Origin of the sequence: Lysobacter zhanggongensis (assembly GCF_046638635.1) — a bacterium.
Classification (GTDB): Bacteria; Pseudomonadota; Gammaproteobacteria; order Xanthomonadales; family Xanthomonadaceae; genus Novilysobacter; species Novilysobacter luteus.
Genome location: NZ_JBJXHK010000017.1, coordinates 1 through 44,623, shown reverse-complemented (window position 1 = coordinate 44,623; position 44,623 = coordinate 1). Strand labels below are relative to the sequence as shown.

Below are 44,623 nucleotides of genomic sequence, written 5' to 3'. Positions count from 1 at the left end.
GCTTGCCGTGGCCGCGGTTGCCCGCGTTGCGGCCGGCCGGGCGCGGACCGCGGTTGCCCGCGTTCTGGCGCGGGTTCGGCAGTGCCACGTCCAAGCGCAATGGACGGCTCGGCTCGTAGCCCGCGACCGTCACCAGCTCGACGTCGTTCTTGAGGATCTTCTGGATCTGCCGCAGCAGCCCGCCCTCGTCGTGCGAGACCAGCGACAGCGCCTCGCCGCTCGCGCCATTGCGGCCCGTGCGGCCGATCCGGTGCACGTAGTCCTCGGCCACCATCGGCAGGTCGAAGTTGATCACCAGCGGCAGGTCCGGGATGTCCAGGCCGCGGGCGGCGACGTCGGTCGCCACCAGCACCCGGGCCTTGTTGGCCTTGAACAGGTTCAGGGCCTTCTGGCGCTGGGCCTGGCTCTTGTTGCCGTGGATCGCGACCGACTTCAGGCCGGCGGCCTCGAGTTGCTCGGACAGGCGGTTGCAGCCGTGTTTGGTGCGGCCGAACACCAGCACCTGGTCACCCGGACGCTTGGCGATGATGTCGATCAGCAGGTCGCGCTTGCGGCCGCTGTCCACCGGGTGGGCGATGTGGGCGATGGTGTCGGCAATGGTGTTGTTGGCCGCCACCTGCACCTGCTTGGGGTCGCGCATGAACTGCAGCGCGAGCTGCTTGAGCTGGGCCTCGAAGGTGGCCGAGAACAGCAGCGTCTGGCGCTGGGCCGGTACCTTGCCGAGGATGCGCTTGATCGCCGGCAGGAAGCCCATGTCGAGCATGCGGTCCGCTTCGTCCAGCACCAGGATCTCGATGCCGTCGAGCTTGGCGGTGCCGCGCTCAAGGTGGTCGATCAGCCGGCCCGGGGTGGCCACCAGCACGTCCACGCCACGACGCAGCATGTCGACCTGCGGGCCCATGCCGGCGCCGCCGAAGATAGTGCCGAAGTTCAGGCGCAGGTGCTTGCCGTAGGAGCGGATGTTGTCGTTGACCTGAACCGCCAGCTCGCGGGTCGGCACCAGCACGAGCGCGCGCGGCTTGCGCGAACCGTTGGCGGCGGTCTGCTTGGACAGGTGGTTGAGCAGCGGCAAGCCGAACGCGGCGGTCTTGCCGGTACCGGTCTGGGCGCCGCCCAGCAGGTCGTGGCCGGCCAGCACGAGCGGGATGGCCTGGGTCTGGATCGGGGTGGGCGTCGTGTAGCCCTGTTCGGAAAGCGCGCGCAGCAACGCGGGCGCCAGCCCGAGCGATTCAAAAGTCATGTCTGGAACTCCGAGTGGTTAGAACCGCACGTGCGTGCGGCAAGACCCGGAGCGTTCCCTAACCGCGCTGCGAGCATTTTCTGTTTGTGACGGCACCGGATGCTCCGGACCGTGTCGGCGCGACGAAAGACGTGCGGGATAGTCGCACCGGACCACGCCTTTCGGGGCGGGGGGTCTTGGCCGGATGGCCAACCCGTGCGAGGGCATACCTGGGAAACGTGCCCCTTGCGGGGTAGGCAGCCGTGCGCTGAACGGGGCGGATGTTACGGGAAAGGCGCAGGCAGCGCCATCGCGGCCCGCACCGCCCGTTCAGTTTTTCGCACGGACCTAGAGAGTCACCCGTCTTCGGTTATCCGCGGAGACGCGGTCGATCAGTTTGTTGAACGGATCGAAGCCGGCCTCGTACGGCGGCTTGTCGACCACCACCGTCACCTTTGGCGACTCGGAGGTGATGTGGTGCCGCTCCAGGTACAACACTTCCTCGTCGGCCTCGTCGCCCGACGGCCCACGGGCAAACACCCCGACTTCGACCCAGTCGTCGAGCACGGCGGGCGTCTCCCTGCCCTCGCCGTCGGCATACAGCTTGGCGGCGTGCAGGTCGAGGGTGACTTCGTACTTGCCGTCATCGCGCTTGACCGCCGTCGCGCCCTGCACGCGGTTGTCGTAGAAGCTGATCTTCTCGAACAGGTCGGTGATCAGCTGCTCGTGCTTCGGACCGGCCTCGGCGCGGATGTACTCGAGCAGCTCGGCCGATGTGGTGAACGGCGCCTGCTGGTAGGCCTTGTCGGCGATGAACTTCGACAGCGCGCGGTTGAGTGCGTCCTCCCCGATCTCCTCGCGCAGGCGGTAGAACACCAGCGAACCCTTGCGGTAGTGGATGTAGGGCTGGTTCTCGACGCGGTAGAGCGGCAGCTCCTCGATGTTCTCGCCCGCGCGACCCGACAGGTACCGGTCGAGTTCGTACTTGAGGAAGCGGCGCATCTTCTCGCGCCCGTATTCCTTCTCCATCACCATCAGCGCCGAGTACTGCGACAACGACTCGCTGAGCACAGTCGATCCCTGGACGTCGGCGCCAATGACCTGGTGGGCCCACCACTGGTGCGCGATCTCGTGCGCGGTGACGTAGAACACGTAATCGATCGCGTCCTCGTCGCGCAGGTCGGCAATGAAACCGATCGACTCCGAATAGGGGATCGTGCCGGCAAAGGCCTGGGCAAAGCTGCCATAGCCCGGGAACTCCAGGATCCGCACCTGCTCGTGCTGGTAGGGGCTGAAGTTGGCCTCGTAGTACGCCAGCGACTTCTGTACCGACTCGATCATGCGGTCGACATTGAACGGGTGCGCAGGGTCGTAATAGACCTCGATCGGCAGCTCGTCAGGCGTGCCCGGCTTGTACGCGCCCTTGCGCACTTCCCACTCCGCCGACAGGGTGGCGTGGAAGTTCAGCATCGGCCGCTGCATCGCGTAGTCGAAGCACCGGCGTCCGTCGCGTTCGTACTCGCGCTCCAGCACGCCCGGCGCCAGCGCGATCTGTTCCGGGGCGGTGCAAACGGTCGTGCTGAAGTCGATCCAGTGCGCATCGTCGCTGATGTAGGTGTTGGCGCGCGCGGCCTCGTCCTCGAGCGCGGCCATGCGAGGCAGCTCCTCCATGCCGCGCTTGCGCCGCTCGTTGCGGTCACTGATCTGGCTTCCGGCCGAATAGCCGAAACGGGGCAGCAGCTCCTCGGAGTTGAAGAACGTGCCGTTGTCGACCAGCCGGGTCCAGCCCTGGTCGTTGGCGAAACCCTGGCGCGCGTAGCTGACGGCGAAGTCCATCTGCCGCGTATCGCCGGGCTGCATCGGCGTGCCCAGCCTGTAGATGCGGTAGCCGAGCTGCTCGTCGTTGCTGGTGATGGCCGCCTCGCCGAACCCCAGCCGGTCCAGGCCGCTGTCGGGGTACCACTGGACGTGGAGGTCGGTGATCGGCTCGTCGTGCGGGTTGGTCACGGTGTACTGGCCGCGGACCTGCACGCGCTGCTCGTGGGGGTACAGGTCCACCTCGGTCCTCACGGCGGTGATGCGAGGCTGCGGTAGCCCGTCGTACTGGCGGTAGAGCGTCTCGTAACGCTGCTGGCGGTCGAGCGCGTCGTCGCCTGCCAGGTACTCGTTGCGGACATTNGTGGGGGTACAGGTCCACCTCGGTCCTCACGGCGGTGATGCGAGGCTGCGGTAGCCCGTCGTACTGGCGGTAGAGCGTCTCGTAACGCTGCTGGCGGTCGAGCGCGTCGTCGCCTGCCAGGTACTCGTTGCGGACATTGGTGTTCCAGAAGATGAAACCGCCGAGCGCGGCGAACAGTGCCAGGCTCGCAGCCAGGGCCCAGGCGTTTCCGCCGGCCAGCCGCTGCCGCGCCAGCCGCAGCCGATCGCGCCGGCTCGGCGCCACGCCGCGCACCCAGAACGCCGCCGAGACAAGCAGCAGGGCCAGCAGGCACGCGCCCCAGTACGACTGGAACCACAGCCGCCCCGCCAGGAAGTGGCCGTAGCCGTTCATGTCCGAGTACGGCGCAACCGGTGCGGAAGCGTAGCTGTAGAGGTTGTGGTCGAAATCGAGGAACCCCAGCGTGCCTTGCAGCACCAGCCATGCGATCAGCAGGCCGTAGCCGATGAACTTGTTGTTGCTCAGCACCTGCAGCACCAGCGCAAGCCCGCCCATCAACACGAACGGCACCGAGCCCAGCACGATCTCCTGAACGTACAGGGCCGGCTCGATTGCAGTGAATCCCTTGAACAGCTGGAACCCGACCGCGGCAAGCGCGCCGATCGCCTGGAACGCCAACACCACGGCCGCCAGCGCTGACATCTTGGCGGCCAGTGGCACCCAGTTCGGCACGGGCATCGCGTCGGTGACCTCACCGAGCCGCGCCCCGCGCTCCTTCCAAACCAGTTCGCCAGCGTAGAACATCACCACGAAGATCAGCATGAAGCTGTAGCTGTTCTGCAGCGAGGTGTTCATCAGCGACGTCACCGGGTACACGCGGGTGCCGAACATGGTGTCGGCAAGGCTGGCGCTCGCAATGAAGTTGGCCACCGCGAACAGCAGCATCACCAGGAACGGCACGCTGCGGAACACGCCCACGGTGTCGAACCACCACTGCCGCACGAACTGCGTCCACGCGACGGTCGCGCCCGTTGCCGGCGTGACCCGGGGCGGCGCGGATACCTGCGGACGCGCGAACGCGGGCGCGGCCTGCGGCGTGCGCCGGCCGAACCGGCCCAGCGACCATCCGCGCCCCGTCCCCGCACGCTGCGGCTTGAACAGCGCGAACGCCGCCGCGACCAGTGCCACCGACAGCGCCACCCACAGCACCCGGTTGGCCAGCAGGTAGCCGGTCAGCTCCGGCAGCTCGCGGTTTATCTGGTCGGCCGACCAGTAGCGCGTGGTCCGGTCCAGCGCGGTCATGCCCAGCGGGTCGACCAGGGTCGCGAGCCAGACGTTGTCGAGGTCGCCGGTCAGCACGCCCGCCACGGAATTGAGGATGAAGAACCCGATCACCCCGAGGTACACCACCAGCACGCTTCGGGTGGTCACCGCCAGCAACGCCAACAGGGCGCCGCTGAACAGCAGGTTGGGGATCACGATCACGGCGAAGCCCCAGGCGTAGGGCACCAGGGAGAACGGACCGAGTCGCTCAGGGTCCACCCACGGCATCGTGGGCCCGACCATCAGGCCAACTGCAACCACCAGGTAGATCACCATGCAAGCGGCCACCGCCGCCAGGAATCGCCCGAGCAGGAAGTCCCGCTTGCGCATCGGGCTGGAGAAGAAGAGGTCTGCGGTGCCGAGTTCGAAGTCGCGCAGCAGCGCGCCGCTGATGAAGCTGACGATCACCAGCAAGCCGAGGATGGTGAACATGCCCAGGAATCGAACGATCACCGTCGGTGCATTGCGGTCGACGTTTCCGACCGCGTTGCCGACGACCACCGCATCGGAGCTGGACGCGCCGAACGCGAACAGGCCGAACATCAGCGCCATCAGCCACAGCAAGGGCGCGCGCAGTTGCTGCCGCAGTTCGAAGCGGAAGAATTCAAACGTCATGCCAGTGCCCCCTCAGGCCGCGACGGCGTGCGGGGCACGGGCCGCCTGCTGGCGCAGGCGCTGGAAGTACACGTCCTCGAGGTCCGGCGCGACCTGCTCGAAACCCTCCTCCGGGCGTTCGGGCGCGAACACGTGGATCACCGGGTTGCCTGCCACCAGCCGGGTCGACAGGACGGTGTGGCGGTGCTCGTAGTCGCCAAGCGTGGCCTTTGCCACCTGCTTGCGCCAGACCTGGTTGGCCAGTGCGTCGATCGCGTCGGACGGGCGCCCGGTCAGCAGCACCTGGCCCTTGTTCATGATGGCCATCGTCGGGCACAGGTCGGTCACGTCCTCGACGATATGGGTCGACAGGATCACCGCGACGTTCTCGCCGATCTCGGCCAGCAGGTTGAGGAACCGGTTGCGCTCCTCCGGATCGAGGCCAGCGGTGGGTTCGTCGACGATCACCAGCCGCGGGTTGCCCAGCAGCGCCTGGGCGATGCCGAAGCGCTGGCGCATGCCACCGGAGAACGTCCCAAGGTTGCGCTTGCGTGCGTCCCAGAGGTTGACCTGCTGCAACAGGCCATCGACCACCTCGCGGCGCAGCTTGCGCGCGGTCAGACCCTTGAGGACGGCGAAGTGCTCGAGCAGGTCGAGCGCGCTCACCTTCGGGTAGACACCGAAATCCTGCGGCAGGTAGCCGAGCTGGCGTCGCACCGCGTCCTTGTCCCGAAGCACGTCGATCACCGCCCCGCCCTCGCCTTCCAGCGTGGCGCTGCCGCTGTCGGCCTCCTGCAACGTCGCCAGCGTGCGCATCAGCGACGACTTGCCGGCGCCGTTGGGGCCGAGCAGGCCGAACATGCCGCGCGGCACGTCGAGGCTGACACCGTCGAGCGCGCGCACGCCGTTGGCGTAGGTCTTGGAAAGATCGCGGATGGTAAGCATGTCGTCCCTGTCTGGTTACCGCCGATCGCGGCCAGGCTGATCGTAGGGACAGCGGCAGGCCGCCAGAATGGGCAAAAGTCATCCGTGACCAACGACGCAGTGTCATCCGGCACAGGCGGCGAGCCTGTCCATTCAGCATCCCGGCATGACCTTCGACACCCGCCGGCCGGTCCGGGCAGGTTTAACGTCGTCCGGTCCCGGCATCCGTCCGGGCCGTCTTCCCCATGCCTTTCCGGCCGGAGCCACACGTGAACAAACCGCAAGTCCTGCTGCTGTCCCTTGCCATCGCCACCGTCGTCGCCGCCTGCTCCAACCAGGACGCCGGTCCAGCCGCCAACGGCGCCGATGCCGCACCGGCCGCCGATGCCAACGCGCTGACCCTCGACGAGAGCAACCTGCCGCCGGTCAACCGCTTCAGCGCCGACCAGCTCGACACCACCAAGAACGCCTGCACGGACTTCGGCGGCTACGTCAACGGCAAGTGGCTCGCCGCCAACGAGATCCCGGGCGACCGCACCAGCTGGGGTGCGTTCGAGATGCTCGACGAGCGCTCCACCGCGGTGCAGCGCCAGCTGGCCGAGCAGGCCGCCGCCAACGACGGCGCCACCGGCGTGCAGGACATCGTCGGTGACTTCTGGGCGACCGGCATGAACGCCGAGCAGATCAACGCCCAGGGCATCAAGCCGATCCAGGACCGCCTCGACGCGATCGCCGCGCTCGACAGCCACGAAGCCGTCGCCGATTACCTGCGCACCAGCGCCGCCAAGGGCGAGAACTTCCTGTTCGGCTTCGGCCCGGAAGCCGACTTCAAGAACTCCGAGATGAACATCGCCTACGCGATGCAGGGCGGCCTGGGCCTGCCCGACCGCGGCTACTACTTCGACGCCGACAAGAAGGACAAGCTCAACGCGTACCAGGCGCACGTCGCCAAGGTGCTCGAACTGTCGGGCATGCCGGCCGCCGAGGCGACCGACCGGGCGGCCGACGTGGTCGCGTTCGAGACCCGCCTGGCCAAGGTATCCAAGTCCAGCGAGGAGATGTCGCGCGATGTCTCGCTGTTCTACAACCCGGTCACTCCGGCCGAGGCCGACAAGCTGACCCCGAACTTCACCTGGACGAAGTTCTTCGAGTCGCAGGGCCTGCAGGCGCCGGAGATGTTCTCGCTGGCGATCCCGGCCTTCCACCAGGAAGTCAGCACGATGCTGGGCGAAGTGCCGGTCGAGGACTGGCAGGCGTACCTGCGCTTCCACACCGTCGACGGCGCGTCGCCGTACCTGTCTGACGCGTTCGTGCAGGAGAACTTCAACTTCTACAACAAGACCATGCGTGGCCAGAAGGAGCTGAAGGAGCGCGCCAAGCGCGTGCTCGACACGATCGAGGGCAATGTCGGCGAGGCGCTCGGCCAGATGTACGTCAAGGTCGCCTTCTCGCCCGAGTCCAAGGCGCGGATGGAAACGCTGGTCACCAACCTCAGCGAGGCGCTCAAGGTCCACCTCGAAGGCCTGGAGTGGATGGGCGACGAAACCAAGAAGCAGGCGATGGAGAAGTGGGCCAGCTTCACCCCGAAGATCGGCTACCCCGACAAGTGGCGCGAGTGGACCGGCCTGGAGACCGGCCGCGACAGCTACATCGGCAACGTGCTGGCGGCCAACGAGTTCAACTACAAGTGGAACCTCGGCAAGATCGGCAAGCCGGTCGACAAGACCGAATGGGGCATGAGCCCGCAGACGGTCAACGCCTACTACAACCCGCTGGCCAACGAGATCGTGTTCCCGGCCGCGATCCTGCAGCCGCCGTTCTTCGACCCGGAAGCGGGTGACGCGATGAACTACGGCGGCATCGGCGCGGTGATCGGCCACGAGATGATCCACGGCTACGACGACCAGGGCAGCCGGTTCGACGCCAAGGGCAACTTCGAGAACTGGTGGACCGAGGCCGACGCCAAGGGCTTCTCCGGCCTGACCGACCAGCTGGTCGCGCAGTTCGACGCCTACGAGGCGATGCCGGGCAAGAAGGTCAACGGCAAGCTGACCCTGGGCGAGAACATCGCCGACCTGGGCGGCCTGGCGATCGCCTACGACGCCATGAAGAAGGCGACCGAAGGCACCGAGGATCCGATGACTGACGGCATGACCCGCGACCAGCGCTTCTTCGCCAACTGGGCAACGGTGTGGCGTCGCAACTTCACCGACCAGGAGCTGGAGGTCCGCCTGACCACCGACCCTCACGCACCGGCCAACTTCCGCGCGATCGGTGCCCCGTCCAACCTGCCGCAGTTCGCCGCGGCGTTCGACTGCAAGGCCGGCGACGCAATGGTGCGCGGCGACGGCGACCGGGTCGTGATCTGGTAAGTCCCGCCAGGCGCCCGGTCATCCGGCCGGGCGCCGAACGCGGTCGCTTACGCCTGCAACATGGCAGAAGGCCCGGGCATGTCCCGGGCCTTCTTTTTTCAGGTACGTGCGCTGTGGATCCGGTCAGCGGACGATGCGCGGCCGCGGCGGTCCGCGCCGGCCGAACGGGGGCTGCCCACGCCAGTAACGGATCAGCAACCAGCCGAACAGCATCCCGCCCAGGTGAGCGAAGTGGGCCACGCCCGGCTGCCAACCGGTGAACCCGAGCAGCAACTCGGCAAGGCCGTAGACGATCACCAGCGTGCGCGCCTTCATCGGGATCGGTGGGATCAGCAGCATCACGCGCTGGTGCGGGAACAGCATGCCGTAGGCCAGCAGCAGCCCGAACACGCCACCCGACGCACCCACGGTGGGGTACGCCGGCCCGCCCTCCGCCATGGTCCAAGCGCCGACCGCCAGCTGGCACACCGCAGCGCCGACGATGCACACCAGGAAGTACGTCAGGAAGCGCTTTTCGCCCCACGTGTGCTCAAGCGGGGCACCGAACATCAGCAGCGCCAGCATGTTGAACAGCAGGTGGGTGATGTCGCCATGCATGAAGCCGTACGTCAGCAACTGCCACGGCAGGAATTCGGTCGGCGCATAGGGGCTGTCGCCAGCACCCAGTGGCCACAGCATGAAAGGGGCAAGCGCCAGCTCGCCCAGCAACATTTGCAGCACGAACACCAGTCCGTTGGCGATCAGCAGGCCCTTGGTCACGGGCGGCAGGTTGGAGAACATCGGAGCTCCTTGGATTCGCGCGCATGGTAGCCGGTCGCGCGTGAAGCACTGCCGGGGACGCAGGCCTCAGTCGACACCACCCCAGAGCTGCTGGTCGAGCGTGGCCGCCGCACGCTGGCCGCGGACCCGGCCGCCCTCCACCCACACCCCCTCGGCGCGCAGGCGCGCGCTCTGTTCGGTGAACGCGTCGGAGTCAGGGGGAAAGGCGATCCGGCCGTCCGACCGGAGCACCCGGTGCCATGGCAAGGCGGGGTCGTCGTTGCCGCTCAGCAGCCGGGCCACCATCCGGGCGCGGCCCGGCAGGCCCGCGCGCCGCGCGACCTCGCCATAGCCGGCGACCCGACCGCGCGGGATGGCGCGGATCGCGGCCAGGATGCGTGCGGTGGCGTCGTTCTCCATCGGGGGAGCATGATAGGCGTCCCGCACCGGAGGCGCGCGCATGCCCAGTTTCAACCAGATCCGCCAGATGCTGGCCGAGGCCGGCTTCCGCTTGTCGGTCCAGGAAGAAGACGTGGTCTGCATCGAGCTTTCGCTGGAACAGGGAACCCGCCACCAGGCGATCTTCCTGTCCGAACTCGAGGACGACGACGGGCGCCCGTACCTGCGCGTCAGCACCGCGGTGTCGCCGACCACTGGGCTGGATGCGCGCCGCGCGCTGGTGTTCAACTGGCAGAGCCGGGTCGGCTACCTCGCGATCGGCGACCTGGACGGGGTGCCGTACCTGCAGCTGTGCGAGAACCGTCCGTTTGAAGGGCTGGACGCCGCCGAAGTGCACCGCTTGGTGCTGGAAATCGGCGGGCTGGGGGACCGGATGGAGCGCGCGCTGTCGGCGGACGGCGACCTGCTGTAAGCCGGTTTTCGCGTCCTGCGACGCCCGGCCGGGTTACACCCAGCCGAGCGCGTGCAACAGGCGGAACAGGCCGTAGGCGATGCCGCCGGCCATCGGGATCGTCAGGATCCAGGCCCAGATCATCTTCTCGACGACCGTCCACTTGATGGCGTTCAGTCGCTTGGCCGTGCCCACGCCCATGATCGCCGACGAGATGTTGTGCGTGGTCGACACCGGGATACCCAGCGACGAAGCCGCCAGGATCACCGAGGCGGCGCTGGTCTCGGCCGCGAAGCCGTGGATCGGGTGCAGCTTGACCAGCTTGTGGCCCAGCGTCTTGATGATGCGCCAGCCACCCGCGGCGGTGCCGGCCGCCATCACCAGCGCGCAGCTGACCTTGATCCAGGTATCGATGTCGCCGTCGGCCAGCGCCGCGTCGGACGGGTGCAGGAACGCGAGCCAGTCGGGCAGGTTGTCCAGCGTGCCGGCGGACTGCGCGCCGACCAGCGCCAACGCGATGATGCCCATGGTCTTCTGCGCGTCGTTCATGCCGTGGGCGAAGCCCATGCCCGCGGCGCTGACGATCTGCGCCTTGCCGAACAGGCCGTTGACCCAGCGCGGGCGCGCCGCGCGCGCCAGCACGCCGCCGCTGCGCGCCATCATCGAGATGATGAAGAACAGCACCCCCATCACCAGGAAGCCGGCCGCGAAGCCGAGCACGGGCGAACTCACCATCGGCACCACGACCTTCCACAGCACGCCGGCGCTCTTGTAGACCGGTTCGGCCGGCTCGGACCAGATGATCGCGTCGAAATCATTCGAGGCCGCCGCCAGCGCCGCACCCAGCAGGCCACCGATGAGCGCGTGCGAGGAGGACGAGGGCAACCCCCACCACCAGGTGATGAGGTTCCAGACGATGCCGCCCATCAGCGCGCACAGGATCAGCTGGGATCCCACCTCCACAACGCCGGCGTCGATCAGCCCGGACGCGATGGTCTTGGCGACGGCGGTACCTGCCAGCGCGCCCACCAGGTTCATGCTCGCCGCCAGGCCCACCGCCTGCATCGGCGACAGCACCTTGGTGGCCACCACGGTGGCGATGGAGTTGGCGGTGTCGTGGAAGCCGTTGATGTACTCGAAGATCAGCGCGACGAGTACGACGGAGATGACCAGCGTGAGCATCGGAAGCCCTTACGAGTTCTTCAGGACGATTTCGTAGGCGACCACGCCGGCCTCGCGGCAGCGGTCGATCGCCTTTTCCAGGATTTCGAAGAACTCCTTGAGCAGGAACATCTGCAGCGGGTCGAGCTTGCCCGAGTAGATGTCCCGATACAGCTCCAGCATCAGCCGGTCGGCCTCGTTCTCCAGCGCGCGCAGCTCGTCGCTGAGCGCCTTCATCTGGTCCAGCTTCATCTTCGGCAGCGCGCGGATCATCTTGACCACGACGCTGGCAGCCTGCTCCAGCATCGCCGCGCGCGGCGCGAAGTCGATGTGCTCCAGGTGCTGCAGCGCCATCGAGTAGCGGTCGGCGAACTTCTCGATCTGCTTGGGGATCTTGTACAGCGCCGAACCGAGCGCCTCGATGTCCTCGCGCTCGATCGGGGTGATGAAGCTGTCCACCAGCGCCTGGCTGATCTTGTCGGAGGCCTCGCGCTCGCGCTGGCGGGCGAGCTTGAACGCGTCCAGCGCGGGCTGGCGGTCGGTTCCCCGCAGCATTTCGTGCAGGGCCCTGGACGCGTCGTGGGCGGCCACCGCGGCCTCCTCGAGCAGCGTGTAGAACTGGTTACCTTGGCCGAACATGGTTTGCAGGGAAAACATCGGGATGACCTCGTCGTGCCGTGTCGGTACCGGACAGCAGGATTGGAAATGGAGGGGGATGGCATGGCCTACGGCGCACGCTGCCGGCGCGATTATGACGGTTTGGTGACGGATTCGCTCACCCGGGCTTCATCCGGGCGCTGGCGGGCCAGCTGATAACATCGGTCGGCGCCGCTTCCGGCGCGCCTGTTCCCCCGCCCCTCAATGGACGACGACCCAAGACCTCCGCCTGCCGGTTCCGCGCGGCACCCGCACTGCCCCACTCCGTCCCGGTCAGGAGCCGCCCCGTGCTCGAGCTGCTGATCGTCCTGGCCCTGATCGTCCTCAACGCGTTCTTCGCGATGTCGGAGATGGCGCTGGTGACCTCCCGCAAGCTGCGCCTCAAGCAGCTCGCCGAGGACACCACCGCGCCCAGCCGCGCGGCGCAGAAGGCGCTGGTGCTGGCCGAACACCCCGACAAGATGCTCTCCACCGTGCAGGTCGGCATCACCCTGATCGGCGTGTTGACCGGCCTGTTCGGTGGCGAGGCGATCGGCCTGATCATCTCCGGCTGGTTGCTCGGCGTGTGGCCTGCGGCCACCGAGTACGCACAGCCGATAGGCATCGGTACCGCGGTGGCGCTGATCACCGCCGCCCAGGTGATCTTCGGCGAACTGGTGCCCAAGCGGCTGGCGATCACCAATCCCGAGCGCATCGCCTGCGCGGTGGCGATCCCGCTGTCCGCACTGGCCTCCGCGGCCACTCCGATCGTCCTCGCACTGGGCGCGATCAACCGCGCCGTCCTGCGCCTGCTGGGCATCCGGGACGACGCGCGCACGGCGATCAGCGAAGAGGAGATCCGCATGCTGGTGAGCGAAAGCCACGAGCAGGGCGTGATCGACGCCGACGAGCGCAAGATGGTCAACCGCGTGCTTGGGCTGGGCGACCGGACCACCGACAGCCTGATGACCCCACGCACCCGCATCACCTGGCTGGACGCCGACGCGCCGCTCATCGACAACCTGGCGGTCATGCGCAGTTCGCCGTTCTCGCGCTTCCCGGTGTTGCGCGGCAGCGACCAGGACGTGGTCGGCGTGGTCGAGGCCAAGTCGCTGCTGCGCGCGCTGGCGCCGGGCGAGCCGATCGACCTGTTCGGCGACATGCGCGAGGCGCTGTTCGTGTCCGAGTCGACCCACGCAATGAAGCTGCTGGAGATCTTCCGCGAAGAGCAGCAGTCGCTCGCGCTGGTGGTCGACGAGTACGGCGACGTGACCGGCGTGGTTACGGTCAACGACGTGATGAGCGCGGTGATCGGCCGGGTGCAGTCCGGCGCGTCGGGGTCCGAGGGCTTCGAGGAGAGCGACTCGCCCGTGGTGGAACGCGCCGACGGCTCCTGGTTCATCGACGGCTCGCTGCACGTGGAGGACCTGCGCGAACTGCTGGGCGACAACGTCCCGGGGCAGGACGAACACGATTTCCACACCGCCGCCGGCATGGTGATCGCCCACTTCGGGCGCATCCCCAACGTCGGTGAGATGTTCTCGTGGCCGGGCTGGCGGATCGAAGTGGCCGACCTCGACGGTCCGCGCATCGACAAGCTGCTGCTGTACCGCGACGCTCCCGAAGACTCGAACGACGATGAAACCACCGGGTAGGTACGACCGCGAAACCCTCGCCGAAGCGGGCACCCGGTCCCTGCTCGACGCCTTCGCGGTCGGCAACCCCGACGAGGTGCTGCAGCTGGGCGACGTGTTCGCCGGCCTGGGCAAGCGGTCGTTCGGCATGCTGCTGTTCGTGACCACCCTGCCCGCCTTCATCCCGATCCCGGGCGTAGGCGGGGCCGTCAGCGGGCCGCTGGTGGTCCTGGTGGGTCTGCAGTTGCTGTTCGGGCTACGCAAGCCGTGGCTGCCGAAGTTCATCGCCCGTCGTGGGCCGCATCGTCACCTGATGGTGCGGTTCCGCAACCGCCTGTCACCGTGGCTTGCGCGGCTGGAACGCGTGGTCCGGCCGCGCGCCAGCGCCATGCTCGACTACCGCCCGGCCAGCGCGGTGACCGGGATGATGCTGATCCTGCTCGGCCTGCTGCTTTCGCTGCCGATCCCCTTCACCAACTTCGTGTTCGGTGGCCTGCTGCTGCTGTTCGCGTTTGCGTTGCTCGAGCGCGACGGCCGGTTGATGGCGATCGCCTGGATTGCCGGGGCGGCCGCCGTAGCGGTGTTCGGGGTGCTCTCCGGGCAGCTGGCGGCGATGGCGGCGCGCTGGGTCGACCTGCTGATCTGACAACGCGCACGCCGCCATGCTCAGCCGCGGTCGAGCATCTTGTCCAGGGGCGAGCGCGGGGCCGGTGCCGGCAACGGCCGGTCGGCACGCAACTGCGCCATGAACGCCTCCAGCGGCATCGGCTGGCCCAGCCAGAAGCCCTGCGCCTGGTCGCAACCGCGCTCGCGCAGGAGCCCGTACTGGCCCTCCTTTTCGACGCCTTCGGCCACCACGGTGATGCCCAGCGAATGGGCCATCGCGATGATCGCCGTGGTCAGGGCGAGGTCGTCGGGGTCGCGCAGGATGTCGGCGACGAAGCTGCGGTCGATCTTCACCCCGTCCACCGGCACCCGGCGCAGGTGGCTCAACCCCGAGAATCCGGTGCCGAAGTCGTCCAGCCAGACCTTCACCCCCGTCTCGCGCAGGCGCGTCAGCAGCTTGTTGGCGAGGATCTCGTCGCCAATCACGGCGGTCTCGGTCAGCTCGATGTGCAGCCGGGCGGGTTCCAGCCCGCTGTCGGCCAGGCAGGCGGCGACAACCTGCGGCAGGTCGCCGCTGCGCAGCTGGCGCGGGGACACGTTGACCGACACGAACAGCGGGGGGTCGCCCGCATGCGCCTGCGGCCACTGGATCGCATCGCGGCAGGCGGCACGCAGCACCTTGGGCCCGATCGACTCGATCAGTCCGCTCTGCTCGGCCACGTCGATGAACACCGACGGCGCGATCATGCCCAGCTCCGGGTGGCGCCAGCGCAGCAGGGCCTCGGCACCCACCATCCGTCCGTCCGACAGCCGGTGGATCGGCTGGTAGGCCAAGCTCAGCTCGCCACGGCCCCAGGCCTCGCGCAACTCCTGCTCCAGGTGCACGCGCCGCTCGACCGCCTGGTCCATGGCGCGGCTGTAGAAGCGGTAGCAGTTCTTGCCGGCTACCTTGGCCTGGTACATCGCGATGTCGCCGTTCTTCATCAGCGACGTAGCGCTTTCGGCATCGTCCGGGAACAGGCTGATGCCGATCGACGTACCGAGGAACACCTGCCGCCCCTGCAGCGACAGCGGCGCCCCGAGGGCGGTGACCAGCGCCTCCGCCAAACGCGCGGCCACGGCCCGGGCATGGCCGGCCTGGCCGGCGGCCGGATCGCTCTCGACGAGGATCACGAACTCGTCGCCGCCGAACCGCGCCAGCATCGCGCCGTCGCCGCCGAGCCGGTCGACCACCATGCGGATGCGCTGTGCGAACTGCAGCAGCACCTCGTCGCCGACGTCGTGGCCAAGGGTGTCGTTGATGCGCTTGAAGTCGTCGATATCGGCAAACAGCAGCGCCAGCTCTCGGCTGCCACCGTGCAGGCTCAGCAGGTGGTGGTCCAGCGCCTCGCGGAACGCAAGCCGGTTGGCCAGGCCCGTCAACGCGTCGGTGTAGGCCATCCGGCGGATATCGCGGTCATGCCGGACCACGCTCTCGCGCATCCGGCCAAACGCACGCATCAGATCGCCCAGCTCGTCGGACCGCACGCGGGACGGCAACCGCCGGTCATCGCTCGCGCCCGGTTCGAACTGCCCCGCCTCGATCTCGCGCGCGGCATCGGCCAGGGCGCGGATCGGCTGCACCAGCGTGCGGCGGACCATCCACGAAACGGCGGCCCCGAGCACCAGCAACGCGAAGCCGAACGAAACCAGCCAGGCGAGGTTGCGCCGTCCGAGGTCGGCGAGGCGTCCGCGCAGGTCGCCGATGGCGCCCTCCTGCGCCGCCTGGATGGCGCCCAGGTCATAACCGACCCGGATGCCGCCGATGCGCTCGCTGCCGATCGTCACCGGCGTGGACACGTCCATGATCGACTCGCCGAACTGTGCGTGGACACTGCGGGCGTTCATCGCCTCGTAGGCAAAGGCGTCGGCCATCGGCTCGCCATAGCCGCGGATCTCGTCGGTGCCGTCGTGCAGCACTTGGCCATTGGCGTCGAACACCAGCACGTAGCGGGTGTCGGGCTGCCGCAGCGTGGTCTGGACCAGCGCGCCGATGGCGTCGAGGTCGAAGTAGTACATCGGGTTGGCGAGCGACTCGGCCAGCTGCGCCACCGTGCCCTCACCCCGCCGCTGCAGACTCTCGCTGGCCATCGTGCCCATCGCGTCGCGGCTGAGGTCTTCCACCTCGTCCTGCATGCGGTGCTGGCGGTGCAGCAGCATCCCGATCAGCACAGTGACGCCCAGCAGCGCGCCGGCCATGACCAGCAGGAACTGTGCATGCAGGCCGGGACGCAGCTTCATTCGACCTCCGCCCGCACCCGCGCCACGCCGGTCTGCATCCGCCTCAACGCCTGTTCGGACGCGGGGTCGATCGGCAGGAAGCGCGTGGTCTGGAAGAACCGCAGCATCGCCTCCCGCGCGGCCGGGTCGGCGGCGGCTTCGACCAGCACCTGCTGCAGCCGGGCGCGCACCCGGGGGTCCATGTCGTGGCGCACCAGCTCGACCGCGCGCGGGTAGTCGTCGGTCCGGCCGATGACCACCAGGTCTGTCTTGAAGGCGGGCGGCATGCGCCTGGGGTTGATCCAGTCGAGGTTGCTCATCACCCCCGCATCGACCAGCTCCTTGTGCACCCAGGTGGCGATGTTGAGCTCGGAGCGCGCGAACACGTAGCCCACCGCTGCGGTCTCGATCCGGTCAACCGGCGAGAGCAGGATCTCCAGCTCGATACCGTTGGCCAGCAGCTCGCCGGCGGGCGCGAAGTAGGCGCTGGTGGACGACGGGCGCTGGAAGGCGATCCGGCGACCGCGCAGATCCTCGAGGGTATCGATGCCGCTGTCGCGGCGGGCGAAGAACACGCTGTGGTAGTGGCTGGTGCCGTCTCTCTCGGTCACGAGCAACGGCTCGGCGCCGGCGCGCTCGCGCAGCAGCATGCCGGTACCGGCGGTCTCGGTGACCCAGTCGACCCGGCCACGCCGCAGGTAGCTGGCCATCTGCTGGGAATCGCGCGCCATCAGGATGCGGCCTTCGCGGATGCCGACGTCGGCCATCCGCGGAACCACGTAATCCAGCAGCGGCTCGAGCTGTTCGTAGTGCGTATGCGGGTCGTCGCTGATGCGCCCGAGCACCAGCACGCCATCGTCCGCGGCGGACGCCGGCCCAACGGACGAAAATGCGGCGAGCAGCAGGAAAGCCAGGCTGCACAGGCGGACGGTCAAGACGGAACCCCAGGGACGCCCCTGACAAAGGGCACCGCGGCAGACTAATTCAAACGCAGGTCCGCCGATACTGCCCCGTCCGGACAGCTCAGCCGCGCCGGGCCAGCATCGCCATCCGCTGTGCGTCGGACAGGATGCCGCGCAGCAGCCGCACCTCACGCTCGTCCATGTCAGCCCGCAGGAACAGGCGCCGCAGCTTCCGCATCGCCGATTCAGGCGCGCGGCCCTTGTGGAAGTCGATCTCGTCGAGGGTTTCGGCCAGTTGGCCGAACAATCCCTCCAGTTGCGCGTGGGAGGCCGGCGGGTCGCGCGGCTCGGTGGGCGGAGCCGGGGCTGCACCGGCCAGCAGCGCCAGGCGCAATTCGTAGGCCAGCACCTGGACGGCGGCGGCAAGGTTGAGCGAGCTGTAGTCCGGATTGGCGGGGATGTGGACGGCCGCGTGGCACAGCTGCAGCTCCTCGTTTTCCAGTCCCGTGCGCTCGCGCCCGAACACCAGCGCCACCTCCGCGCCGCCGGCCGCGGTGGCGACCGCACGGGTCGCGGCGTCGCGCGGCAGCAGTTCCTCCAGCGCGACCCGCCGGCTGCGGGCCGTACAACCCAGGACCAGCCGGCAGTCGGCGACCGCCTCGGCCAGGGTGTCGTGCCGGGCAGCGCCTTCCAGCACATCGTCCGCGCCAGCTGCCAGCGCCGATGACTCGGCATTGGGCGACTTTTCGGGGGCGACCAGGACCAGCCGGGCCAGCCCCATGGTCTTGAGCGCGCGGGCGGCCGAGCCGATGTTGCCGGGGTGCTGGGTGCCGACCAGCACGATCCGCAGCCGGAGTGCGGCATCCGGGCCGCGGGTTGCTCGGGCGGGCGCTCCGGCCTCGTAGGTGGTCGCTTCGGTGTTCATCGGGCAATGGTAAACTGCGCGGCCGGCCACGACTCCGTCGTGCCATCGCCGGCCCGCTCTTTCCCCCCGCCAGCCCTTCCCCCACCTCCCTCGAGGCCGTTCGCCATGCAGAAACCCGCCGTCACCCTCATGGTCAAGGCCGCCCGCGCCGCCGGCAACGTGCTGCTGCGGCACATGTACAAGCTCGATGCGCTGAACGTGGTGGAGAAGGACCGCATGGACTTCGCCAGCGAAGTCGATGGCCTGGCCGAGAAGGAGATCATCAAGGAATTCCGCCGCTCAACCCCCGATTACGCGATCCTCGGCGAGGAAGGCGGTTCGGTGAAGTCCAAGGTCGGCAGCCGGTTCACCTGGGTGATCGACCCGCTGGATGGCACCAGCAACTACCTCCGTGGCATCCCGCACTTCTGCGTGTCCATCGCGCTTGTCGAGAACGGCGAACCGGTCCATGGCGTGATCTTCGACCCGTTGCGCAACGAGCTCTTCACCAGCAGCCGCGGCAGCGGCACCACCCTCAATGACAAGCGCGTGCGCGTGGCCGACCGCAAGGACCTGGACGGCGCGATGGTGCTGACCGGCTTCCCGCCGCGCGAGCGCAAGCGCGCAAGCGCACAGCTCAAGTGTGTCGACACGCTGCTGGTCGAGATCGAGGACATCCGCCGCACCGGCTCGGCCGCCCTCGACCTGGCCTACGTCGCCTGCGGCCGCGCGGACGCGTACTTCGAAGCCGGCGTGAAGCCGTGGGACATCGCCGCCGGCGCCCTGATGGTGCGCGAGGCCGGTGGCAAGGTCTCCGACTTCCGTGGCCGCACGACCGGCCCGATGGATGCGCGCGGCGTCGATGGCCGTCCGTTGCTGGCGGGCAACATCAAAGTGGCCGAGCTGCTGCAGCAGCGGATCGTCAACACCGGCTACGCCAGCGCCTTCGACTGAGACCTGGCGACACCCGCCCATGAAAAAGGCCGCGTTGAACGCGGCCTTTTTCGTACCTGGTGACCTGCCACACGGTCAGGGACGACGCGCCAGCGCCGCCTCGTCCTTGGCCTTGGGGAGGAGGTCCTGCTTGGTGACCTTGAGGAAGCCCAGCGTCAGCAACGGCGAGGCGATCAGGATCGAGGACAGGGTGCCGACGACCACGCCGATCATCTGCGCCTCGGCCATGCCCTTGAGAGAACCGCCGCCGTAGAGGTACAGCGCCAGCACCGCCAGGAACGCCACGAACGAGGTGATAACCGTGCGCGACAGGGTCTGGTTGATCGATGCGTTGATGATCGCGTCGGGGTCGGCCCGCATCGAGCGGAAGTTGTCGCGGATGCGGTCGAACACCACGATGGTGTCGTTGATCGAGAAGCCCAGCACCGCCAGCACGCCGGCCAGCACCGTCAGGTCGAACTCGTGCCCGGTCAGCGAGAACCAGCCCAGCACGATGGTTACGTCCTGCAGCGAGGTGATCACCGCCGCGATCGCGAACTTCTTCTCGAACCGGAACGAGATATAGATCAGGAAGCCGACGACGACGAAGATCACCGCCCAGATGCCATTGAGCGCGAGGTCGCGACCGACCTGCGGGCCAACGAAGTCGCTGCGCACCACAGTGCCCGGGTTGTCGGGGGTCGACACCGCGCGGGTGATCTGCGCGGCGGCCTCCGCGTTGGCGGCGATGTTGTCCTCGCCATCCTCCACGCCGTCGAGTTGCATGCGCACGAGCAGGTCGTTGCCTGACCCGAACGAGATCACCTGCGCGTCGCCGAATCCGGCCTCGGCCAGGCGGCCGCGGGCGTCCTCGATGTCGACGGGCTGGGCGAAACGCAGCTCGGTCACCGTGCCACCGGTGAAGTCCAGCGCGAAGTTGAAGCCGCGGGTGGCGATCGATCCGAGCGACACGAGGGTCAGCGCGATCGCCACGGCGAACGCCACCCACTTCATCCGGAGGAAGTTGATCCGCGGTTCGGCCGGGAAAATGGTCAAAGGTTTCATGTTCGGTTCCCGTCAGATCGCGATGGACTTGAGTTTCTTGCGCCAGCCGTAGATCAGCGTGGCCATCGCGCGCGACCCGGACACCGCGGTGTACATCGAGGTGATGATGCCGACGATCAGCGACACCGCGAAGCCCTTGACCGGGCCGGTGCCGAACGCGAACAGCGCTACACCGGCGAGGATCGCGGTGAGGTTGGCGTCCATGATCGTGCCGGTGGCCTTCTCGTAGCCGGTCGCGATCGCGGTCTTGGGCGGCATGCCCGCGCGCAACTCCTCGCGTATGCGCTCGTTGATCAGCACGTTGGCGTCGACCGACAGCGCCACCGTCAATGCGATACCGGCCAGGCCCGGCAAAGTCAGGGTGGCGCCGAACAGCGACATCACCGCGACCAGCATCAGGATGTTGAGCAGCAGCGCGGCGCAGGTGATCAGGCCGAACATGCGGTAGTACACGAGGAAGAACAGCAGCGCGAACGCGAAGGCGAAGACCACCGCGGTCAGGCCACGCTCGATGTTCTCCTTGCCCAGGCTCGGGCCGACGACACGCTCTTCGACGAAGTCCATCGGCGCGGCCAGCGAACCCGAGCGCAGCAGCAGCGCCAGGTCAGCCGCCTCCTTGGCGCTGTCCAGGCCGGTGGTCTGGAACTCCTTGCTGAAGACGCCGTTGATGGTGGCGACCGAGATCACCTCCTCGCTGACGCGGGTGGTCCTGACTTCCTCGCCATTGACCATCCGCACCTCGGGGATGCGCTCGATGTACACCACCGCCATCGGCTTTCCGACGTTCTGGCTGGTGAAGTCGAACATCCGCTGGCCGCCCGAGGCGTCCAGGCGCACCGACACCGACGGCGTGCCAGTCTGCGGGTCCATGCCGGAGGTGGCACCGATCAGCTGGTCACCCGAGGCGATCACGCGCTTGTTGAGCAGGATCGGGATCGGCTTGCCGTCCGGGCCCAGCTCCTTGCGGTAGTACACCTTGGCCTGCGGCGGCACGTTGCCGGTGGCGACGGCGTCATAGGCGTTGCCTTCAAGCGCCGCGCGGTATTCGAGGGTCGCGGTCGCGCCGATCAGACGCTTGGCCTCGGCGGTGTCCTGCACGCCGGCCAATTCGACCACGATGCGGTCACTGCCCTGCCGCTGGATCAGCGGCTCGGACACACCCAGCGCGTTGATGCGGTTGCGCAGGGTGCCGAGGTTCTGCTCCAGCGCGGCGGTCGCCATGCGTTGCAGCTCGGCATCCGGGATCGAGAGCGTGATCACGCGACCCTCGGCGTCCATCGCGAGCGCCGGTTGGCTGGTCGCGATCTGCTGGCGCGCCTTGTCCACGTCCGACGCGTTCGCGAGGGTGATCACGATGCGGTTGTCGGGGCGGCGCGAGACCGACTCGTAGCGGATGCGCGCATCACGCAGTACCACCCGCGCGTCCTCGACGATCGCAGTGAGGTGCTTGTCGAGCGCGGCGGCCTGGTCGACCTGCATCAGGAAGTGCACGCCGCCCTGCAGGTCCAGGCCGAGCGACATGCCCTGCGCGCCAAGCGCCGTCAGCCAGTCAGGGACGGTGGAGGCGAGGTTGAGCGCGGACACGTAGTCGCTGCCCAGTACCTGCTCCAGCGCGTCAGATGCCTTGGTCTGCGCATCGGGGCTGGGCAGCCGGACCAGCACGTTGTCCCCACCCAACTCGACCGACTTGACCGGCACGCCGGCCGATTCGAGGGTCGTCTCGATGCGCTCGACGAGCGCGGCATCGACCGGGGCACCGCGGCTGGCGGTAACCTGGACGGAGGGATCCTTCTGGTACAGGTTGGGCAACGCGTACAGCGTGCTCAACAGAATGGCGAGCACCAGTACGACGTATTTCCAGCGCGCATAAGTCAGCATCGATTGCCCCTGCGGCAGCTCCCCGGCCGCCGTGCGTCAAATGGTTTGGAGACGGCTCAGGCCGACTTCAAGGTGCCCTTGGGCAGGACGTTGCCGATCGCGCCCTTCTGCACGCGGATGCGGACGTTGTCGGCGATCTCGACCGTGATGAAGTTGTCGCCCAGGTCGACCACGGTGCCGGCGATGCCGCCGTTGGTCAGCACTTCGTCGCCGCGCGACAGCTTCTCGAGCATGGCCTTGTGCTCCTTGGCGCGCTTCATCTGCGGGCGGATCATCAGGAAGTACATCACGCCGATCAGCAGGATCGGGAACAGCAGCGACATGCCGAAGCCGCCCGGCTGGGCCGCGGTCTGCGCATGGGCGGGGGCAATCAGGAGGTCGAGCAGGTTCATGTCGGTTTCCGGAAGGGGCTGAAAATAGCCGGGGATTATGCCACGGGGCGCGTCCGGCCCCTTTGCCGGCGCTGGCGCGGCCGCTCAGCCGGCCGCGCGGGCCTTGGCCGCATGGAAGGACTCGCGGAAGGCGGCGAAGGTTCCCTGCGCGATGGCCTCGCGCATGTCGGCCATCAGCCGCTGGTAGTGGCGCAGGTTGTGCAGGGTCCCCAGCATCGGCCCCAGCATCTCGTTGCAGCGGTCCAGGTGGCGCAGGTAGCTGCGGCTGAACCCGCCCGCGCAGGCGTGGCAGTCGCAGCCTTCCTCGATCGGGCGGAGGTCTTTCTCGTACCTGGCGTTGCGGATGCGCACGACGCCGTCGCGGGTGAAGAAATGGCCGTTGCGCGCATTGCGGGTCGGCATCACGCAATCGAACATGTCGACCCCGCGCGCGACGGCCTCGACGAGGTCTTCGGGTCGCCCGACGCCCATCAGGTAACGCGGCCGGTCGGCCGGCAACTGAGGGGTGGTGTGCTCGAGCATCGCGTTTCGCTCGGCCTCGGGCTCGCCTACGGCCAGCCCGCCAATCGCGTAGCCGTCGAACCCGATGTCCTTCAGCGCGTCGGCCGAACGGGTCCGCAGTTCACGGTGCACGCCGCCCTGGACGATGCCGAACAGCGCCGCGTCGTTGCCCTCGTGGGCACGCCGCGAGCGTGCGGCCCAGCGCAGGCTCAGTTCCATGGAGGCACGCGCGACCTCCTCCGTCGCCGGATACGGGGTGCACTCGTCGAAGATCATCACGATGTCAGACCCGAGCACCTTCTGGATACGCATGCTCTCCTCGGGGCCGAGGAACACCCGGCTGCCGTCGGTCGGCGCGGCGAAGGTGACGCCTTCCTCGGTGATCCTGCGCTTGTGCGCCAGCGAGAACACCTGGAAGCCGCCGGAGTCGGTCAGGATCGGGCGGTCCCAGCGCTCGAAGCCGTGCAGCCCGCCGTGCGCCTCGATCACCTCAAGCCCCGGCCGCAGGTACAGGTGGAACGTGTTGCCGAGGATGATCTCGGCGCCCAGTTGCTCCACCTGGGTAGGCAGCACGCCCTTGACCGACCCGTAGGTGCCGACCGGCATGAACGCGGGCGTCTCGACCGTGCCCCGCGGGAAGGCCAGCCGGCCGCGGCGGGCGGCACCGTCAGTGCACAGCAACTGGAACGACATCCGGCTCATGCGGCCGGCTCCGGGAACAGCAGCATGGCGTCACCGTAGGAGAAGAACCGGTAGCCGGCGGCGATGGCGTGGTCGTACGCGGCAAAGACCCGGTCCTTGCCGGCGAACGCGGAAACCATCATCAGCAGCGTGCTTTCCGGAAGGTGGAAATTGGTGACCATCGCGTCGACCGAGCGGATCCGGTAACCGGGGAGGATGAAAAGCCGGCTTTCCCCCTCGAACGGCCGCAGCTCCCCGTCGGGATTGGCGTCGGTGGGCTGCATCGCCGACTCCAGCGCCCGCACGACGGTGGTGCCGACGGCGATGACGCGGCCGCCGGCCGCACGGGTACGGCGCACCTGCTCGACCAGCGCCGCGCCGACGTTGATCCACTCGCTGTGCATCACGTGCTCGGACAGGTCGTCGACCCGGACAGGCTGGAACGTACCGGCCCCGACATGCAGCGTGACGTGGCCTGATTGCACCCCACGCGCGGCCAGGGCGTCCAGCAACGGCTGGTCGAAATGCAGCCCCGCGGTCGGCGCGGCGACCGCACCGGCCTGTCGCGCGAACACGGTCTGGTAGCGCTCGGCGTCGTCCGCCCCGGGTTCGCGCTGGATGTAGGGCGGCAACGGCAGCCGGCCGGCGTGCTCCAGCCAGGCCTCCAGGCCCTCGGCCACGTGGAAGCGCAGGTGGAAGAACTCGCCGTCCCGGCCCAGTACTTCGGCCTCGCCGCCGGCGTCCAGCGCGATCCGCGCACCGGGCTTGGGCGTCTTGCTGACGCCCAGCTGGGCACGCGCCTCGCCATCGCCGAGCAGCCGCTCGACCAGGATCTCGACGCGGCCGCCGGTCTGTTTGCTGCCGAACAGGCGTGCCGGGATCACCCGGGTGTCGTTGAACACCAGCAGGTCACCCGGCGCCAACAGGGCCGGCAGCTCATGGAACACATGGTCGGCGAAGGGGGCAGGCGCGGGCGGTACGACCAGCAGGCGGCTGGCGGACCGCCGGGCCAGCGGTGCCTGGGCGATCAGGGCCGGCGGCAGCTCGTAGCGGAAATCGGATTTCTTCAAGGTGGGGCTTCTTGCTGGGTCGATACACGTCGGCGCTGGCGCGACGGAACGGCACAGTGTACGGGCGCCGGGGGTTATCCCGGCATCGGCCGCGTGATAGAATCACGCAACTGATTGATTAGAAACAGGAAACGCTGGATCGCAGGATTTTTCGCGGGCTGTTGCCGCGCATTTTTGTTTGCGGCGTTTCCGAACAAGGAGGCCCCACCCGATGTCCAGCACTGCCCACGACAACGCCTTCGCGGCCAAGCTCGCGCCCCTGCGCGCCCACGCCGGCGAACGCCGTACGGTCGGCCTAGACGACGCCACCCTCGCCCGCTTTTCCGGGAATGCCGAACTGGCCGAAGCGGTCGATGCCGCCGTCGCCGAGTACGGACGGGTCAAGGCCGGTGACCTGGGCCCGGATGTTGCCGACCTGCTGGATCTCGACGAGCGCACGCAGGCCGAGGCCATCCAGGCCGCCTACGTCAACTTCTACCAGGACGATGCGGTTAACCCGTACGTCGCCCTCGCCGCCCGCGGCCCGTGGATCGTGACGTTGAAGGGCGCCGTGCTGCACGACTCCGGTGGCTACGGGATGCTCGGATTCGGCCATGCGCCGGCGCAGGTGATCGAGGCGATGGCGCGGCCGCAGGCGATGGCCAACATCATGACCCCGAGCGTCTCGCAGATGCGGTTCGCGCGGATGCTGCGCGAGGCGATCGGCATCGGCCGTGACTGCCCGTACAGCCACTTCCTGTGCCTCAACTCGGGCTCGGAGTCGGTCACTCTTGCCGCACGCATCGCCGACACCAACGCCAAGACCATGACCGACGAAGGCGGCCGCCACGCCGGTCGCAGCATCAAGCGGGTGGTGGTCAAGGGCGGTTTCCACGGCCGCACCGACCGTCCGGCGCTGTACTCCGACTCCACCCGCAAGACCTACCTGCAGCACCTGGCCAGCTTCCGCGGCGAGGACAGCGTGATCGCGATCGAGCCGTATGACATCGACGCACTGCGCAAGGTCTTCACCGATGCCGACGCGAACGGCTGGTTCATCGAGGCGATGTTCCTGGAGCCGGTGATGGGCGAAGGCGACCCGGGCCGCAGCGTCCCGGTCGAGTTCTACAACGCGGCCCGCAAGCTGACCAAGGACCACGGCTCGCTGCTGCTGGTCGACTCGATCCAGGCGGGCCTGCGCGCCAACGGCGTGCTGTCGATCATCGACTACCCCGGCTTCGAGAACGCCGAGGCGCCGGACATGGAGACTTACTCCAAGGCACTCAACGCCGGCCAGTATCCGCTGTCGGTGCTTGCCGTCGGCGAGCGCGCGTCCAAGACCTACCGCAAGGGTCTGTACGGCAACACCATGACCACCAACCCGCGCGCGCTCGACACCGCATGCGCGGTGCTGTCGATGGTGACCCCGGACGTGCGGGAGAACATCCGCGCGCGCGGCGCGGAAGCGATCGAGAAGCTCGAGAAGCTCAAGGGCGAGCTCGGCGGCCTGATCACCAAGGTCCAGGGCACCGGGCTGCTGTTCTCGTGCGAGCTGTCGTCGGAATTCAAGTGCTACGGGGCGGGATCGACCGAGGAGTGGCTGCGCGAGCACGGCATCGGCGTGATCCACGGCGGCACCAACTCGCTGCGTTTCACCCCGACCTTTACCATGACCAGCGAAGAGCTGGACCTCCTGGTCGGGATGGTGGGCCGGGCCCTGAAGGAAGGCCCGCGCGCCAGCCAGGCCGCAGCCGCCTGACCGGACAGAGCTATGCGACAGGAAAAAGGCCGGGCAGTGTCCCGGCTTTTTTCATGGTGGGGGTCGGACAGGCGGCGCCTATCGATCCAATCCATCAGATCGAATGGAAGTCTTCGATAGAACGGGCCAATCTGGGGCCGGTGCGATCCCCCGCACCGCAACCAGGAGCCTCCGATGAGCAGTGACGACCCCAAGCGGCCCACAGGTTCAACCACCGGCAGCGGCGCCCCGGCGGCGAGCGATCGTAACTCGCTGACCATCGGACCCGACGGCCCCATCCTGCTGCACGACGTGCACTTCCTCGAGCAGATGGCGCACTTCAACCGCGAGAAGGTGCCCGAGCGCCAGCCGCACGCGAAGGGCGCCGGTGCCTTCGGCGTGTTCGAGACCACTGCCGATGTGTCGAAGTACACCAAGGCGGCGCTGTTCCAGCCGGGCGCGAAGACCGGGATGCTGGCGCGCTTCTCCACCGTCGCCGGCGAACAGGGCAGCCCGGACACCTGGCGCGACGTCCGCGGGTTCTCGCTGAAGTTCTATACCGACGAGGGCAATTACGACCTGGTCGGCAACAACACCCCGGTCTTCTTCGTGCGCGACCCGATGAAGTTCCCGCACTTCATCCGCAGCCAGAAGCGACTGCCCGACTCCGGCCTGCGCGACAACCACATGCAGTGGGACTTCTGGACGAACAATCCGGAGACCGCGCACCAGGTCACCTACCTCATGGGCATCCGCGGGCTGCCGCGCACTTGGCGCCATATGAACGGCTATGGCTCGCACACCTACATGTGGATCAACGCCGCCGGTGAGAGGTTCTGGGTCAAGTACCACTTCCATACCGAGCAGGGCATGGCGTTCTTCAGCAATGCCGAAGCCGCCGAGATGGCCGGTCGGGATGCCGACTTCCACCGCGGCGACCTGTTCAACGCGATCGCACGTGGCGACCACCCGAGCTGGAAGCTGTCGGTGCAGGTGATGCCGTACGCGGACGCGAAGGCGTACCGCTTCAACCCGTTCGACCTGACCAAGGTCTGGCCGCACGCGGACTACCCGCTTATCCCGGTCGGCCGGATGACGCTCAACCGCAACCCGGAAAACTTCTTCGCCCAGATCGAGCAGGCTGCGTTCTCGCCCGGCAACACGGTGCCGGGCATCGGCCTGTCGCCTGACAAGATGCTGCTGGGCCGGGCATTCGCCTACGCCGACGCACAGCGCAACCGGATCGGCACCAACTTCCACCAGTTACCGGTCAACCAGCCCAAGTGCCCGGTCAACACCTACATGTTCGACGGCCAGATGGCCTACCACCACAGCGGCAACGCGCCGGTGCACGCCACCAACAGCGGTGGCCGACCGTGGGCCGATGAAACGGGTGCGATGGCGGACGGCTGGGAAGCCGACGGCGAGATGGTGCGCAGCGCATACACCCTGCACGCGGAGGACGACGACTTCGGCCAGCCCGGCACGCTGGTGCGCGAGGTTTTCGGCGATGAGGACCGCGACGCGCTGGTGGACCAGGTGTCCGGCAGCCTGCTGGGTGGCGTGCGCAGTCCGGTACTGGAGCGCGCATTCGAATACTGGAAGAACATCGACCCCGGGGTCGGCCAGCGGATCGAGGACAAAGTGCGCAAAGGGAGCGCGCCGATGCCAGCCGAGGGCATGGGCGAAGGCTGAAGCCAGGCGCCGCCGCCGGGCCTGGGTCCCGGCGGTCCCGCGTGCGTCTACCGCCGTCGGCGAGTCAGCCAGCCGGTCACCGCGAGCAACACCGCAACGCCACCCAGCAACCACGGCCACAGGGGTCGCTCGTCATCGCTCGGGACCGGCGCGACCGGCAGCGCGGTACCGGCCGACACTGGCGAGGCCGAGCTAGGCGTCGCGCGCGGGGCCAGCTGCCATACCCCGTCGACGAGCTTCACCCGTCCGGCCAGCGGCGGCAGCGCCAGTTCGCGCCAGGTCACCCGCAGGTCGCCGACCTGCGGATCAAGCGGGTTCTCCGAACTGGTCAGGCCGTCCCCATCGGGCTGGAACGTGGCGGACAGATTCCCCGGCAGGCGCGAGAAGTTCGGCCGGAAGTCCTGCCAGCGGCCCAGCACCTTCAACACGGTCACGTCGATCGGCCTGCCGTCCAAGGTCGCCTCCTGCGCCCACACGCGCCGGCTTTCCAGCGGGATCGACGGCGGGTTCTCGTGGCCGGGGGCGAAGTCCGACGAGTCGACCAGCGCCGCTTTCCAGGCCTGCTCGTATCGGTCATGGCCGGTACGCAGCCACTGGTACATCTCGACCCGACGATCGAGCCCGAAGCGATGCGTGCCGACACCGAACTCGCGGTCCACCAGTTCGCCGCCGGGGGACAGCACGCCCTCGGGCGCGGCAGTGCCGGGCACCTGCGCGGAACCCGCACCCGACGCCAGCAGCCACGCCGCGAGCATGCCCGCCGTGACCACCGCGATCCGCTTCATGCAGCCAGCGACCTCGCCCGCAGCTCCGTGACTTCATGCTCGGTGGCATACCGCCCACGTTCGTCACGGGTCACGCCGGCCAGCGCGCACTCCGGGTCATGGGTGAAGAACAGATGGACATTTCGGGCGAGCTTGTCGGCCAGGAACGCCTGTTTCTCGTCGATCAGCAGCTCGGCGTTGCGGTCGTAGCCCATCGTGATCGGCACGTGTACCCACGGGCGGCCCGGGATCAGGTCCGCGCAGAACACCACGCCGCCATGGGCCTGTCCGTCGACCCGCTCCGGCCCGACGATCTCCGCCAGCATCAGGCCCGGCGTATGGCCGTCGCTGAAGTGGAAACGCACGGTCTGGCCGAGCGTTCCGGAGTACTCGTCGTCGACCAGCTCGAGCCGGCCGGTGGCCTCCAGCAACCCCGGCAGCTCGGGGATGAAGCTGGCGCGGTCGCGCGCGTGCGGCGCGACCGCCCGTTGCCAGTGCTCACGCCCGACCAAGTAGCTGGCGTTCGGAAACACCAGCCGCGGCGGCTCGCCTTCCCGGTATGGCGCGAGCAGCCCGCCGGCATGGTCGAAGTGCAGGTGCGACAGCACGACCACGTCGATGTCCTCGGGCGCGAAACCGGCGTCGGCCAGCGATTCGAGCAGCACGTGGCGGTCCTCGACGACGCCATACCGCTCGCGCAGCTTTGGCTCGAAGAATGCGCCGATGCCCGCTTCGAACAGCACCGTCCTGCCGGCGAGCGGCGTGGCCAGCAACGCGCGGCAGGCCAGCGCGATGCGGTTGGCATCGTCAGGCGCCGCCCACCGGCTCCACATCGCGCGCGGCGCATTGCCGAACATCGCCCCGCCGTCGAGCTTCTGGCTGTTGCCCATGAGCGACCAGAGTTTCATCGCCGACTCCCGTTGACCCGCAGCCGCTGCTGCAACCCCTGCATGATCGGCGATCGGGCCAGCCAATGAAACCGGAAGATCGCCTCAGGGCGAGCTGGCGGGCTCCGGCAACACGTCGGCCTTGCCGACCGGGTTGCGCGGATCGGTACCACCGCTCAGCTCACCGGTGCGCTTGTCCCAGGCAACGGTCTGCAGGTTGCCCCAGGTGTCCTCGCCCGCGTTGACGGTATGCCCCATCGCCTCGAGCGCCTTGACCGTACCGGGCGACAGCGCATCGGGCTCGGCCGAGACCACGTCCGGCATCCACTGGTGGTGGTAGCGCGGCAGCGCCGCGACCTGTTGCGCATCCAGCCCCGCGTCGTAGCCGAGGATCCCGACCAGCACCTCGGTGATGATCCGGCTGCCGCCCGGCGCGCCGAGGATCGCGACCTTGTCGTCGGACTCGATGATGCTCGGCGTCATCGAGCTCAACATGCGCTTGCCCGGCTCCACCGCGTTCGCCTCGAACCCCATCACACCGAACGCATTGGGCGTACCGGGCTTGAGCGCGAAATCGTCCATCTCGTTGTTGAGCAGCACGCCGGTACCCGGTGCAACCAGGCCCGAGCCGTACAGCAGGTTGACGGTCTGGGTGGCCGACACCCGGTTGCCGTCGCCGTCGATGATTGAGAAATGGGTGGTCTCGTCGTCCTCGAGCGGCACCGGCTGGCCGGACAGCAGGTCACTCGGGGTGGCCCGGTCGGGGTGGATGGTGGCACGCAGGCCGGCGGCGTAGGCCGGGTCGGTCAGCAGCGCCAGCGGCATATCGACGAAGTCCGGGTCGCCCAGGTAGATCGTCCGGTCGCGGTAGGCGCGGCGCATTGCCTCGACGACCAGATGGATGCGATCGGGCTCCTCCATTGCGGCCAGGTCCCAGCCGCTCAGGATCTGCAGCATCTGCGCCAGCGCGACCCCACCCGATGACGGCGGCGGCGCGGTGACCACGTGCCAGCCGCGGTACTCGAACTCGATCGGCTCGCGCTCGCGGACCTCGTAACCGGCCAGTTCCCCGGCGGTCCAGCGGCCACCCTCCTCGGCCACCGAGGCGAGCAACGCCTGGCCGACCTCACCCCGGTAGAACCCGTCGGCCCCGTCCCGCGCCATCAGCTCGAGCGTACGGGCCAGGTCCGGCTGGCGCAGCACCTCGCCCACCTGCGGCGGGTCGCCATCGGCCAGGAACACCTCGCGCGTGCCGCGGTAGCGCTCCATCACCTGGCTGCGGCGCGCATAGCCGCGCTCGAGCCGCTCGTAGACCGGAAAGCCCTCGCGCGCGATCCGGATTGCCGGCGCCAGGGTGGTAGACAGCGGCAGCTCGCCGTACTCGCGCGCAACGTGCACCAGTGCCGCCGGCAGGCCGGGGATGCCGGCCGACCACGGACCGTTGGTGGCGCGGTCGCGGTCCAGTTCGCCGTCCTCGTCCAGGAAGGCGGCCGGCGTTGCCGACGCCGGCGCGGTCTCGCGTGCATCGACGAATACGTCGCGCCCGCTGGCGGCATCGTGCAGCAGGAAGAATCCACCGCCGCCCAGCCCGGAGCTGATCGGCTCGACCACCGACAGCGTGGACGACACCGCCACCGCCGCATCGAAGGCGTTGCCGCCCGCGCGGATCATCTCCATGCCGGCTTCGGTGGCGAGCGAATGGGCGCTGGCGATCGCGGCGCCCGGAGGCGTGGGCGCGGCAGCAGTCGGCGCTTCGGCGCGTGCCGGCGTGGTGGCCGCGCATCCGGCCAGCAGGCCGACGAGGAAGCCGGCGGTCAGTACCGGTCGCAGTGCCTTGTGCATCGCTCGCTCCTGGTTGTCACGGGCCCTGTTGCAGGCGAAGCAGCTTGGCCAGCAGTTGCTCGTGCGATTCGGGGATGTCCGGGTCGGGGTCGATGCACTCGACCGGACAGACGACCACGCATTGTGGCTCGTCGAAATGCCCGACGCATTCGGTGCACCGGGCAGGGTCGATCACGTAGATGGTTTCGCCCTGCGTGATCGCCTGGTTCGGACAGGCCGGTTCACAGACGTCGCAATTGACGCAGAGCTCATTGATCTTGAGGGACATGGGGGACGAGGCGGCAGCAGGTCCGCGCCCACCGGGTGGCAGGCGCGGACCCGTGCATCACTTGGCCTCGACGAACTGGTAGTTCACGCCGGCCGGCTCGACCGCGGCGCGCACCCGGTCGTTGTCGGCGGCATCGCCGATGAAGAGCAGCTTGACGCCCTTCATCGAACCCGGGTCCACCTTGCCGAATGCGCCGACCACGATGTCGGCCATCATCGCCGACTCCGGCGAACCGAACGCGACCAGGTTGCCCTCGACGATGCCGCGTTGCATCGCGATCTCGATGTCCTCGGCCAGGCGCTCGCGGGCGCCCTCGAAGCCTTCGGACTCCGACGACGGCAGGTAGTACAGGTACGGGTTGTTGTTGATGTCGCCCATGTTGCGGGTGACGACGTCGGACAGGTAGACGCCCCACGCCTGCTCGTCATTGTTGTCGGCCGGGCGCTCGACGGCCGGCTTGGCCTCGGCGACGGTCTCGGTGGAAGCCTCGTCCTTCTGGCAGGCGGCCAGCACGGGCAGCGACAGGAGGGCAAGCAGCAAAAGGCGGGTGGTGGTCTTCATCGGTGATCCCCTGGTTGGGTCGAAAAACTGGGTGGGTCAAAGAACGGGATGGATCGAACGTGTTCAGTACCGGGAAAGCGGAACACTCACGGCTGGGTGCGCCGCCACTGTGCCTGCAACGCATCGGCCACCGCGGGCGGGACGAAACCGGACACATCCCCGCCGAGGCGGGAAATCTCGCGCACCAGCGACGACGAGATGAATCCGTACTGCTCGGCCGGGGTGAGGAACAGCGTCTCGACCTCCGGGATCAGGTGGCGGTTCATGCTGGCCAGCTGGAACTCGTACTCGAAATCCGAGACGGCACGCAGGCCACGCATCAGCACGCCGGCGCCGACGTCTGAGACGAAGTGGGCCAGCAGCGAATCGAACCCGCGCACCTCGACGTGCGGATGGTGGCCGACCGCCTCACGGGCCAGTTCCACGCGCAGTTCCAGCGGCAGCGCTGGGCGCTTGGCGGGACTCTCGGCGACGCCGATGATCAGCCGGTCGAACAGCTGCGCGGCGCGATCGACCAGGTCGATATGGCCATTGGTGATGGGGTCGAAGGTGCCGGGATAGACGGCGATTCGTTTGGAAGCCAGGGTCATTCGTCGGCGACTTGTGTGGGGCGGCCATCCGGGGCTGCCGCGTCGCCGTGCAGTGTATCAGCGGCGTCGCCGCCGGGCGCCGCAAGCCGCCGGTAGAGGGCGTAGCGGACCTCGCGCGTGCGCCCTTCCCGATGCAGGCCCCAGCCGGCCGGGATCGCCACGCGGGCGTCGGCCGGCGCCTCGACGTAGAGCCAGCCATCGGCGGTGACCACCGGCACCAGCGCCGCCAGTACGGCGTCCCAGGCATCGGCGGCGAACGGCGGGTCGACGAACGCGATGTCGAAGCCATGGCGCGGCTGCCCCGCCAGCCAGGCGACCGCATCAGCCTGCACCACGGTGGCGGCCTCGCCTCCCGGCAGGCGCCGGGTGGCCTCCAGCAGCGTGCGCGCCTGGGTGCCGTCGCGCTCGACCAGGACCGCGGACCCGGCGCCGCGCGACAGCGCCTCCAGCCCGAGCGCACCGCTGCCAGCGAACAGGTCGAGCACGCGGGCGCCGGGGACGGCGGCGACAAGCCAGTTGAACAGCGTCTCGCGGACCCGGTCGGACGTCGGGCGCAGCCCTTCGATATCGGCCACCGGCAACTTGGTGCCACGCCAGCGACCGCCGATGACGCGCACCTGCCCGGGCGTGGCACGGTTGGCCCCGTCGCCGGGCTTTCGCTGGGGTTTTTTCATCGGGATGGATTCCAGGCCGGTGCTAGCATGTAGGGTCATTGTCCAACATGTCCCGGGCCGCCACTCGATGGTCAGCTTTTTCCGCCGCAAGAAGCCCGAAACGCCTTCCGGCAGCGAATCGGCACGGCGCTACAGCGCCGAGGAACTGGCCGCCGCATTCCCGACGGCGCCTGCTGGCGGGGCCGTCCCTGCCCCGGTCCAGCGGCCGATCCCGCCGCCGGCGGACGTCCCGCCACCCGCTCCGGTCCGGGACGTGGTCGAAGCTCAGCCCGCTACCGAACCTGCGCCGGCCGCTGCGCCCGAGGCGCACGCGTTGCCTGCCGGTTCCGCCGCAACCAAAGCGGCGGCCGAACGTGCAGCCGGGCCAGTCACCGAACCCGTTGCGGCTCCCGTCGCGGTGGTTGCGGAACCGCCGCCATCCAAACCCACACCCGTCGCCGAGCCCCCCGCCGATATTCCCGGCGTACCGGCCACGGCCGTCGCGGCGCCGGCCGGCAAGCGCGGCTGGCGCGACCGCCTGCGCGGCAGCGCGTTCGCCCGCAGTTTCGGCGGGCTGTTCTACACCAACCCAAAACTCGACGAGGACCTGCTCGACCAGATCGAGACGGCGCTGATCACGGCCGACGTCGGGGTCGCCGCGACCACCGAGCTGGTGGCTGCGCTGCGCAAGCGCATGAACGCGCGCGAGTTCATCGACGCACACGCGCTGCTGCTGGCGCTGCGCGAACAACTGCTCGCCCTGCTCCGGCCGGTGGCCGTCCCGCTGCGGATCGAGCGCGCGGACAAGCCGTTCGTGCTGCTCACCGTCGGCGTCAATGGCGTCGGCAAGACCACCACGATCGGCAAGCTGGCCAAGCGCTTCAAGGACGAGGGCCGGCCGTTGATGCTCGCGGCGGGCGACACTTTCCGCGCCGCCGCGGTGGCGCAGCTGCAGGCCTGGGGCGAACGCAACGGCGTGGCCGTCATCGCGCAGGGACAGAACGCCGACGCGGCATCGGTGGCGTTCGACGCCCTGCAGGCGGCGACCGCACGCAACATCGAGGTACTGATCGCCGACACCGCGGGCCGCCTGCACACCCAGCAGGGGTTGATGGCCGAGCTGGGCAAGATCAAGCGCGTGCTGCAGAAGATCGATCCTGACGCGCCGCAGGAGGTGCTGATGGTGATAGACGGCACCACCGGCCAGAACGCGCTGTCGCAACTGCGCCAGTTCCACGCCGCCGTCGGCGTAACCGGGCTGGTCGTTACCAAGCTCGACGGCACCGCCAAGGGCGGCGTCGTGTTCGCGCTGGCGCGCGAGTTCGGCATCCCGATCCGGTTTGCCGGCATTGGCGAGCGGCCCGAGGACCTGCGCGTGTTCGACGCCGAGGCCTTCGTCGACGCGCTGCTGCCGGAGACGCTCGGCGCCTAGCCGGGCCGGCGGGTGGATACCGCACCGGCACCGCGCAGCCCGCCGGCCGGCCGGGGACGGCGGCTTTGGCTCGCGCTTGCAGCGGCCCTGGTGCTGCTCGTGCTTGCCGTCGCATGGCTCGCCCAGCCGCCGCGTGTCGCGGGGCTGATCCTTGACCGCGCCGGCGCCGCGCTCGGGCTCGAGATCACCGCCGGCGGAGTAAGCGAGTACAGCCTGCGAGGTACGCCGACCCTGGTGGTGCGCGACCTGGTCGCGCGCCAGCCGGGCGCTGCGGAGCCGGTCCTGCGCGCCGGGCGCGTGTACCTGTCGCTGCCATGGTCGACGCTGCGCAGCCGCGGCGCGGACCTGACGGTCGAACGCGTCGAGCTGGATGCTCCTCGGCTCGACCTGGGTGCATTGCAGCGATGGCGCGCCAGCCGCCCGCCTTCAGGCGAGGTGCGCATCCCGACCCTGACCGGTGGCCTGCATGTCGTACGCGGCGAGGTCATCGGCGCCGGCTGGTCGGTCGACCGTATCGCGATTTCGATGCCGTCCCTGCACCCCGACCGCGCGGTCGCCGGACGCGTGGCCGGCCGCTTCCGCAACGGCGGGACCACGATGCCCTTCGACCTGCAGGTCTCGCTGACCGAAGTGTCGATGGCCGCTTCGCTAGGCGCGTCGGGCATCGCCACCGTGGTCACCCCCGAGTGGCGGATGCCAATGCGCCCGACGTTCTCCGGCCGGCTGCACGAGGGTGACGACGGGATCGGCCTTGATCGTTTCCTGCTGGGTGCCAGCGCCCGGCACCTGTCCGCGGACCGCGAGCTTGCGTTCTATTTGGGGCTGGCCGGACCGCTGCGCTACCTCGACGGCGTGTTCTTGATCGATCCGCTCGGGGTCGCGTTGCGGGGCGCCGGGCTGGTGCCGCGCATGGACGCTGCTGGCCGCTTCGAATGGCAGGACGGAATGACGTGGAATCTCGAAGGCACCCTCGCCCGCTGGCCGGACGCGTGGCCGTCGCTGCCGGCTCCGCTCGACGCATCTGACGCACCGCTGGCGTTCGCGCTCGACCACACCGGACCAGCCAACCTGTCCGGACCGACCCGCCTGCGGTTGTTGCGCGGCGCAAGCACGTTTGATGCGCGGTTCCACTTGCCGGACGTGCTCGCGTGGAGCAGCCAGCTCGACAGCGGGAACCCGCTTCCGCCGCTCGACGGTTCCTTCGCGACGCCGACCCTGGAGATCCCCGGAGCGACGCTGCACGGCGTCGAGATCGAGTTCCGTGACGCACCGGTCGATGACTGACTCACCCGCACTCCCGCACCCGGAACCGGACCCGCCGCCGGAAGCCGTGGTCGTCGACGGCAGCGCACGCGGCTTCTCGACACGGCTGCTCGCCTGGTTCGACCACAGCGGCCGCCACGACCTGCCATGGCAGCACCCGCGCACGCCGTACCGGGTCTGGCTGTCGGAAATCATGTTGCAGCAGACCCAGGTCCGGACCGCCGCTCCGTACTTCGAACGCTTTGTCGCCGCCCTGCCGGACCTGCCGGCGCTGGCCGAAGCCGAGCTCGAACAGGTGCTGGCGCTCTGGTCGGGCCTGGGCTACTACGCCCGCGCCCGCAACCTGCACGCCGCCGCCCGGCATTGCATGGCACTGCACGACGGCGAGCTGCCGCGCGACATCGACGCGCTGGTCGCGCTGCCGGGCATCGGCCGCAGCACCGCGGCGGCGATCCTCGCGCAGGCCTGGGGCGACCGGCACGCCATCCTCGACGGCAACGTCAAGCGGGTGCTCGCGCGCTACCACGGCGTCGCCGGCTGGCCGGGGGCGCCGGCGGTCGAACGATCGTTGTGGGCGTTCGCCGAAACCCACCTGCCTGACACGCGTCTGGCCGACTACACGCAGGCTCAGATGGACCTCGGTGCCACCCTGTGCACGCGCACCGCGCCGGCCTGCGTGCTGTGCCCGCTGCAGGCCGAATGCATCGCACGCATCGAGGGGCGCACGGCGGAGCTGCCCACCTCAAAACCCGGCAAGCCGCTGCCGCAACGTCATGCCTGCGTGCTGTGGCTGGAGGACGCCGACGGCCGCGTGTTGCTGCAGCAGCGCCCGCCGACCGGCATCTGGTCGTCACTCTGGACGCTGCCGCAAGCCGACGACGAAGTCGCTGCCCGCGCCTGGTTCAAACATCACTGCGACGGCGACTTCGCGCGCGGCATCGGCAAACCACCGATCTCCCACGTCTTCAGCCATTTCAAGCTGGAACTGCTGCCGCGCTATTGGCGCGATGTCGCCCTGCACCCGCAGGTCCGCGACAATGGCGACCTGCGCTGGGTCGCGCGGGCACAACTGGGCGCGCTTGGCATCCCCGCGCCCATTCGCCGCCTGCTCGAAGCCGGCGCCTGATTCCACCCCACTTTCGAGGTCCGCCATGCCCCGCGCCGTCTATTGCGAATACGAGAAACGCGAAACCGAGGGCCTCGATTTCGCACCCTGGCCCGGTCCTGCCGGCAAGCGCGTCTACGCACACATCGGCAAGGGCGCATGGTCGGCATGGCTCGCGCACCAGACCATGCTGATCAACGAGAACCGCCTGTCACCGATGAACCCCGCGCACCGCGAGTTCCTCGAAGCCGAGATGATCAAGTTCCTGTTCGGCGGCGACGCCGAGAAGCCGGCCGGCTACGTGCCGCCGGAGTCCTGAAGCCCGGCCCGGGTCGCGTCTTCCGCCCGCCTCAGCGCCGCGACGTCGACCGGTTGGATCGTCTGGATCCGGCACGGGATCCGGGTGCTCTGGTCCAGCACCACGACGTTGTCGAGCCCGGCGAACACGCTCCCGGTCTGGTCGCTCAGCGAGATCGCGCGCCCCACGTCCAGTCGCGGGCAGGCGCTAGCAAGCCGCAGCAGGTAGGCCTCGCTCGGCCGGGTCCACACGAGGAGCGCATCGTCGCCCACCGGCTCCCAGCTGTGCAGCGTGCCGTGGTAGTTGAACTTGTTGACCGGCTCGCCGGCATGGTCGAGGTAGAGCTGGTGCCGCTGTGTCTCCGACAGCGTCGGCCCGGAGGCGCAACCGGCCAGCATCATGATTGCCAGTACGACGGTTGCCAGAAGCGGAGATGGGCGCAGCGCAGCGCCGACGGTTTGGATCGTCATGACTCACTCCCGTTGGGTGGACGGTGGTGTGGTCCCCATGATGCGCTGGGCGGCAACACGACGGCGACGTTGCGGTGCACGTGATTCAGCGTCCAGCAGCTTGCCAGTTCCCCCCGCGCACCCGTATCATGCCGCTCCTCGCACGGCCCGACCGTGTAGTGGCCGGGTAGCTCAGTTGGTAGAGCAGGGGATTGAAAATCCCCGTGTCGGGGGTTCGATTCCCTCCCCGGCCACCATTTATCTGGTGGCACGAACGCAAGCCCTGCAAGGCATCCGCCGAGCGGGGTTTTCTGTTTTTGGGGCCAGGGCATCGCGCACCATTCGCCGTAGTATCCTCGGGCTTCCACTCGACGGGAGCGTGCGGCATGGCGGGCAGGACCTGGGGACGTTGGATCGCGGCGGTACTGGTGGTCGCGCTGGTTGGCGCCTGTGCAAGCGGTCCGGTGCGCCGGGTGTCCGACCCTTCGGCCCGCATCCAGCAGCTCACCGTGCGCGCCGACGGCAACTGGTCGGTGGACCTGCGGCTGGAGAACTTCAGCAGCATCCCGATGCGCTTCGACGCCGTCAGCCTCGGGCTGGAGGTCGATGGGCACGACGCCGGCACCCTCGCCGCCCAACCCGGCATCACGGTTGGTCCCGAATCGGCGGACGTCGCCGAAATCATCTTCGTCCCATCGGCTGCCGCGAAGTTCGCGGTGGCGCAGTCGCTGGCCGGGGGCACCAGCCTGTCCTATGCGCTTGACGGTTCGGTGACCGCCACGCCGGACGAGGAGAACCAGCGCGTGTTCAAGGACATTACCCGTCGCAGTGCCCTGAGCCCGGCCCCCGGATTGCCGGGTGTGATGCGCTGAGCAACCGCGCCGACAGACACCTTTCCACCGCCCGGTGGCTCTCACCGAGCGACAGACGACATCCAGTGAGGCATCGATGAGCAAGTACAAGGCTCCCCTGCGGGACATGCGGTTCGCACTCCACGACGTGCTCGGTCTCGAGCATGCCCTGCCCGCCCTCGGCCATGACGAAGTCGGCCGCGAACTGGTCGACGCCGTGCTCGAGGAAGCCGCCCGCTTCGCCGAGACGGTGCTTGCGCCGCTCAACGAGGTCGGCGACCGCGAGGGGTGCACCCACGACAAGGCCACCGGTGATGTCACCACGCCGAGCGGGTTCAAGGAGGCCTACGCGCAGTACGTCGACGCCGGGTGGCCGGGGCTGACGGCGCCGGCCGAATTCGGGGGCCAGGGGCTGCCCCACGTGACCGGATTCGTGCAGAAGGAAATGGTCGACAGCGCCAACCTGGCGTGGGGCAACTTCCCGCTGCTCGGACATGGCGCCACCGAGGCGCTGCGCCAGCACGGCGAAGATTGGCAGCGCGAGGTCTTCCTCAAGCCGCTGGTCGATGGCCGCTGGACCGGCACCATGTGCCTGACCGAGCCGCATTGCGGCACGGACCTGGGGCTGCTCAAGACCCGCGCCGAACCCGGCCCCGACGGCACCTACGCGATCACCGGCACCAAGATCTTCATCACTGCCGGCGAGCACGACATGGCGCCCAACATCATCCACCTGGTGCTGGCGCGCCTTCCGGACGCGCCGTCGGGAAGCCGCGGCATCTCGCTGTTCGTGGTGCCCAAGTTCAAGGTGGACCGGGAAGGCAACGTCGGCGCGCGCAATGCGGTGGTGTGCGGCTCGCTCGAGCACAAGATGGGCATCCATGGGTCGGCGACGTGCGTGATGAACTTCGACGGCGCCGAGGGCTACCTCGTCGGCCAGCCCCACAAGGGCATGTCACACATGTTCACCATGATGAATGCCGCGCGCCTGGCGGTCGGCCTGCAGGGACTGGGGCTTTCCGAGCGCGCGCTGCAGAACGCCCTCGCCTATTCGCGCGACCGGCTGCAGTCGCGCTCGCTGTCGGGGCCGAAGCTGCCGGAGAAGCCGGCGGACCCGATCATCGTCCACCCGGACGTGCGCCGGATGCTGCTGACCTGCAAGGCCCTTGTCGAGGGTGGCCGCGTGATGGCCTACCACGCCGGCCTGATGGTCGACACCGCCGAGGGCGCCAGCGACGCGGGCGAACGCGAGCGCGCCGAGGCGCTGGTCGAGTTCATGACCCCGATCATCAAGGCCTGCCTGACCGAGTGGGGCATCGAGTGCACCTACCACGCACTGCAATGCTTCGGCGGCCACGGCTACATCGCCGAGCACGGCATGGAGCAACTGGCCCGGGACGCGCGCATCACCACGCTCTATGAGGGCACCACCGGCATCCAGGCGCTGGACCTGGTGGGCCGCAAGATCCTCAAGCTGCAGGGCGCCGGCCTCAAGGCATTCGGCGCGATGATCGCCGGCTTCTGCCGCGAGCAGTCCGCCAACCCCGCCGTTGCCGGGCTGGTCGGCCCGCTGGCTGACAAGGCGCGCGAGTGGGAAGAACTGACCGTCTCCGTTGCCAAGGCGGCCGCGGCCAACCCGGAGGAGGTCGGCGCCGCGTCGTACGACTACCTGATGTATTCGGGCTACGTCACCCTCGCCTACTGGTGGGCGCGCAGCGTGGCCGCCGCCGAGGCGTCCGACCAGCCCGAAGCGTTCAAAGCCGGCAAGCGCGAGACCGCCCGGTTCTATTTCGAGCGTGTGCTGCCTCGCACGCTCGCGCATGCCGCAGCGATCCGCAGCGGCGCCGGGTCGCTCATGTCGCTGGACGCGGACCACTTCGACGGCTGAGCCCTAACCCCCTCAAAGGGGCAGACAATCCGTAACGGATCGGGTATATGCTCGGTCCCCGTGGAGAACGACAGAGCGCCGCTACGCCTCGTCAACTCCGGCCCCGCGGCGGGAAACATCCCGCCCGGACCGGAAGCCCCCGCGGTCGGCCCGCGTGGCGGCATCGAACGCCTCAATTCGGTCAGGTTGCTCGCACTGGACGCCCACGGGCGCGTGCTCGACTGGATGAACTGGCAGCAGGCCGCCTGCCTCTACGCACGCGATGCGGTCGCCTGGACACTCGGCGATCCCTGCCTGCAGGTCCATGGCGGCACCAACCGGCTCAGCGGCGAGCAGAGCCTGCTGGACCTGCACCCGATCGTCGCCGCGCGCGGCCATGCCCGGGCCCACGCGCTGGACCCGACACCGGCACTCACCAACACGGCACTGTTCGCCCGTGATGCCCACTTGTGCCTCTACTGCGGCCGCGAATGCCACCGGCCACAACTGACCCGCGACCACGTCCTGCCGGTCTCCAAGGGAGGCCGCGACGTCTGGGAGAACGTCGTCGCCGCGTGTTTCCACTGCAACTCGCGCAAGGGCAACCGCACCCCCCAACAGGCCGGGATGCCGTTGCTGGCGGTGCCCTACCGTCCCAGCTGGGTCGAACACCTGATCCTCTCCAACCGCAACATCCTGGCCGACCAGATGGCATTCCTGAAAAGCCACCTGCCGAAGAAGCACGCGCGCTCGGTCAACTGACCCGCCGCGGCCAATTGCGCCTCACCGTGCCGCCACGCGCCGGCTTTCGACGCTGGGCGCGCATTGACGCTCGCGGTCGCCTCCGCAACACTCCGGTCACCTGTATCAATGGATTCGACGATGTCCCTGACTTTCGGCCTGACCGGGATGGATCCGGCCACGGAAACCTCGCTGAAAGCAGCGTTCACCGAAGCCAACGCCCGCCTCGGTGGTAGCTGGCAGCTGCTGCCCGAGACCCAGGCCGACTACATCGTGGTCGACATGGACAGCATGTACGGTCCGATGAGCTGGCTGCGCCTGCATGCGGCCGGCAAGACCGTGATCGGCTTGACATCGGCACCGCGCACCCAGGCCGACCACCGCCTCGGGCAGCCCTTCGACGCCGGCTCGCTGGCGCAACTGCTGGCTGAGCTGGCGCCCGGCGTGGTGGCCGCCTCGCCCGCCGGCCTGACGCCGGCGCCCCAGCCGCAGGATCAGTTGCCGGAAGAACAGCCCTCGGTGGCAACCGCCGACGCCGAGCCGCCGTCGGTCGCCGCGACCGATGAAGTCGGTGCCGCGCCGCGCGAGCCGGCCAGCGTCGCCGTCGCCCAGGTAGTGCCGGCGGCCCCGACCGTGCAGCCGCACGTGCCGGCCGTCGAAATTGAACCCACGCGCCTGGCCGAATGGCTGGCATCGGGCCGCATCACGGGCAAGGTGCAGCTCGAGCGCGACGGCACCACGCTGCTGATCGACACCGACGCGCGCCGCTACCACGGCCCGTCAGCACTCAAGCCACTGGTTGCGCACGTCACCGGGCCGCTCGCTGCAGCCGACTTTGTCGCGACGCCCGACTGGGACGCCCGGGCCGCGGCGCATGGCGAATCGCAACCGCTCACCCGCCTGCTGTGGCTGGACGGGTTGCTGGCCGGCGGCGGCAAGCTGATGCCGGGCTTCGACCCGGACGCCCGCTACCAGATGCTCAAGTGGCCGCAGACCGAACGCGAGTACCCGAAGCATTTCCGCATCGCCACGGCGATGATGAAGGGGCCGGCGACGCTCTCGGAAATCGCCGCTGCCAGCGGTGTGCCGGAAGCCGACGTCACCGACTTCGTCAACGCAAGCCTCGCCACCGGCTTCGCCGATGTCGAGCGGCCGCCGGAACCCGAGCCCGAAGCACCGAAGTCGGGCCTGTTCGGCCGCCTGCGCGGCCGCTGAACCCCGGCGCCGGTCCGACCGGGTGAACCTTGCCCCACCTCCGGTGGGGCGGGACAATGGGCGACTGCCGTCCGACGCCGTATTGATGATCGATCCCCAACGCTACCCGCGCTTGTCGCGCATTTCGGTCCCGGCCGAGCTTCGCGCGTTTCCCGAAGAGGAATTGCCGGCGATCGCCGACGAGCTGCGCGCCTACCTGATCGAACAGGTCGCCCAGTCGGGCGGGCACTTCGGCGCCGGACTGGGCGTCATCGAGCTGACCGTTGCGCTGCACTGGCTGTACGAGACGCCGGTGGACCGCCTGGTCTGGGATGTCGGCCACCAGACGTACCCGCACAAGATCCTGACCGGTCGCCGCGACGCGATCCGCACGGTCAAGCAGAAGGACGGCGTGGCGCCGTTCCCCAAGCGGGAGGAATCGGAGTACGACACCTTCGGCGTCGGCCACAGCTCCACGAGCATTTCGGCCGCGCTGGGCATGGCGATCGCACTGCAGCGCGCCGGTGACGACCGCAAGGTGGTCGCCGTGATCGGCGACGGTGCGATCACCGGCGGCATGGCGTTCGAAGCACTGGCGCACGGCGGCGGCATGGGCGACGAGCCCGGCGGCGTCGAACCGAACCTGCTGGTGATCCTCAACGACAACCAGATGTCGATTTCCGAGAACGTCGGCGGCGTCACCCGGATGCTCGGGCGGCTGTCGGGTAGCCGCACGCTCAACGCACTACGCGAGGGCGGCAAGAAGCTGCTCGGCGACAAGCACGGCGCGCCGGCGCGCTTCGTCAAACGCTGGGAAGAACAGTGGAAGGGGATGTTCGTCCCGTCGACGTTCTTCGAGGAACTCGGCTTCCACTACACCGGCCCGATCGATGGCCACGACCTGCCGGCACTGCTGGGCGCGCTGAAGACCCTCAAGCACCTCAAGGGTCCTCAGCTGCTCCACATCATCACCACCAAGGGCAAGGGCTACGAGCTCGCCGAAGGCGACCAGATCGGCTACCACGCCGTCAGCCCGTTCGACCCCAGCCAGGGCATGGTCAGCAAGCCGGGCGCCAAGAAGCCCACTTATACCGACGTGTTCGGCGACTGGCTCTGCGACATGGCCGCCGCCGACCCGCAACTGCTCGCCATCACCCCGGCGATGCGCGAGGGCTCGGGGCTGGTCCGCTACAGTCGCGAGTACCCGGAGCGCTATTTCGACGTGGCCATCGCCGAGCAGCACGCCGTGACGCTTGCGGCTGGCATGGCCTGCGAGGGCGCCAAGCCGGTGGTGGCGATCTACTCGACCTTCCTCCAGCGCGGCTACGACCAGCTGGTGCACGACGTCGCGATCCAGAACCTGGACGTGCTGTTCGCGATCGACCGCGGCGGCGTGGTCGGGCCCGACGGCGCCACCCACGCCGGCAACCTCGACCTCAGCTACCTGCGCTGCGTCCCGAACATGGTGGTCATGGCGCCAGCCGACGAGGATGAGTGCCGCACGATGCTCTCCACCGGCTTCCGCTACGCCGGCCCGGCCGCCGTGCGGTACCCACGCGGCACCGGCCCGGGCGTGGCGCTGCGACCCGGGCTCGACACCTTGCCGATCGGCAAGGCCGAGGTGC

Annotated in this window: 39 protein-coding genes, 1 tRNA gene and 1 pseudogene; 17 read left to right on the top strand and 24 right to left on the bottom strand. The window is 68.7% G+C overall.

Annotated elements, in window-relative coordinates; all coding sequences use genetic code 11:
* The 4 genes and pseudogenes from ACKVMH_RS04920 to ACKVMH_RS04905 all read right to left on the bottom strand — a co-directional run.
* Positions 1-1,240: DEAD/DEAH box helicase (locus ACKVMH_RS04920; RefSeq protein ID WP_412699462.1), on the bottom strand; the 1,240-nt coding region annotated here is incomplete at its 3' end.
* A 327-nt stretch (positions 1,241-1,567) separates the two neighbouring features.
* Positions 1,568-2,995: pseudogene (locus ACKVMH_RS04915) on the bottom strand (M1 family aminopeptidase); the annotation flags it as partial.
* On the bottom strand, positions 2,916-5,315 hold the full coding sequence (locus tag ACKVMH_RS04910; RefSeq protein WP_412699461.1) for an ABC transporter permease: 2,400 nt from the start codon (positions 5,313-5,315) through the stop codon (positions 2,916-2,918). The pseudogene ACKVMH_RS04915 and the gene ACKVMH_RS04910, both read right to left, overlap by 80 nt.
* Before the next feature lie 12 nt (positions 5,316-5,327).
* A complete protein-coding gene (locus tag ACKVMH_RS04905; protein WP_412699460.1) occupies positions 5,328-6,239 on the bottom strand; it encodes an ABC transporter ATP-binding protein in 912 nt (303 codons plus the stop codon).
* Between the two features lie 266 nt (positions 6,240-6,505).
* Here ACKVMH_RS04905 and ACKVMH_RS04900 point away from each other — a divergent pair, with 266 nt between their 5' ends.
* The gene (locus tag ACKVMH_RS04900; protein ID WP_412699463.1) at positions 6,506-8,590 is read left to right on the top strand and encodes a M13 family metallopeptidase; all 2,085 of its coding nucleotides are present in this window, start codon (positions 6,506-6,508) and stop codon (positions 8,588-8,590) included.
* 123 nt (positions 8,591-8,713) lie between these two features.
* Here the strand turns inward: ACKVMH_RS04900 and ACKVMH_RS04895 are convergent, their stop codons facing one another.
* Both ACKVMH_RS04895 and ACKVMH_RS04890 read right to left on the bottom strand, forming a co-directional pair.
* Positions 8,714-9,370: a rhomboid family intramembrane serine protease gene (locus tag ACKVMH_RS04895; RefSeq protein WP_215219895.1), complete on the bottom strand. Its 657-nt coding sequence runs from the start codon at positions 9,368-9,370 to the stop codon at positions 8,714-8,716.
* Positions 9,371-9,436: 66 nt separating this feature from the next.
* Complete coding sequence (locus ACKVMH_RS04890) at positions 9,437-9,769, bottom strand: MGMT family protein (protein ID WP_251370660.1); 333 nt, start codon at positions 9,767-9,769, stop codon at positions 9,437-9,439.
* Between the two features lie 40 nt (positions 9,770-9,809).
* Between ACKVMH_RS04890 and ACKVMH_RS04885 the strand changes: the two genes are divergently transcribed.
* Positions 9,810-10,220: a hypothetical protein gene (locus ACKVMH_RS04885; RefSeq protein WP_412699459.1), complete on the top strand. Its 411-nt coding sequence runs from the start codon at positions 9,810-9,812 to the stop codon at positions 10,218-10,220.
* Between the two features lie 33 nt (positions 10,221-10,253).
* On the opposite strand, the gene ACKVMH_RS04880 is transcribed toward ACKVMH_RS04885, so the two are convergent.
* Together ACKVMH_RS04880 and ACKVMH_RS04875 are read right to left on the bottom strand one after the other, a co-directional pair.
* On the bottom strand, positions 10,254-11,381 hold the full coding sequence (locus ACKVMH_RS04880) for an inorganic phosphate transporter (protein WP_215219893.1): 1,128 nt from the start codon (positions 11,379-11,381) through the stop codon (positions 10,254-10,256).
* A 9-nt stretch (positions 11,382-11,390) separates the two neighbouring features.
* The gene (locus tag ACKVMH_RS04875; protein WP_215219892.1) at positions 11,391-12,017 is read right to left on the bottom strand and encodes a DUF47 domain-containing protein; all 627 of its coding nucleotides are present in this window, start codon (positions 12,015-12,017) and stop codon (positions 11,391-11,393) included.
* Between the two features lie 287 nt (positions 12,018-12,304).
* Between ACKVMH_RS04875 and ACKVMH_RS04870 the strand changes: the two genes are divergently transcribed.
* A complete protein-coding gene (locus ACKVMH_RS04870; protein ID WP_215219891.1) occupies positions 12,305-13,651 on the top strand; it encodes a hemolysin family protein in 1,347 nt (448 codons plus the stop codon).
* The gene (locus tag ACKVMH_RS04865) at positions 13,635-14,276 is read left to right on the top strand and encodes an exopolysaccharide biosynthesis protein (RefSeq protein ID WP_215219890.1); all 642 of its coding nucleotides are present in this window, start codon (positions 13,635-13,637) and stop codon (positions 14,274-14,276) included. Before ACKVMH_RS04870 ends, ACKVMH_RS04865 begins: the two co-directional genes overlap by 17 nt.
* Before the next feature lie 20 nt (positions 14,277-14,296).
* Here the strand turns inward: ACKVMH_RS04865 and ACKVMH_RS04860 are convergent, their stop codons facing one another.
* The 3 genes from ACKVMH_RS04860 to ACKVMH_RS04850 form a co-directional block, all read right to left on the bottom strand.
* The gene (locus ACKVMH_RS04860) at positions 14,297-16,516 is read right to left on the bottom strand and encodes a putative bifunctional diguanylate cyclase/phosphodiesterase (RefSeq protein WP_412699458.1); all 2,220 of its coding nucleotides are present in this window, start codon (positions 16,514-16,516) and stop codon (positions 14,297-14,299) included.
* Complete coding sequence (locus tag ACKVMH_RS04855) at positions 16,513-17,430, bottom strand: phosphate/phosphite/phosphonate ABC transporter substrate-binding protein (RefSeq protein WP_412699457.1); 918 nt, start codon at positions 17,428-17,430, stop codon at positions 16,513-16,515. The genes ACKVMH_RS04860 and ACKVMH_RS04855 overlap by 4 nt, the downstream gene beginning before the upstream one ends.
* An 88-nt stretch (positions 17,431-17,518) precedes the next feature.
* Positions 17,519-18,322, bottom strand: a complete 804-nt coding sequence (locus tag ACKVMH_RS04850) for an RNA methyltransferase (RefSeq protein WP_412699456.1) — start codon at positions 18,320-18,322, stop codon at positions 17,519-17,521.
* Positions 18,323-18,427: 105 nt separating this feature from the next.
* Between ACKVMH_RS04850 and ACKVMH_RS04845 the strand changes: the two genes are divergently transcribed.
* Positions 18,428-19,255 carry an inositol monophosphatase family protein gene (locus ACKVMH_RS04845; RefSeq protein ID WP_215219886.1) on the top strand — a complete coding sequence of 276 codons (828 nt, stop codon included), beginning with the start codon at positions 18,428-18,430 and terminating at the stop codon, positions 19,253-19,255.
* Positions 19,256-19,330: 75 nt separating this feature from the next.
* Here ACKVMH_RS04845 and secF read toward each other — a convergent pair whose 3' ends face one another.
* From secF to queA, 5 genes are all read right to left on the bottom strand, one after another.
* Positions 19,331-20,299: a protein translocase subunit SecF gene (gene secF, locus ACKVMH_RS04840; protein WP_412699455.1), complete on the bottom strand. Its 969-nt coding sequence runs from the start codon at positions 20,297-20,299 to the stop codon at positions 19,331-19,333.
* 12 nt (positions 20,300-20,311) lie between these two features.
* Positions 20,312-22,177 (bottom strand): protein translocase subunit SecD, encoded by a 1,866-nt coding sequence (gene secD, locus ACKVMH_RS04835; RefSeq protein WP_215219884.1) that lies wholly within the window; start codon positions 22,175-22,177, stop codon positions 20,312-20,314.
* A gap of 56 nt (positions 22,178-22,233) precedes the next feature.
* The gene (yajC, locus tag ACKVMH_RS04830; RefSeq protein ID WP_412699454.1) at positions 22,234-22,569 is read right to left on the bottom strand and encodes a preprotein translocase subunit YajC; all 336 of its coding nucleotides are present in this window, start codon (positions 22,567-22,569) and stop codon (positions 22,234-22,236) included.
* A gap of 84 nt (positions 22,570-22,653) precedes the next feature.
* Positions 22,654-23,772 carry a tRNA guanosine(34) transglycosylase Tgt gene (gene tgt / locus ACKVMH_RS04825; RefSeq protein WP_412699453.1) on the bottom strand — a complete coding sequence of 373 codons (1,119 nt, stop codon included), beginning with the start codon at positions 23,770-23,772 and terminating at the stop codon, positions 22,654-22,656.
* Positions 23,769-24,821: a tRNA preQ1(34) S-adenosylmethionine ribosyltransferase-isomerase QueA gene (gene queA, locus ACKVMH_RS04820; protein ID WP_215219881.1), complete on the bottom strand. Its 1,053-nt coding sequence runs from the start codon at positions 24,819-24,821 to the stop codon at positions 23,769-23,771. Before queA ends, tgt begins: the two co-directional genes overlap by 4 nt.
* Before the next feature lie 211 nt (positions 24,822-25,032).
* On the opposite strand from queA, the gene ACKVMH_RS04815 reads away from it, so the two are divergent.
* Together ACKVMH_RS04815 and ACKVMH_RS04810 are read left to right on the top strand one after the other, a co-directional pair.
* The gene (locus tag ACKVMH_RS04815) at positions 25,033-26,559 is read left to right on the top strand and encodes an aminotransferase class III-fold pyridoxal phosphate-dependent enzyme (RefSeq protein WP_412699452.1); all 1,527 of its coding nucleotides are present in this window, start codon (positions 25,033-25,035) and stop codon (positions 26,557-26,559) included.
* A gap of 174 nt (positions 26,560-26,733) precedes the next feature.
* Positions 26,734-28,233 (top strand): catalase, encoded by a 1,500-nt coding sequence (locus ACKVMH_RS04810; protein WP_412699451.1) that lies wholly within the window; start codon positions 26,734-26,736, stop codon positions 28,231-28,233.
* Between the two features lie 47 nt (positions 28,234-28,280).
* On the opposite strand, the gene ACKVMH_RS04805 is transcribed toward ACKVMH_RS04810, so the two are convergent.
* The 7 genes from ACKVMH_RS04805 to rsmD all read right to left on the bottom strand — a co-directional run bounded on the left by ACKVMH_RS04805 (position 28,281) and on the right by rsmD (position 33,819).
* Positions 28,281-29,018 (bottom strand): TMEM43 family protein, encoded by a 738-nt coding sequence (locus tag ACKVMH_RS04805; RefSeq protein ID WP_412699450.1) that lies wholly within the window; start codon positions 29,016-29,018, stop codon positions 28,281-28,283.
* On the bottom strand, positions 29,015-29,905 hold the full coding sequence (locus tag ACKVMH_RS04800; RefSeq protein ID WP_215219877.1) for an MBL fold metallo-hydrolase: 891 nt from the start codon (positions 29,903-29,905) through the stop codon (positions 29,015-29,017). The genes ACKVMH_RS04805 and ACKVMH_RS04800 overlap by 4 nt, the downstream gene beginning before the upstream one ends.
* A gap of 84 nt (positions 29,906-29,989) precedes the next feature.
* The gene (gene ggt, locus ACKVMH_RS04795; RefSeq protein ID WP_412699449.1) at positions 29,990-31,726 is read right to left on the bottom strand and encodes a gamma-glutamyltransferase; all 1,737 of its coding nucleotides are present in this window, start codon (positions 31,724-31,726) and stop codon (positions 29,990-29,992) included.
* Positions 31,727-31,742: 16 nt separating this feature from the next.
* Complete coding sequence (locus tag ACKVMH_RS04790; protein ID WP_215219875.1) at positions 31,743-31,994, bottom strand: YfhL family 4Fe-4S dicluster ferredoxin; 252 nt, start codon at positions 31,992-31,994, stop codon at positions 31,743-31,745.
* 57 nt (positions 31,995-32,051) lie between these two features.
* Positions 32,052-32,555, bottom strand: coding sequence for a hypothetical protein (locus ACKVMH_RS04785; protein WP_215219874.1), 504 nt, complete (start codon positions 32,553-32,555; stop codon positions 32,052-32,054).
* Positions 32,556-32,641: 86 nt separating this feature from the next.
* A complete protein-coding gene (gene coaD, locus ACKVMH_RS04780) occupies positions 32,642-33,145 on the bottom strand; it encodes a pantetheine-phosphate adenylyltransferase (protein ID WP_215219873.1) in 504 nt (167 codons plus the stop codon).
* A complete protein-coding gene (rsmD, locus tag ACKVMH_RS04775) occupies positions 33,142-33,819 on the bottom strand; it encodes a 16S rRNA (guanine(966)-N(2))-methyltransferase RsmD (RefSeq protein ID WP_412699448.1) in 678 nt (225 codons plus the stop codon). The genes coaD and rsmD overlap by 4 nt, the downstream gene beginning before the upstream one ends.
* 67 nt (positions 33,820-33,886) lie before the next feature.
* Between rsmD and ftsY the strand changes: the two genes are divergently transcribed.
* The 4 genes from ftsY (at position 33,887) to ACKVMH_RS04755 (ending at position 37,917) form a co-directional block, all read left to right on the top strand.
* Positions 33,887-35,230 carry a signal recognition particle-docking protein FtsY gene (ftsY, locus tag ACKVMH_RS04770; RefSeq protein WP_412699447.1) on the top strand — a complete coding sequence of 448 codons (1,344 nt, stop codon included), beginning with the start codon at positions 33,887-33,889 and terminating at the stop codon, positions 35,228-35,230.
* Between the two features lie 99 nt (positions 35,231-35,329).
* Positions 35,330-36,514: an AsmA family protein gene (locus tag ACKVMH_RS04765; protein ID WP_412699446.1), complete on the top strand. Its 1,185-nt coding sequence runs from the start codon at positions 35,330-35,332 to the stop codon at positions 36,512-36,514.
* Positions 36,507-37,619 (top strand): A/G-specific adenine glycosylase, encoded by a 1,113-nt coding sequence (gene mutY, locus ACKVMH_RS04760; RefSeq protein ID WP_412699445.1) that lies wholly within the window; start codon positions 36,507-36,509, stop codon positions 37,617-37,619. The genes ACKVMH_RS04765 and mutY overlap by 8 nt, the downstream gene beginning before the upstream one ends.
* Positions 37,620-37,644: 25 nt before the next feature.
* Entirely contained in the window at positions 37,645-37,917 is a 273-nt protein-coding gene (locus ACKVMH_RS04755) for an oxidative damage protection protein (RefSeq protein WP_412699444.1), read from the top strand.
* On the opposite strand, the gene ACKVMH_RS04750 is transcribed toward ACKVMH_RS04755, so the two are convergent.
* Positions 37,896-38,366, bottom strand: a complete 471-nt coding sequence (locus ACKVMH_RS04750) for a DUF6491 family protein (protein ID WP_412699443.1) — start codon at positions 38,364-38,366, stop codon at positions 37,896-37,898. The genes ACKVMH_RS04755 and ACKVMH_RS04750 overlap by 22 nt on opposite strands.
* 160 nt (positions 38,367-38,526) lie before the next feature.
* Between ACKVMH_RS04750 and ACKVMH_RS04745 the strand changes: the two genes are divergently transcribed.
* The 6 genes from ACKVMH_RS04745 to dxs form a co-directional block, all read left to right on the top strand.
* Positions 38,527-38,602, top strand: a tRNA-Phe gene (locus tag ACKVMH_RS04745).
* Positions 38,603-38,731: 129 nt separating this feature from the next.
* Positions 38,732-39,217, top strand: coding sequence for a hypothetical protein (locus ACKVMH_RS04740; protein WP_412699442.1), 486 nt, complete (start codon positions 38,732-38,734; stop codon positions 39,215-39,217).
* Between the two features lie 76 nt (positions 39,218-39,293).
* Positions 39,294-41,084, top strand: coding sequence for an acyl-CoA dehydrogenase C-terminal domain-containing protein (locus tag ACKVMH_RS04735; RefSeq protein ID WP_412699441.1), 1,791 nt, complete (start codon positions 39,294-39,296; stop codon positions 41,082-41,084).
* A 60-nt stretch (positions 41,085-41,144) separates the two neighbouring features.
* Positions 41,145-41,825, top strand: a complete 681-nt coding sequence (locus tag ACKVMH_RS04730) for an HNH endonuclease (protein ID WP_412699440.1) — start codon at positions 41,145-41,147, stop codon at positions 41,823-41,825.
* 120 nt (positions 41,826-41,945) lie between these two features.
* Positions 41,946-43,019, top strand: coding sequence for a hypothetical protein (locus ACKVMH_RS04725; RefSeq protein ID WP_412699439.1), 1,074 nt, complete (start codon positions 41,946-41,948; stop codon positions 43,017-43,019).
* A gap of 85 nt (positions 43,020-43,104) precedes the next feature.
* On the top strand, positions 43,105-44,623 hold a 1,519-nt coding region (dxs, locus tag ACKVMH_RS04720), incomplete at its 3' end, for a 1-deoxy-D-xylulose-5-phosphate synthase (RefSeq protein WP_412699438.1).

Excerpts from the sequence above, each read along its gene's own strand:
- ACKVMH_RS04905 (WP_412699460.1), bottom strand. The coding sequence starts at position 6,239 with ATGCTTACCATCCGCGATCTTTCCAAGACCTACGCCAACGGCGTGCGC.
- ACKVMH_RS04725 (WP_412699439.1), top strand. The coding sequence starts at position 41,946 with ATGTCCCTGACTTTCGGCCTGACCGGGATGGATCCGGCCACGGAAACC.
- ACKVMH_RS04845 (WP_215219886.1), top strand. The coding sequence starts at position 18,428 with ATGCAGAAACCCGCCGTCACCCTCATGGTCAAGGCCGCCCGCGCCGCC.
- rsmD (WP_412699448.1), bottom strand. The coding sequence starts at position 33,819 with ATGAAAAAACCCCAGCGAAAGCCCGGCGACGGGGCCAACCGTGCCACG.
- ACKVMH_RS04800 (WP_215219877.1), bottom strand. The coding sequence starts at position 29,905 with ATGAAACTCTGGTCGCTCATGGGCAACAGCCAGAAGCTCGACGGCGGG.
- ACKVMH_RS04790 (WP_215219875.1), bottom strand. The coding sequence starts at position 31,994 with ATGTCCCTCAAGATCAATGAGCTCTGCGTCAATTGCGACGTCTGTGAA.
- ACKVMH_RS04880 (WP_215219893.1), bottom strand. The coding sequence starts at position 11,381 with ATGCTCACGCTGGTCATCTCCGTCGTACTCGTCGCGCTGATCTTCGAG.
- ACKVMH_RS04875 (WP_215219892.1), bottom strand. The coding sequence starts at position 12,017 with ATGTTTTCCCTGCAAACCATGTTCGGCCAAGGTAACCAGTTCTACACG.
- ACKVMH_RS04810 (WP_412699451.1), top strand. The coding sequence starts at position 26,734 with ATGAGCAGTGACGACCCCAAGCGGCCCACAGGTTCAACCACCGGCAGC.
- ACKVMH_RS04865 (WP_215219890.1), top strand. The coding sequence starts at position 13,635 with ATGAAACCACCGGGTAGGTACGACCGCGAAACCCTCGCCGAAGCGGGC.
- ACKVMH_RS04735 (WP_412699441.1), top strand. The coding sequence starts at position 39,294 with ATGAGCAAGTACAAGGCTCCCCTGCGGGACATGCGGTTCGCACTCCAC.
- ACKVMH_RS04755 (WP_412699444.1), top strand. The coding sequence starts at position 37,645 with ATGCCCCGCGCCGTCTATTGCGAATACGAGAAACGCGAAACCGAGGGC.
- yajC (WP_412699454.1), bottom strand. The coding sequence starts at position 22,569 with ATGAACCTGCTCGACCTCCTGATTGCCCCCGCCCATGCGCAGACCGCG.
- ACKVMH_RS04785 (WP_215219874.1), bottom strand. The coding sequence starts at position 32,555 with ATGAAGACCACCACCCGCCTTTTGCTGCTTGCCCTCCTGTCGCTGCCC.
- ftsY (WP_412699447.1), top strand. The coding sequence starts at position 33,887 with ATGGTCAGCTTTTTCCGCCGCAAGAAGCCCGAAACGCCTTCCGGCAGC.
- secF (WP_412699455.1), bottom strand. The coding sequence starts at position 20,299 with ATGAAACCTTTGACCATTTTCCCGGCCGAACCGCGGATCAACTTCCTC.
- mutY (WP_412699445.1), top strand. The coding sequence starts at position 36,507 with ATGACTGACTCACCCGCACTCCCGCACCCGGAACCGGACCCGCCGCCG.
- ACKVMH_RS04860 (WP_412699458.1), bottom strand. The coding sequence starts at position 16,516 with ATGAAGCTGCGTCCCGGCCTGCATGCACAGTTCCTGCTGGTCATGGCC.
- ACKVMH_RS04750 (WP_412699443.1), bottom strand. The coding sequence starts at position 38,366 with ATGACGATCCAAACCGTCGGCGCTGCGCTGCGCCCATCTCCGCTTCTG.
- ACKVMH_RS04850 (WP_412699456.1), bottom strand. The coding sequence starts at position 18,322 with ATGAACACCGAAGCGACCACCTACGAGGCCGGAGCGCCCGCCCGAGCA.
- ACKVMH_RS04740 (WP_412699442.1), top strand. The coding sequence starts at position 38,732 with ATGGCGGGCAGGACCTGGGGACGTTGGATCGCGGCGGTACTGGTGGTC.
- ACKVMH_RS04885 (WP_412699459.1), top strand. The coding sequence starts at position 9,810 with ATGCCCAGTTTCAACCAGATCCGCCAGATGCTGGCCGAGGCCGGCTTC.
- ACKVMH_RS04895 (WP_215219895.1), bottom strand. The coding sequence starts at position 9,370 with ATGTTCTCCAACCTGCCGCCCGTGACCAAGGGCCTGCTGATCGCCAAC.
- coaD (WP_215219873.1), bottom strand. The coding sequence starts at position 33,145 with ATGACCCTGGCTTCCAAACGAATCGCCGTCTATCCCGGCACCTTCGAC.
- ACKVMH_RS04805 (WP_412699450.1), bottom strand. The coding sequence starts at position 29,018 with ATGAAGCGGATCGCGGTGGTCACGGCGGGCATGCTCGCGGCGTGGCTG.
- ggt (WP_412699449.1), bottom strand. The coding sequence starts at position 31,726 with ATGCACAAGGCACTGCGACCGGTACTGACCGCCGGCTTCCTCGTCGGC.
- tgt (WP_412699453.1), bottom strand. The coding sequence starts at position 23,772 with ATGAGCCGGATGTCGTTCCAGTTGCTGTGCACTGACGGTGCCGCCCGC.
- ACKVMH_RS04815 (WP_412699452.1), top strand. The coding sequence starts at position 25,033 with ATGTCCAGCACTGCCCACGACAACGCCTTCGCGGCCAAGCTCGCGCCC.
- secD (WP_215219884.1), bottom strand. The coding sequence starts at position 22,177 with ATGCTGACTTATGCGCGCTGGAAATACGTCGTACTGGTGCTCGCCATT.
- ACKVMH_RS04890 (WP_251370660.1), bottom strand. The coding sequence starts at position 9,769 with ATGGAGAACGACGCCACCGCACGCATCCTGGCCGCGATCCGCGCCATC.